The 57,671-nt window shown below is 41.0% G+C and carries 54 protein-coding genes and 1 pseudogene; 45 read left to right on the forward strand and 10 right to left on the reverse strand.

Features of this window, described 5'->3' with window-relative positions; all coding sequences use genetic code 11:
• Window positions 1-153 precede the first annotated feature (153 nt).
• From DWX73_RS01565 to DWX73_RS01610, 10 genes are all read left to right on the forward strand, one after another.
• The gene (locus DWX73_RS01565; RefSeq protein WP_242996520.1) at window positions 154-471 is read left to right on the forward strand and encodes a DUF3784 domain-containing protein; all 318 of its coding nucleotides are present in this window, start codon (window positions 154-156) and stop codon (window positions 469-471) included.
• A gap of 167 nt (window positions 472-638) precedes the next feature.
• Window positions 639-1,109 (forward strand): GNAT family N-acetyltransferase, encoded by a 471-nt coding sequence (locus DWX73_RS01570; protein WP_118346385.1) that lies wholly within the window; start codon window positions 639-641, stop codon window positions 1,107-1,109.
• Window positions 1,110-1,272: 163 nt separating this feature from the next.
• Window positions 1,273-1,929, forward strand: a complete 657-nt coding sequence (locus tag DWX73_RS01575; RefSeq protein WP_118346386.1) for a hypothetical protein — start codon at window positions 1,273-1,275, stop codon at window positions 1,927-1,929.
• Between the two features lie 4 nt (window positions 1,930-1,933).
• The gene (locus DWX73_RS01580) at window positions 1,934-2,497 is read left to right on the forward strand and encodes a TetR/AcrR family transcriptional regulator (RefSeq protein ID WP_118346387.1); all 564 of its coding nucleotides are present in this window, start codon (window positions 1,934-1,936) and stop codon (window positions 2,495-2,497) included.
• Between the two features lie 21 nt (window positions 2,498-2,518).
• On the forward strand, window positions 2,519-2,938 hold the full coding sequence (locus tag DWX73_RS01585; protein WP_118346388.1) for a hypothetical protein: 420 nt from the start codon (window positions 2,519-2,521) through the stop codon (window positions 2,936-2,938).
• A 15-nt stretch (window positions 2,939-2,953) separates the two neighbouring features.
• The gene (locus DWX73_RS01590) at window positions 2,954-3,376 is read left to right on the forward strand and encodes a DUF2871 domain-containing protein (protein ID WP_118346389.1); all 423 of its coding nucleotides are present in this window, start codon (window positions 2,954-2,956) and stop codon (window positions 3,374-3,376) included.
• Between the two features lie 8 nt (window positions 3,377-3,384).
• Window positions 3,385-3,969 (forward strand): NUDIX hydrolase, encoded by a 585-nt coding sequence (locus DWX73_RS01595; protein ID WP_118346390.1) that lies wholly within the window; start codon window positions 3,385-3,387, stop codon window positions 3,967-3,969.
• Window positions 3,970-4,020: 51 nt separating this feature from the next.
• Window positions 4,021-5,076: an FAD:protein FMN transferase gene (locus DWX73_RS01600; protein ID WP_242996521.1), complete on the forward strand. Its 1,056-nt coding sequence runs from the start codon at window positions 4,021-4,023 to the stop codon at window positions 5,074-5,076.
• A gap of 58 nt (window positions 5,077-5,134) precedes the next feature.
• Complete coding sequence (gene cysK, locus DWX73_RS01605; RefSeq protein ID WP_118346391.1) at window positions 5,135-6,067, forward strand: cysteine synthase A; 933 nt, start codon at window positions 5,135-5,137, stop codon at window positions 6,065-6,067.
• Window positions 6,068-6,089: 22 nt separating this feature from the next.
• A complete protein-coding gene (locus DWX73_RS01610) occupies window positions 6,090-6,575 on the forward strand; it encodes an adenylate kinase (protein WP_118346392.1) in 486 nt (161 codons plus the stop codon).
• Between the two features lie 105 nt (window positions 6,576-6,680).
• Here the strand turns inward: DWX73_RS01610 and DWX73_RS01615 are convergent, their stop codons facing one another.
• Entirely contained in the window at window positions 6,681-7,427 is a 747-nt protein-coding gene (locus DWX73_RS01615) for a hypothetical protein (protein WP_118346393.1), read from the reverse strand.
• Window positions 7,428-7,445: 18 nt separating this feature from the next.
• Window positions 7,446-8,111 (reverse strand): DUF4004 family protein, encoded by a 666-nt coding sequence (locus tag DWX73_RS01620; RefSeq protein ID WP_242996523.1) that lies wholly within the window; start codon window positions 8,109-8,111, stop codon window positions 7,446-7,448.
• A 193-nt stretch (window positions 8,112-8,304) separates the two neighbouring features.
• Between DWX73_RS01620 and DWX73_RS01625 the strand changes: the two genes are divergently transcribed.
• Together DWX73_RS01625 and DWX73_RS01630 are read left to right on the forward strand one after the other, a co-directional pair.
• Window positions 8,305-9,171: a hypothetical protein gene (locus DWX73_RS01625; RefSeq protein WP_118346395.1), complete on the forward strand. Its 867-nt coding sequence runs from the start codon at window positions 8,305-8,307 to the stop codon at window positions 9,169-9,171.
• Complete coding sequence (locus tag DWX73_RS01630) at window positions 9,161-9,565, forward strand: hypothetical protein (RefSeq protein WP_118346396.1); 405 nt, start codon at window positions 9,161-9,163, stop codon at window positions 9,563-9,565. Before DWX73_RS01625 ends, DWX73_RS01630 begins: the two co-directional genes overlap by 11 nt.
• Before the next feature lie 102 nt (window positions 9,566-9,667).
• On the opposite strand, the gene DWX73_RS01635 is transcribed toward DWX73_RS01630, so the two are convergent.
• On the reverse strand, window positions 9,668-11,224 hold the full coding sequence (locus DWX73_RS01635) for an ABC-F family ATP-binding cassette domain-containing protein (protein ID WP_118346397.1): 1,557 nt from the start codon (window positions 11,222-11,224) through the stop codon (window positions 9,668-9,670).
• Between the two features lie 278 nt (window positions 11,225-11,502).
• Between DWX73_RS01635 and DWX73_RS01640 the strand changes: the two genes are divergently transcribed.
• The 8 genes from DWX73_RS01640 (at window position 11,503) to DWX73_RS01675 (ending at window position 18,802) form a co-directional block, all read left to right on the forward strand.
• Entirely contained in the window at window positions 11,503-11,874 is a 372-nt protein-coding gene (locus DWX73_RS01640; RefSeq protein WP_118346398.1) for a GntR family transcriptional regulator, read from the forward strand.
• Window positions 11,871-12,773 carry an ABC transporter ATP-binding protein gene (locus DWX73_RS01645; protein WP_118346399.1) on the forward strand — a complete coding sequence of 301 codons (903 nt, stop codon included), beginning with the start codon at window positions 11,871-11,873 and terminating at the stop codon, window positions 12,771-12,773. The genes DWX73_RS01640 and DWX73_RS01645 overlap by 4 nt, the downstream gene beginning before the upstream one ends.
• On the forward strand, window positions 12,748-13,494 hold the full coding sequence (locus DWX73_RS01650; RefSeq protein ID WP_118346400.1) for a hypothetical protein: 747 nt from the start codon (window positions 12,748-12,750) through the stop codon (window positions 13,492-13,494). The genes DWX73_RS01645 and DWX73_RS01650 overlap by 26 nt, the downstream gene beginning before the upstream one ends.
• Window positions 13,452-14,756: a tripartite tricarboxylate transporter TctB family protein gene (locus DWX73_RS01655; protein ID WP_147334768.1), complete on the forward strand. Its 1,305-nt coding sequence runs from the start codon at window positions 13,452-13,454 to the stop codon at window positions 14,754-14,756. Before DWX73_RS01650 ends, DWX73_RS01655 begins: the two co-directional genes overlap by 43 nt.
• Window positions 14,753-15,913, forward strand: coding sequence for an exonuclease SbcCD subunit D (locus DWX73_RS01660; RefSeq protein WP_118346402.1), 1,161 nt, complete (start codon window positions 14,753-14,755; stop codon window positions 15,911-15,913). The genes DWX73_RS01655 and DWX73_RS01660 overlap by 4 nt, the downstream gene beginning before the upstream one ends.
• On the forward strand, window positions 15,910-16,248 hold the full coding sequence (locus tag DWX73_RS01665; RefSeq protein WP_118346403.1) for an AAA family ATPase: 339 nt from the start codon (window positions 15,910-15,912) through the stop codon (window positions 16,246-16,248). The genes DWX73_RS01660 and DWX73_RS01665 overlap by 4 nt, the downstream gene beginning before the upstream one ends.
• A 20-nt stretch (window positions 16,249-16,268) precedes the next feature.
• Window positions 16,269-17,945 (forward strand): hypothetical protein, encoded by a 1,677-nt coding sequence (locus tag DWX73_RS01670; RefSeq protein ID WP_147334769.1) that lies wholly within the window; start codon window positions 16,269-16,271, stop codon window positions 17,943-17,945.
• 65 nt (window positions 17,946-18,010) lie between these two features.
• A complete protein-coding gene (locus tag DWX73_RS01675; RefSeq protein ID WP_242996525.1) occupies window positions 18,011-18,802 on the forward strand; it encodes an SbcC/MukB-like Walker B domain-containing protein in 792 nt (263 codons plus the stop codon).
• Window positions 18,803-18,899: 97 nt separating this feature from the next.
• On the opposite strand, the pseudogene DWX73_RS15385 reads toward DWX73_RS01675, so the two are convergent.
• Window positions 18,900-20,110 (reverse strand): annotated as a pseudogene (locus DWX73_RS15385) (argininosuccinate synthase).
• Between the two features lie 239 nt (window positions 20,111-20,349).
• Between DWX73_RS15385 and DWX73_RS01685 the strand changes: the two are divergent.
• From DWX73_RS01685 to DWX73_RS01710, 6 genes are all read left to right on the forward strand, one after another.
• On the forward strand, window positions 20,350-20,781 hold the full coding sequence (locus tag DWX73_RS01685) for a DMT family transporter (RefSeq protein ID WP_118346405.1): 432 nt from the start codon (window positions 20,350-20,352) through the stop codon (window positions 20,779-20,781).
• A gap of 81 nt (window positions 20,782-20,862) precedes the next feature.
• Complete coding sequence (locus DWX73_RS01690) at window positions 20,863-21,522, forward strand: helix-hairpin-helix domain-containing protein (protein ID WP_242996527.1); 660 nt, start codon at window positions 20,863-20,865, stop codon at window positions 21,520-21,522.
• A 20-nt stretch (window positions 21,523-21,542) separates the two neighbouring features.
• A complete protein-coding gene (locus DWX73_RS01695; RefSeq protein ID WP_118346406.1) occupies window positions 21,543-22,229 on the forward strand; it encodes a response regulator transcription factor in 687 nt (228 codons plus the stop codon).
• On the forward strand, window positions 22,186-23,664 hold the full coding sequence (locus DWX73_RS01700) for a sensor histidine kinase (RefSeq protein WP_118346457.1): 1,479 nt from the start codon (window positions 22,186-22,188) through the stop codon (window positions 23,662-23,664). Before DWX73_RS01695 ends, DWX73_RS01700 begins: the two co-directional genes overlap by 44 nt.
• Before the next feature lie 14 nt (window positions 23,665-23,678).
• On the forward strand, window positions 23,679-24,617 hold the full coding sequence (locus DWX73_RS01705; RefSeq protein WP_118346407.1) for a GerMN domain-containing protein: 939 nt from the start codon (window positions 23,679-23,681) through the stop codon (window positions 24,615-24,617).
• A gap of 11 nt (window positions 24,618-24,628) precedes the next feature.
• The gene (locus tag DWX73_RS01710; protein ID WP_118346408.1) at window positions 24,629-26,914 is read left to right on the forward strand and encodes a DNA internalization-related competence protein ComEC/Rec2; all 2,286 of its coding nucleotides are present in this window, start codon (window positions 24,629-24,631) and stop codon (window positions 26,912-26,914) included.
• On the opposite strand, the gene DWX73_RS01715 is transcribed toward DWX73_RS01710, so the two are convergent.
• On the reverse strand, window positions 26,911-27,522 hold the full coding sequence (locus DWX73_RS01715; RefSeq protein WP_118346409.1) for a TetR/AcrR family transcriptional regulator: 612 nt from the start codon (window positions 27,520-27,522) through the stop codon (window positions 26,911-26,913). The genes DWX73_RS01710 and DWX73_RS01715 overlap by 4 nt on opposite strands.
• A gap of 442 nt (window positions 27,523-27,964) precedes the next feature.
• On the opposite strand from DWX73_RS01715, the gene DWX73_RS14505 reads away from it, so the two are divergent.
• From DWX73_RS14505 to DWX73_RS01800, 18 genes are all read left to right on the forward strand, one after another.
• The gene (locus DWX73_RS14505; RefSeq protein ID WP_330413376.1) at window positions 27,965-28,522 is read left to right on the forward strand and encodes an ATP-binding cassette domain-containing protein; all 558 of its coding nucleotides are present in this window, start codon (window positions 27,965-27,967) and stop codon (window positions 28,520-28,522) included.
• A complete protein-coding gene (locus tag DWX73_RS01720) occupies window positions 28,486-29,496 on the forward strand; it encodes an ATP-binding cassette domain-containing protein (RefSeq protein ID WP_330413377.1) in 1,011 nt (336 codons plus the stop codon). Before DWX73_RS14505 ends, DWX73_RS01720 begins: the two co-directional genes overlap by 37 nt.
• Before the next feature lie 55 nt (window positions 29,497-29,551).
• Complete coding sequence (holA, locus tag DWX73_RS01725; protein WP_118346410.1) at window positions 29,552-30,529, forward strand: DNA polymerase III subunit delta; 978 nt, start codon at window positions 29,552-29,554, stop codon at window positions 30,527-30,529.
• A 68-nt stretch (window positions 30,530-30,597) separates the two neighbouring features.
• Window positions 30,598-32,412: a translation elongation factor 4 gene (gene lepA / locus DWX73_RS01730; RefSeq protein WP_118346411.1), complete on the forward strand. Its 1,815-nt coding sequence runs from the start codon at window positions 30,598-30,600 to the stop codon at window positions 32,410-32,412.
• A 22-nt stretch (window positions 32,413-32,434) separates the two neighbouring features.
• Complete coding sequence (locus DWX73_RS01735; protein ID WP_118346412.1) at window positions 32,435-32,824, forward strand: GrdX family protein; 390 nt, start codon at window positions 32,435-32,437, stop codon at window positions 32,822-32,824.
• Window positions 32,825-32,857: 33 nt separating this feature from the next.
• Entirely contained in the window at window positions 32,858-33,601 is a 744-nt protein-coding gene (locus tag DWX73_RS01740) for a TetR/AcrR family transcriptional regulator (protein ID WP_118346413.1), read from the forward strand.
• A 267-nt stretch (window positions 33,602-33,868) separates the two neighbouring features.
• On the forward strand, window positions 33,869-35,155 hold the full coding sequence (grdG, locus tag DWX73_RS01745) for a sarcosine reductase complex component B subunit alpha (RefSeq protein WP_118346414.1): 1,287 nt from the start codon (window positions 33,869-33,871) through the stop codon (window positions 35,153-35,155).
• Between the two features lie 16 nt (window positions 35,156-35,171).
• Window positions 35,172-36,491, forward strand: coding sequence for a sarcosine reductase complex component B subunit beta (grdF, locus tag DWX73_RS01750; protein ID WP_118346415.1), 1,320 nt, complete (start codon window positions 35,172-35,174; stop codon window positions 36,489-36,491).
• Window positions 36,492-36,633: 142 nt separating this feature from the next.
• Window positions 36,634-37,773, forward strand: a complete 1,140-nt coding sequence (locus tag DWX73_RS01755) for a YkvI family membrane protein (protein WP_118346416.1) — start codon at window positions 36,634-36,636, stop codon at window positions 37,771-37,773.
• Window positions 37,774-37,903: 130 nt separating this feature from the next.
• The gene (locus DWX73_RS01760; protein ID WP_118346417.1) at window positions 37,904-38,986 is read left to right on the forward strand and encodes a DUF3810 domain-containing protein; all 1,083 of its coding nucleotides are present in this window, start codon (window positions 37,904-37,906) and stop codon (window positions 38,984-38,986) included.
• A complete protein-coding gene (gene hemW / locus DWX73_RS01765) occupies window positions 38,977-40,164 on the forward strand; it encodes a radical SAM family heme chaperone HemW (RefSeq protein ID WP_118346418.1) in 1,188 nt (395 codons plus the stop codon). Before DWX73_RS01760 ends, hemW begins: the two co-directional genes overlap by 10 nt.
• 131 nt (window positions 40,165-40,295) lie before the next feature.
• A complete protein-coding gene (gene hrcA / locus DWX73_RS01770; protein ID WP_118346419.1) occupies window positions 40,296-41,336 on the forward strand; it encodes a heat-inducible transcriptional repressor HrcA in 1,041 nt (346 codons plus the stop codon).
• Window positions 41,337-41,363: 27 nt separating this feature from the next.
• Window positions 41,364-42,002 (forward strand): nucleotide exchange factor GrpE, encoded by a 639-nt coding sequence (gene grpE, locus DWX73_RS01775; RefSeq protein WP_118346458.1) that lies wholly within the window; start codon window positions 41,364-41,366, stop codon window positions 42,000-42,002.
• A gap of 92 nt (window positions 42,003-42,094) precedes the next feature.
• Window positions 42,095-43,966 (forward strand): molecular chaperone DnaK, encoded by a 1,872-nt coding sequence (gene dnaK / locus DWX73_RS01780; RefSeq protein WP_118346420.1) that lies wholly within the window; start codon window positions 42,095-42,097, stop codon window positions 43,964-43,966.
• A gap of 136 nt (window positions 43,967-44,102) precedes the next feature.
• Window positions 44,103-45,302, forward strand: coding sequence for a molecular chaperone DnaJ (dnaJ, locus tag DWX73_RS01785; protein ID WP_118346421.1), 1,200 nt, complete (start codon window positions 44,103-44,105; stop codon window positions 45,300-45,302).
• Between the two features lie 176 nt (window positions 45,303-45,478).
• Window positions 45,479-45,937 carry a hypothetical protein gene (locus DWX73_RS01790; RefSeq protein ID WP_118346422.1) on the forward strand — a complete coding sequence of 153 codons (459 nt, stop codon included), beginning with the start codon at window positions 45,479-45,481 and terminating at the stop codon, window positions 45,935-45,937.
• Window positions 45,938-46,011: 74 nt separating this feature from the next.
• Complete coding sequence (gene ispG, locus DWX73_RS01795; protein WP_118346423.1) at window positions 46,012-47,067, forward strand: flavodoxin-dependent (E)-4-hydroxy-3-methylbut-2-enyl-diphosphate synthase; 1,056 nt, start codon at window positions 46,012-46,014, stop codon at window positions 47,065-47,067.
• Window positions 47,068-47,070: 3 nt separating this feature from the next.
• Window positions 47,071-51,600 carry a PolC-type DNA polymerase III gene (locus tag DWX73_RS01800; protein WP_118346424.1) on the forward strand — a complete coding sequence of 1,510 codons (4,530 nt, stop codon included), beginning with the start codon at window positions 47,071-47,073 and terminating at the stop codon, window positions 51,598-51,600.
• Between the two features lie 212 nt (window positions 51,601-51,812).
• Here the strand turns inward: DWX73_RS01800 and DWX73_RS01805 are convergent, their stop codons facing one another.
• A complete protein-coding gene (locus tag DWX73_RS01805; RefSeq protein WP_118346425.1) occupies window positions 51,813-52,013 on the reverse strand; it encodes a cold-shock protein in 201 nt (66 codons plus the stop codon).
• 263 nt (window positions 52,014-52,276) lie between these two features.
• On the opposite strand from DWX73_RS01805, the gene DWX73_RS01810 reads away from it, so the two are divergent.
• Window positions 52,277-53,233 carry an alpha/beta hydrolase gene (locus tag DWX73_RS01810; RefSeq protein ID WP_158556810.1) on the forward strand — a complete coding sequence of 319 codons (957 nt, stop codon included), beginning with the start codon at window positions 52,277-52,279 and terminating at the stop codon, window positions 53,231-53,233.
• Between the two features lie 46 nt (window positions 53,234-53,279).
• Here the strand turns inward: DWX73_RS01810 and DWX73_RS01815 are convergent, their stop codons facing one another.
• The 4 genes from DWX73_RS01815 to DWX73_RS01835 form a co-directional block, all read right to left on the reverse strand.
• On the reverse strand, window positions 53,280-53,834 hold the full coding sequence (locus tag DWX73_RS01815) for an ABC transporter substrate-binding protein (protein ID WP_330413379.1): 555 nt from the start codon (window positions 53,832-53,834) through the stop codon (window positions 53,280-53,282).
• Window positions 53,824-55,773 (reverse strand): recombinase family protein, encoded by a 1,950-nt coding sequence (locus tag DWX73_RS01820; protein WP_118346428.1) that lies wholly within the window; start codon window positions 55,771-55,773, stop codon window positions 53,824-53,826. Before DWX73_RS01820 ends, DWX73_RS01815 begins: the two co-directional genes overlap by 11 nt.
• Before the next feature lie 234 nt (window positions 55,774-56,007).
• Entirely contained in the window at window positions 56,008-56,850 is an 843-nt protein-coding gene (locus DWX73_RS01830; protein ID WP_118346429.1) for an ATP-binding protein, read from the reverse strand.
• Complete coding sequence (locus DWX73_RS01835; protein WP_118346430.1) at window positions 56,847-57,374, reverse strand: replication initiator protein A; 528 nt, start codon at window positions 57,372-57,374, stop codon at window positions 56,847-56,849. Before DWX73_RS01835 ends, DWX73_RS01830 begins: the two co-directional genes overlap by 4 nt.
• Between the last annotated feature and the right edge of the window lie 297 nt (window positions 57,375-57,671).

Consider the following 57,671-nt stretch of genomic DNA (forward strand, 5'->3'; position numbering starts at 1 on the left):
AAATTTTGTAAGGTATTGTTTTAGAAAACAATTGAGTTAAGGTTTACAAATTTTGAATTTAGTTGAAGAGAAAATACTTATGAGATTTTGGTTTTATATGTTGCTTATGGAGTTACTTCTTCCATTTACAATGATTGGTTTTGGGGTGGTTTTATGAAATGGTTTGAATTGATTTTTATGTCTCTAATCGGGATTCTATGTTTATATTTAGGTTGGGAAATTTGGAAGAAAGAGAAAATAACTTTAATACATGACTATCATCATAAAAGAGTAAAGGATATAGATAAAAAAGCATATACTGGGCAAATGGGAAAAGGAATGTTGATTATAGGCGCAGGAGTCATGCTGACAGGTATTGTTGACTTTATAACAACTTCGCTATTTGGCTGGTGTTTTTTTGTGATTGGTTTTAGTATAGGGCTAGTTATGATGACTCACGCACAGATAAAATATAATCATGGAATATTTTAAGAAATTACATTTTGTTAGGATAACAAGACTTAGTTGTTGAGTTGAGAAAAAGCAAAGCACTCATTCCTAAACTATCTCTTGTTGCTGTTGAAGATGAGGTTTTATGGCAGTCTGTTTTGGCGAAAGTCAAAATTTAACCGACAAAGAAGATGAAAGGAGTTTGAGATATGATATATTCTATTTCTAGAATGACACATAAATATGCTTTGAAAATATCACAATGGACGTATCAAAATGAGTATGGGATATATAGCTTTGAACAGAACGCGGAAACAATTGAGGAATTGCTTAATGGCGATTATATTGTCTGCACAGATCAAAATAACAAATTAGTAGGATATTTCTGTCAAGGAAAATCTGCCCGCATTCCGACCAAGGATTGCTTTAGCTATTCAAAGGATAAGTTAGATATCGGCTTGGGGATGCATCCGGAATTATGTGGCAAAGGTATGGGATATGATTTTCTTTTATGTGGGATAAAACATTTGACCGAACAGACACCGGATATACCATTACGTTTAACGGTGGCTTGTTTTAATAAACGTGCCATTTCGCTCTATAAAAAACTGGGATTTTCTATTGAAAGAACTGTCACTCACAAAATATCGGGAGAAGCATATTATATTATGACTAAGTAAGAGGTCTTTGCAGTGTGAAACATATGAAAGATACTGTATGTTAATGTTTTCAGCTTAAAAAACTATGTTATGTAAGAAATCAAGAAATTCTTGACAAATTTTTTACGTTACACTAAAATGAACAATGTTCAATAATAAAAATAATAGAAAGAAGGAAAAAAATATGCAGGCAATCGCAGAGACATTATTCGATGTTGTTTATTTAGTCAGTGTTGTTACAATTGGAATACTGATGATTAAGAAATGTAGAGGAAATATGCAGTATAAGCTGTTTGGAATTATGGCAGTGACATTAGGAGTGGGTGATTCTTTCCACTTAGTTCCGAGAGCAATTGCACTTTGTACAACGGGGCTCGATAATTATACAGTTCCGCTAGGCGTTGGAAAGCTTATTACTTCTATCACAATGACAGTTTTTTATATTTTGCTTTATTATGTTTGGCGTTTACGTTATCATATAGAAGGAAAGCAGAAGTTGACATGGGCTGTTTATTTACTGGCGGCGGTAAGAGTGATTCTTTGTCTGTTTCCACAAAATAGATGGACGTCAGCAGAAGCACCGCTTTCCTGGGGAATCTATAGAAATATTCCATTCGCATTATTAGGACTTATCGTAATTATTATTTTTTATAAAAGTGCCAAAGAAAATGAAGATCATGCATTTCGATTTATGTGGCTTACAATCGTACTGAGTTTTGGATTCTATATTCCGGTTGTATTATGGGCAGATACGATTCCGGTAATTGGAATGTTGATGATTCCAAAGACCTGTGCGTATGTATGGACGGTTCTGATCGGATATCAAGATATGAGGAAATAGAAGCATGAACAAAACAGTAACATCAAAGGAAGAGATACTGGATAAGAGTCGCGAAATCATTGCAGAGAAAGGTGTTTCAGCAATTAATATGCGAACAGTTGCTGCACAATGCGGGATTGCAGTAGGATCATTGTATAATTATTTTGCTTCAAAATCAGAGCTGATGTCGGCAGCAGTAGAAGCAGTGTGGAAAGATATTTTTCAGGTGGGAACTTGTTTGGAAAATTGTGAAGATATTTTGGAGTATATGAAGACGTTGCTCGAGGCGGTAAAAAACAGCAGAGACCGTTATCCACAGTTTTTTTCTATGCATGCATTACACTTTACAACAGGAGAAAAGCCGGAAGGGCGAAGAGTCATGGAAAAATACTTTCTGGAATTGAAAGTACAGATGATATCTCTTTTGGAGCAGGATAAGCAGATACGGGCAGGGGCATTTACAGATAAAATGACTCCGGAAATTTTTGTAAATTACATATTTAAACTATTTTTGGCAGTGCTGCTGGAAAATCAGGAAGAAGAAATATTTTTAGAATTTATAAAAAATTACTTATATGAGATAAAATAGTTTTTTGTGAAAGGAGCAGGCATGAAGGTAAAGAAACAGAATCTTTTGCTTTTGGCAGGCATCGTATGGATGATTGCGGGCTTTAATGTTCTGCGGATCGGTTTGGAAACATATGCGGAATATCGCATGATAATTAATTATGCAATAACGCTTATGGTGTTTCTTGTGTTTTGGTTTATGGTGTTTCATAAATTAACAATAAAGCATACGAAACGGATTCATGAATTTGAAGAGGAATTACAGTTGTTTTACAAATTCTTCGATCTGAAGTCATTTTTGATTATGGCTTTTATGATTAGTTTTGGAATCATCATTCGAAAATTCCGGCTTTTACCGGATCGTTTTATTGCAGTGTTTTATACAGGACTAGGGGCAGCTCTTTTTATGGCAGGAGTTTTGTTTACCTGGAATTATATAAAAATATTTAAGAAAAAAAGATAAAGGAGAAATGTACGAATGAAAAAAATAATGAATACGTCTATTATTTATTTTATCTTAGCAATGGCAGGCGGTGTTTTCTACCGTGAATTTACAAAATGGAATGGTTATACGAAACCAACAACATTAGGTGTTCTGCATGTGCATTTGCTTGTATTGGGAACGTTCGTATTTCTTATGGCAGCAGTATTTGCAAAGATAACAGAGTTGGAACAGAATTCACTTTTTAAAAAATTCTTTATACTTTATAACATTGTGCTTCCGGCTATGACGATTTTAATGCTTGTGAGAGGAATTGTCCAGGTACTTGGGATTGATCTTGGGAAAATGGGAAATGGAATGCTTTCAGGATTTGCCGGATTATCACATATCGGAATGATGACTGCGCTTGTGATGTTATTATTTTCTATAAAAAAAGAGCTGTGTAAGAAGGATCATTAGGAGGAAATGTGAGAACACTATTAGATTTAAAGAAAGAGATAGAGACATATCAGCCATTCAATGAGCAAGAGGAAAAAGATAAAGAAGAAATCTTGAGATGCATTTCTCAATCAGAACATATTTTAACGAGAGATAATAAAAATGCACATATGACAGTTTCAGCCTGGATTGTAGATCAAGAGCGCAAAAAAGTCTTAATGGCATATCATAATATTTATCATTCCTGGGCGTGGCTTGGAGGTCATGCTGACGGAAATGCAGATTTAAAAGAAGTAGTTTTGAAGGAAATCAGAGAAGAAAGTGGTTTAGAAACTGCAAGATTTATTTGTGATGATATTTTTTCTCTGGAAATTCTGACCGTTTCCGGACATGAAAAAAGAGGGGAATATGTACCGTCACATTTGCACTTAAATGTGACCTATTTATTAGAAGCAGACACAAATAGCCCGATTCGAATTAAAGAAGATGAAAACAGTCAAATCGGATGGATAGCGATAGAGGAAATAGGAGAAAAATCTACAGAACCATGGTTTGTAGAAAGAATCTACGCGAAATTATGTAATAAAGTAAATGAACTGCAGCATGTATGTTGATTTATAAGAAGAAAGAGATTGCTGACAGGAAAATGAAAAGAGGGTACAAGTATGGCGATGAAGAGACGGCGGGATCAAAAGCCGAAAAAAAGTGTTTTTGCAGGAGTGATAGCTGCGGTTTTGTTAACAGCCGCTCTTATCTTCTTTTTATCACAAAAGTCGCTGCAGGAACCGATCAGTGTAAGTGAGTTTAAACTGAATACGGTTGTGAAAGTAACACTTTATGATTCAAAGGAGGAGCCACTTCTTTCTCAGGTTATGGAACTTTGTGACCGGTATGAAAAAATATTCAGCCGGACAAGAAAAGACAGCGAAATTTATCGCTTGAATGAAGGGACATTACCAAAAGAAGATGGGTATTATGTGCTTTCAGAAGAATGTGCAAAACTGATTGAAAAAGGATTGTACTACAGTCAGTTGTCAGAAGGAGCGTTTGATATTACGATCGAACCAGTTTCATCTTTGTGGGATTTTACTTCGGAAGAACACAGGGTTCCAAGCGAAGCTGATCTGGCAGAAGCAAGAAAACTTGTGGGATATGAAAAAGTAGAATTAAATGGAAATAAGATTCGATTTGCACAGGAAGGTATGGGGATTGAACTGGGAGCAATTGCCAAAGGATATATTGCCGATAAAATGAAAACATTTCTCGTGGAACATGGAGTAAAACATGGGATTATTGATCTGGGAGGAAATATTCTCTGCATCGGAGAAAAGAGAAATGGAGATGCGTTTCAGATTGGAATTCAAAAACCATTTGCAGACAGAAATGAAACACTTGCGACTGCGGCTATTAAAGACAAATCGGTTGTGTCTTCCGGGATTTATGAACGTTGTTTTGAAAAAGATGGAAAACGTTATCATCATATTTTAAATCCGGCGACAGGATATCCGTATGAAAATGATTTAGTTGCTGTAACCATTATATCAGATTTGTCAACAGAAGGAGATGGACTGAGTACAACATGTTTTTCGCTGGGACTGGAAAAAGGGTTGGAGCTTGTCAATCATTTGGAGAATGTACAGGCAGTATTTATCACAGAAGACGGGGAAGTACATTTCAGTGATGGGTTTGAGCAGGTAGTACCGTTGACATATGTGAAATAATAACGAAATATGCTATAATAACAAAAACCAGTTATAGGAGATAGGAGAGTGATACAATATGACAAAGATTTATACAAGTGCAGATCAGCTGATTGGAAATACGCCGTTACTGGAGCTGACAAATATGGAGAAAAAACTGGATTTAAAAGCGAAGGTGCTGGCGAAATTGGAATATTTAAACCCGGCTGGATCTGTGAAAGACCGTGTTGCGAAAGCGATGATTGAAGAGGCACAAGCAAGCGGGAAGCTTACGAAAGATTCTGTTATCATTGAACCGACTTCTGGAAATACTGGAATTGGATTGGCAGCGGTGGCAGCAGCAAAAGGGTATCGGGTGATTATTACGATGCCGGAAACAATGTCTGTGGAGCGGCAGCAGATTATGAAGGCTTATGGGGCAGAAGTTATTTTGACAGAAGGTGCAAAGGGAATGCAGGGAGCAATTGACAAGGCTGAGGCATTGGCGGAAGAAATTCCGGGTGGAATAATTGCAGGACAGTTCGTTAACCCGGCAAATCCAAAAGCACATTTTGAACATACCGGACCGGAAATCTATAAAGATACAGAAGGAACAGTGGATATCTTTGTGGCAGGGATTGGAACCGGTGGAACGATTACCGGAACTGGAACATATTTGAAGCAGCAAAATCCGGAGATTCAAGTTGTTGGCGTAGAACCGGCAGAAGCGCCGTTTTTCACAAAAGGGGTGGCAGGACCTCATAAACTTCAAGGAATCGGAGCAGGTTTTATTCCGGAAGTATTGGATACAGATATTTGCGATGAGATAATTTGTATTACGGCAGAAGAAGCATTTTCGGCGGCAAGAGAAATCGGAAAGCAGGAAGGAGTTCTTGTGGGAATTTCTTCCGGTGCAGCAGCGGCAGCAGCATTTCAGCTTGCCAGACGTCCGGAAAATGAGGGTAAGAGGATTGTAGTGATTTTGCCGGATACCGGAGACAGATATTTATCGACAGAATTGTTTGAAAAGTAAAAGGCAGCACACGGAGGACAAAATGAAAAAAATAGTAGTGATTGGGTGCCCCGGAGCAGGAAAAAGCACTTTTGCAAGAAGATTAAAGGAAATGACAGGACTTCCTCTTTATTATCTTGATCAGATCTGGCATAAGGCGGACAGGACGACGGTTTCGAAAGAAGAGTTTGATGCGAAACTGAGAGAAATTATTCAGCAGGATAGCTGGATCATTGACGGAAATTATCTCCGTACGATGGAATGTCGTCTGGATGCCTGTGATACGGTGTTCTTCCTTGATTATCCGTTGGAAATATGTCTGGAAGGGGCAAAAGCGCGTATTGGAACAGTGCGGGAAGATATGCCGTGGGTGGAAACGGAGTTTGATGAAGAATTCCGGCAATGGATTTTAGATTTTCCGAAAGATCAGATTCCGGTCATCTATGAGTTATTAAAGAAATATGAAACAGAAAAAGAAATTATTGTTTTCAAGTCGCGGGATGAAGCGGAAAAGTTCGCGTACATTTAATTCGAATTCGATAATATTATTATGAAAAAAGAACAGGCATGACATGAGAAGAAAGAGGTTATGAATCATCATGTCATGCCTGACTTTTACAAATTAGGAAAGAGGTTACTCTTTTACAGACTGCGTACAAGTACCTTCGACGGTACCGATTTTGCAAGTGCTGTCATAGACAAGAGAGCCATCGCATTGGATGTGATCTACTACAGAATATTTACTAAGTTCGATGGTTTCTGCACTAATAGATTCACAGTGGAGAGAAGCTGCTTCCAGCTGTGTACATTCAATATTTTTGACGTGATGAACCGGTCGCTTTTCAGAAGAAAAGAGACGGAAGGAGAGGACGTGGCAATTCTTTGGCACAATGCCAATGCGAACGTGTTCTCCAAATACATCGTTTAGCGTTGAAGATCCGTATAATTCTATATCATCTGCATTAATTTCATCATCATTTACAAAAGAGCCTGAAATGAGAATAGAATCTGCATAAATTTTGGCGTTATTACTCTTGATACTGCCGGAAGATTTTAATTCTTTTACTTTTATGTTCCGGTTAGTTGTCAGACTTCCGCTGACATGAAGTGTATTTCCGTGTACTTCGCAATCGGTCAGCTTGCAGGATCCGGATATATGACAGTCTTCTACCTGAAGTTCGCCGGAAGCCTTCAATGATCCGCTGATACGCAGTGCAGTACCTTTCAGGATGCAAGGTGCATTTGTGTGACAGCCTCCGGAAACTTTCAGAGTGTCAAATGTAATATCACCATCGATCGAGGCGCCTCCGGAAATACCGATGGTGTCATATTCTCCGGCAAAAATTGTTCCGCTTCCACTGATTTTAAGATCTTTTGTCATAGTGTTGTCCTCCTGAATTTATTCTTCAATATCTTCATCGAAAGTAAATGAAAATGTATCTTTGTAAGTTACTTTTATGCTGCTGCTCAGTTCCTGAAGCGATACCCGATCTGCAATTTCAATGCGGGAATCAAACTGAAACTGACTTGCTGTCCCGGTACATTCCACAAATAGGCTGTAATAATCTTGTCCGATTTTTAGAAGCAGCAGCTCCTGCTCTACATTTTCAATTTGGGATGCATTTTTAGCAGAGTGGGAAATAAGCTTTGTAAGCTGAGCAGTATCTAACAGTTCTTTTTTCTTCCAGTCACTGAAAATAATCATAATCAGCACTTCAATGAAACGAAAAGTATCCTTTTCAAGCTGATCCATGAATTCAGCAGCCACATCAATATCCACTTCCTGAAATTGTTCCAGATCTTCTTCGCTGAATATGCGGTTGGTTACTTCCGGCGCGAGAAGATTAGCCAGTTCTTCCAGAGAATAATGGTCTTTCAGCTTCTGGATTGCCCGAATCCGCTTTAAGATCAATTCTTTTGGAAAAAAAGTCTCCTGTCCGGTAGAGCTTGGGCGTTTTACGAACCAGTTTTCTGGAATCAGGCCTTCGCGTTTCCAGCGATAGAGCTGTCCGTAGGAGATGCCGGTAACTTGCAGCAAATCTTTTTTTGAAATCTCCATCATCATACCCCCTGAAATGTTATGTGATAAAACAATGTTTTATTCATGTGATTATAATAACATAACATTGTTCTATTGTAAAGGGCGTTTTGGAAAAATAGTATGTTTGTGATGAAAAATGTATTATACTGTAATTTATTAAATATCATTATGATTTTGTACACGGATGATTTAGCAGCAGGTAATGAGGAGGAAGGCAATGAAAGAAGTTATGTTTGGCTGTGCAGAAGCTGATATTACACCGACATATCCGGTAAGGACACTTGGATTTTCAAGAGAGGATGAATGGTCTCAGGGAGTGGAAAGCCCTCTTCTTGTACAGACAGCAGTGTGGAAATCAAAAGAGGAAATCTGTTGTCTTATTACACTTGACCATATTGGATTTTCCAAAATAAAAGCGCAGGAGCTTCGGGAGAAGGTTTCTATCAAACTTGGAGTTTTGCCGGAGAAAGTAATGATCTGCTTTTCTCATACGCATTCCGCTCCGGATGAAATGTTGGAGAAACGCTATTTAAGGTTTGTTTTTGCTCAGGTGCTCAATTGTCTTGATCGGACATTAAATCATATGTGCCCGATTCAGGCGGTATGGGGAAATGCGATAGTAGATATTGGAGTCAATCAGAGAAAAGGAGGATTTTCGGTAGACAGGCGGGCAGGCATTTTGCTTGTAACAGACTTGACAGGGAAACCGCTTTTAATACTGCTTCGTTTAACCGCTCATGCCAATGTACTGAAGCAGGATAATTATCTTATTTCTCCGGATTATTTTGGAGCAGTTCGAAAACGGATGAAAGAAGAATATCATTGCCAGATTATGGTTACACAGGGAGCATCAGGAAATATTGCTCCTAAGTATTTTCAGTCCCGGCTGACACCGACAGATGCTGCGGGAGAAGAATTTATCAGAAGTGAGACTGCTCTTAATGATATGGCTGAAGAAATCTACATACAGACAGGGAAGGTGATAGCATACATGACTCCGCATCCGATTCAGCAGCTGGCGATGTATTCCAAACAAGTGCATCTGTATTCGGAAATTCCGGAGTATATGAGGGTTGGAGCTTGAAAAAGAAGGATGCAAAGCAGAAGAACAGAGCTGGCTGAAAGAAATTAAGAAACTTCGGGAGGAGAATGTACGAGAGCAGCTTGATGTGACGGAAGTGCAGTATTTTGTTCTGGGAGAAGGTTGTATTTGTGGCGTAGCAAATGAAGTGATGTGTGAATTTGCATTGAATCTCAGCCAGAATCTTCACTGGGAATATTTTTATTTTGGCGGTTATACAAATGGGTGTGCGGGATATTTCCCTGAGGAGGGGGAATTTGATAAGGGAGGATTCGAGATATACTGGTCTATGCTGATCTATTACGCTTACTATAATCGGGTTTGTCCGCTTAAGAGAGAGTCAGCGAGAATTCTGACAGAATTTGTTATGCAGCATGCCCCGAAGCAGATAGAATGATCTGGCTAAAAACAGGAAGGGAAAAACAAAACGTGTGCCAGACAAGCTGGAATGAAAGCAATCTGGCACACTTTTTTGTTGAATAATTGAATATAGGAATCATTAAAATACTTTTGTAGTCCATTTCGTGCAATCCCATACTTCTGACACAACATCCCGGTAAAATTCCGGCTCGTGACAGATCAGAAGGATGCTTCCGCGATATTCCTGAAGTGCTTTTTTAAGCGCGTCTTTGGCATCTACATCCAGATGGTTTGTAGGCTCATCGAGAAGCAGGATATTTGTTTCGCGGTTAACGACTTTGCAGAGGCGGACTTTTGCCTGTTCGCCGCCGGAAAGAACGCGGACCTGGCTTTCGATATGCTTTGTGGTAAGACCGCATTTTGCAAGAGCAGAACGGACTTCGTACTGGGTATAGGAAGGAAATTCGCTCCAGATTTCTTCGATACAGGTTGTTTTGTTGTCACCCTTTACTTCCTGTTCAAAATATCCGATCTGAAGATTTTCTCCAAGCTCCACAGATCCGCGAAGGGGCTCAATGAGTCCAAGAATACTCTTTAGGAGAGTGGTTTTTCCGATTCCGTTTGCTCCAACGAGGGCAATCTTTTGACCACGTTCCATAGAGAGTGTAAGCGGTTTGCTTAATGGTTCATCGTAGCCGATGACAAGATCTTTTGTCTCGAAAATATATTTGCCCGGTGTGCGTCCGATCTTAAAATGAAATTCCGGTTTCGGACGTTCGGCGGCAAATTCAATGAGATCCATTTTGTCCAGTTTTTTCTGGCGGGACATGGCCATATTTCTGGTAGATACTCTTGCCTTATTGCGGGCAACGAAATCTTTCAGTTCACTGATTTCCTGCTGCTGGCGGCGGTAGGCTGCTTCCAGCTGAGCTTTTTTCACTCCGTAAACTTCAAGAAAATGATCATAATCGCCTACATAGCGATTCAGTTCCTGATTTTCCATGTGATAAATAATATTAATAACGCTATTGAGAAACGGTATGTCGTGAGAAATGAGAATAAATGCATTCTCATATTCCGTCAGATAACGACGCAGCCATTCAATATGTTCTTCGTCCAGATAGTTTGTCGGCTCGTCCAGAAGAAGAATATCCGGTTTTTCCAGAAGAAGTTTTGCCAACAGAATCTTTGTGCGCTGGCCGCCGCTAAGATCGGTAACATCCCGGTCAAGTCCAAGATCAAGGATGCCAAGAGCTCTGGCAACTTCTTCTACTTTTGAGTCGATTACATAAAAATCATGCAGTGTCAGTGTATCCTGAATGGTGCCAAGCTCTTCCATCATAAGTTCCATCTCTTCCGGCGATGCATCGCCAAGAGCATCGCAGATCTGATTCATTTTTTCTTCGAGCGCAAACAGGTAAGAAAATGCGGATTTTAATACTTCTCGGATCGTCATTCCTTTTGTTAGAACAGTATGCTGGTCCAGATAACCTACACGGACATTTTTAGCCCATTCAATCTTTCCTTCATCTGGTTGAAGTTGGTTCGTTACAATTTTGAAAAAAGTGGATTTTCCTTCTCCATTGGCTCCTACCAGACCAATGTGTTCTCCTTTTAAAAGACGGAAGGAAACGTCTTCGAAAATGGCACGGTCACCAAAACCGTGAGTCAGATGTTCAACATTTAAAATACTCATTTGGAAACTCCTTTTGTATAGATATCTGTATAGAAATATTGGTCCGGACAGTACCGGAAACCGGTAATTTTCAGTGGATATTGTACAGGATTTGGAGCCGCTTTGCAAGTAGGATACAAGTGAATGCTAAGATTCAGTGATTCCGATGAAAATTTTGTGAGTGCAGGGATATTTCTTTACAAAAGAATTGTTTTCAAGTAAAATGAAATAGTGTACTAATAATGCTAGTACAGTTAAAGTGATGAAGTGATAAATGAGAAAGGAAAGGAGCATTTTGCATGATCACAATTGATTCTCAAAACCGAAAACCGATTTATGAGCAGATTATTGATCGATTTCAGGTATTGATCATGAAGGGAATACTTGCCCCTGATTCACAGATGCCGTCCGTCCGTTCTCTTGCGGTAGAACTGTCCATCAATCCTAATACGATCCAGAAAGCGTATGCGGCACTGGAACAGCAGGGATTTATTTACTCGGTAAAAGGACGTGGAAATTATGTTGCAGATTGCAGCGGATTGAGAGAACAGAAGAAACAGGAATTATTTTGTAAATTCCGGCAGTATATCTCTTATGGAAGAGAAATTGGTATCTCAAAAGAAGAGTATCAAGAGGTGTTAGAGGAATGCTGGAAGGAGGGGATAAGATGATTAAGGTCAACGATGTGAGTAAGAAATTTCATGAAATTCAAGCGCTTGACAGTGTAACGACAAGCATTCAGGAGGGACATATTTTTGGATTGCTTGGAAGCAATGGAGCTGGCAAAAGTACATTTTTGCGTATTTTAAGCGGTGTCTTGAAACCGGACAGCGGAACCGTCTTCATTGATGAAATGCCGGTATTTGAGAATCCGAAAGCAAAATCGGAGATTTGTTTTCTGGCAGATACGGCTTACTTTCTTCCCAATGCAACTCCGGCGGTTATGCGGGATTATTATGCAGAACTGTATGAGAAGTTTGATAAAGAAGAATTTAATCATTTGGCAGAGAAATTTCATATTGATATGAAACGGCGTATTACAACATTGTCAAAAGGAATGAAGAAGCAGCTTTCCGTATTGCTTGGAACATGTACAAAAACGAAATATCTGTTTTGTGATGAGACATTTGACGGATTAGACCCGGTAATGCGTCAGGCAGTTAAGAGCCTGTTTGCTTCAGAAGTTATGGAGAGAGAGTTTACGCCGGTAATCGCATCCCATAATCTGAGAGAGCTTGAGGATATTTGCGACCATGTGGGACTTCTGCATCAGGGTGGAATTTTGTTTATGAAAGATCTGGAAGAAATGAAGTTTCATATTCACAAAGTACAGTGTGTACTGAATAACAGCCTGGATGAGGAAGAGGTACTGAAAGAGCTGGATGTACTTCAGACAGAGAAGAGGGGATCTCTTCTGACAATTGTAGCACGGGGAACAAGTATGGAGATACTGGACTGTATCGAATCGAGAAAGCCACTTTTTGCAGAAGTACTGCCGCTTTCTCTCGAGGAGATATTTATTAGCGAGACGGAGGTTGCTGGATATGGAATCACAGATTTCTTGTATTAAGATGATGAAACGAGATGCCCGGACAAGAGGCTGGGTTCCTCTTCTGACTGCAGTGCTTTTGATGATCGCGCTTCCGGTATCAATACTTCTTCAGACAGAGAATAAAATTCAGTGGGCGGCAGATGTTTTACCGCAATTTACAGAAACAGATATGGCAATCTGGTTTCGGGAACTGGTCGGCGCCGGTAATGGGATGACAGGAACTGTGACCGTATTTTGCGCTCTGGTAATCGGAATGACAGGATTTTCTTATTTACATTCTGTAGAAAAAACAGATTTTTATTACGCACTTCCGGTAAAGCGAAGTCGTTTTATGACTGTGCGCTACATTAGCGGTGCGTTGATGTTTATCATTCCTTATATCGTTAATTACGGACTCGTCGTTCTTGTTGGTGTGCGTCATAAGATTCGGATAGCGAAGGCAGGATTGTGGTATGGACGTACAATGTTAGTGACAATTTTATTCTTTTTGCTGTTTTACACGCTAACAGTGCTTGCTATGTTCTTGACCGGGAAACTTTTGGCAGGAGCTGTTCTGGCAGTTGGATTCTTTTCTTACGGGATGTTGGTATCATTTGTTATTCAGCAGCTCTGTATTAAATATTTCGCTACATTTTTACCGTTGGAAGGAATTGGAGCGATTCTCTCACCAGTGAAGCTTATATGCTGGAAGGGAAAGTGGCAGGCCGTGAAAACGTATTTGATGTTGCCTGGTATTTAGGAATTTTTGCAGTGATTGTTGGGATTTATGTTCTGCTGTTGATCTGTGCCAGATTCCGACCGGCGGAAGCAGCGGAACGAGTGATTGCATTTAGGAAAATGGAAGGGATCATCAAAATTGCAGTTGCGGTGCCGGGAGCGCTGGCTTGTGGTTTGATCGTTTTTATGAACGGTGCAGAGAATACTCAGTGGTTTGTGATCAGTTGTCTCATGGCAGCAGTCATCATCAGTTTTGCAGTCTCATTCAGTTATTATATGGATTCGGCAGAATTTTTTAAGCTTCGGCTGACAACAGTGATTTCAGTGCTGCTTGTGGCAGGCTGTCTTGCTGTCTTTCACTATGATCTGCCGGGATATGACAGTTATCTCCCGAAAGAATCGCAGTTATCAGGAATGGCTGTCAAGTTTGATGGCATACTGAAGTATTATGGAGGCGTAGGAGAGCATTATCGGGATGCAGAACAGCTTCAGTTAGATCATATGGAGACTGCTGTGACACCGGAAATGTATGAAGAGATTCGTCAGATTGTCTCTAAGCAGACAGAAAGAAAAATGACAGATCAATACGATAGTGAGATTTTTCGGATCAGTGTTATGTACCATTTGGAAAATGGGCGAAAGATTTACCGTACTTACTATGAAAAAGAAGAACGTCTGAGAGCATTTGCAAAGAAAATGCTGAATCAGGAAGAATATGTCGAGAAACTCTGTGATCTGGATGCTTTTCTGAAGTGCACGATGCAGGATGGAACGGTGCAGGATCTTCGCACGAATGAGATTCAGCTGCTGTTTGATGAAAAAGAACTTCACGAACTCTTTTCTTTATACGCAGAAGAGATGAGAACTGCTAATTTTAGCCAGCTGATCCATGAACATATGGTTGGAGAACTTTCGGTTGCGTATTCCTCTGCTCCGGAAAAGGATGTTTTTACAACCGAGTATTTTACAATCTACGATAGCTTTGACAGTGTGATTGAATATTTAAAGAAAGCGGGATTTGAGCTGAACCAATCTTACCGGCCGGAGGAAATTTTATCTATAACGGTAGAGACTTACGAAGAGGGAGAAGAAAATGTAAATCGCGAGATCATTACAGATTCTGAGCAGATTCATCGACTTTTCCCATACTTGAATAAGTATGCGGTTGGGACTATCTGGTATGACTCAGATGCATTTGTGGAGAACATGATGTTATCGGTTGTATGGAAAGACGGTAATACAAGTAATTATGAACTAAGGGCAGGAGGAGAGGATTTGCTATGAGATTTTTTCATTTATCCGATCTGCACATAGGAAAGCAGCTTCATTTTTATAACCTAAAAGAAGATCAGGAAGTGATTTTGGCAGAGGTTGTCTCATATGCGAGACAGCTTCGGCCGGATGCAATTGTCATTGCCGGAGATATTTATGATAAAACAGTCCCGTCCGCAGAGGCGGTGACTGTTTTTGACCATTTTTTGACTGAACTTTCGAAACTATCCATTCCCGTGCTTGCAATTAGCGGCAACCACGATTCTGCCAGACGACTGGAATTTGCGGGGGAGATTTTGCGAAACAATCAGATTTATCTTGTTGGAACGCCTCCGCAGTCAGAAGAGGAATGGATTGTAAAAGTTCCATTTCGAGATTGCTATGGGGAAGTCTGTTTTTATCTTCTGCCATTTCTGAAACCGGGATATGTAAAAGGAGTCTTTCAAGGGGAAATACCGGAGAGTTATGATGCGGCGGTCAGAAAGCTTCTGGAGCGGGAAACGCTTTCTAATGAGGCCAGGAATGTGCTTGTAGCACATCAGTTTTTTACAGGGAGTTCGGAAGAACAGCCGGAAACTTGTGACTCAGAGACATTTTCCATCGGAGGAATTGACAATGTCTGTGCAGATGCAGTGAAAGCCTTTGATTATGTAGCGCTTGGTCATCTGCATGGGGCGCAGCAGGTAGGAGAAGAGAAAATACGGTATTGCGGCACGCTTTTGAAATATTCTGTCAGTGAGGAAAAGCAGAAGAAAGGGCTTTTGATGGTAGAACTGAAAGAAAAAGGAAGCTTGCCGGAACTGACAGTACTTCCGCTTCATCCGCTTAGAGATGTGCGCCGGTTAAAAGGAACATTGGAAAAACTTCTGGAAGAAGCACAGGGAAAGGTGCAGGAAGACTACGTCAGTGTGACATTGACAGATGAGACAGAACCATATCGGCCGAAAGAGCGGCTGAGTGTTTATTATCCGCATTTGCTGGAAATCCGAATAGAGAACAGCAGGACGAAGCGGACGCTGGAATCCTTTGAAGAAGAATTGAAAATGGCAGGACCGTTTGAAATTTTCCAAGGATTTTATGAAGAGCTGCACGGAAGAACATTGAATGAGAAACAAAAACAGATTATGGAAGAGATTTTTGAACAGGCGAAAGGAGACGAAAGGTCATGAAACCGCTGAAATTGATTCTGTCAGCGTTCGGCTCTTATGCAGGGCGGGAAGAAATTGATTTTACGAAAGTATCTCATGGAATTTTTCTGATCGCAGGGGATACCGGCGCAGGAAAAACGACTGTGTTTGATGCGATTACTTATGCGCTCTATGGGGAAACAAGCGGGCGGAAGCGTCAGGGATCTATGATGAGGAGTCTGTATGCGGAAGATACAGCGGAGACTTTTGTAGAATATCATTTTCTCTATCAGGGCAGAAATATCAGATTCGAAGGAATCCGGAGTATTGGCGGGCGAGTAAGCGAAGAGCTGCAGACGGAAGTCAGAAACTTGTAAAAGAGGCAGCGAGCGCTGAGTTGATGCTTCCGGATGGACAGATATTTCCCGGCAAAAAGCGGGAGACAGATGAGAAGATTCAGGAACTGATCAGCCTGGATGTCAATCAGTTTACGCAGATTGCCATGATTGCGCAGGGAGATTTTCTTCGTCTGCTGTACGCAGAGTCCAAAGAGCGCAAGGTGATTTTCTCCAAAATATTTCGTACGAATCTTTATCATCAGGTACAGGAAGAATTAAAACGGAAAACGAAGCAGCTTGGGGATTCACTGATGGAAGTGGAACATGCATGTATCCGGGAAGTGGAACGGATTGACAGTGAGGATGCGGACTGGGTACAGTTGTGCCAGCAAAAAATCTATGATCCGGGAATGGTCAGACCGCTGTTAAAGAAAATTGTGAAAGAGGGAAGAGAAAGGGAGCAAATGCTTGCAAAGGAGCGGGCAAAACTAGAGTCTGATCTGATGGAAAAGGGTGGATTGCTCCAACAGGCGGAAGCAGATAATATGCTGTGCCGGAAATTATCAGAAGCGTTAGAGGCGTACAAAAAGCTGCAGCAGCGGCAGGATGAATGTAAATCTCGGAAAAAAGCATGGAATCGGGGACAGATTCTGGAAAAGATTCAGGGAAAGGCTGAAATAAAACAAAGCTGTGACCGGGAAGTATTCCGGATGAAAGCACATTTGAAAACGATGGAAAGAGAAATCGTTATCCTTCAGAACGAGCTGCAGGAACAGAGGAAAACGGCGAAGAAGTGGAGTGAGCGTCTGGAAAAGGAACAGCCGGAGCTTCTGAAAAGAATCAGCGAACTGGAGCATACAGAAAAAGAATTCCAGTATTTGCAAAAGGAAATAAGGCAAAATGGCAGCAGAAGCGTCCTGCGCGATCTTGAGCTGCAGCAGGAAATTCCGGATTATTATCATCTGCTCAGAAAAACAGAGGAAGAGGCAAAACATTGCCGGGAAGTGAGAGAGGATCTGGAAGCTTTTGCTGCGGAATTGAAAACATTGAAAAAACTTCAAGAACAGGAAGCAGAGGCACAGAAGGTTTTGGAAGAGAAGAGCCTGTGCTACCGGAGAATTTCAAGCGTATATGATTCCGCTTTTACTGATTTTATAGCAGAACAGGCAGGTATTCTTGCAAGTAAGCTTAAGGAAGGAGAGCCGTGTCCGGTCTGTGGCTCCAAAGAACATCCTTCCAAATGCAGGCTGTCTGCACAGGCTCCGACACAATTAGAGGTAGAACAGGCGAAAAAGCAGAGAGAAGCTGCCGAGCATGAAGTATCTGATGCAACAGATCGGTATCTGCAGGTCAAATCCCGGACAGAAGGAAAGAAGCAGGAGGCTCTGGAGCGGGGAAATAAACTGATGGATGGTCAGTTCTCACTGGAAAATCATGCATATCAAACAGAATTGAATGCTGGGTGGAAGCGGGCAAAAGAACGGGAGCAGGAACAAAAGCAGCGGATGCGTTTCTTATTCGATGAATTGCAGGAAAAGAAAGAAGTATTTCGGAATCAGCTTCAAGGGCTTCAGAAAGAGGAAGCGCGCTGGAAAGAAGCGATGCAGAAAACAGAGAAGACGCTTCGAGAGAGGGAAGGCGCTTTTGGACAGGGAAAAAAAGCGCTTGAGCGATATGAACATCTGGCAGGAGAGGCGAGAGCGGAGTATGAACGCTTCTGGAAACGTATCAGATAACAGAAGCCATATATGAAGAAGAGGCGCCGCATCTGATTCCTAAGATCCGGGAAAATGAAGCATGGGTGCGTCGGTTTGAAAAAGAGCAGGCAGAGAGAAAAGGAATGTTAATTTCGCTTCAGGAACAGGCTTCGGGAAAACAAATCACAGATACAGAAGCAATGCAAGCAGAACTTCGACAGCTTCAGGAACAGAGAAAAATACAGGAACGCATTTACCAGAAGAAGTGCAGTCAAAATTATCAGAATGAGCAGGCGTTTGAGCAGTTGGAACGATACTGGAAAGAAATCGGCAGCCGAAAAGAAGAATATGAACTATTGCAGGATTTGAATAAAACGGCGAATGGTACCCTGAGTGGAAGTGTCAAACTGGACTTTGAAACGTATGTGCAGCGTCAGTATTTTAAACAGGTCATCTATGCTGCCAATAAGCGTCTTGTAAGGATGAATTTTGAACAGTTTTATCTGGAGTGCCGGGAAATTTCCAATCTGGGCAATCAAGGGCAGTCAGGGCTTGATATGGATGTAAAGAGCTTCCTGAATGATTCGGTTCGGGATGTCAAGACGCTTTCTGGCGGAGAATCTTTTTTGGCAGCGTTAGCTATGGCGCTTGGTCTGGCAGATATCATTCAGAATACTGCCGGAGCAATACGGCTGGATACCATGTTTATTGATGAGGGATTTGGTTCTCTCGATGATGAATCCCGCAATCAGGCAATTCAGATATTAAATGAGCTGGCAGGAGATGAGAGGCTTGTAGGAATTATTTCTCATGTCAATGAATTGAAGGAGCAGATTGATCGCAAACTTTTCATAGAAAAGGGAGAAAATGGAAGCAAGGCGCACTGGGAGCTATAAAAGGCTTGAGAGATTTTAAAAGAATACCCCCATTTGAAATGGAATATTAAATCCATATCAGATGGGGGTTTTTCTATGTTTTGTAAGATGAAAGGTCTTACTGATTCAGCTGTTTCATAGCTCTGACTTTCAATGGAAGTCCAAAGAGGTTGATAAATCCTTCTGCGTCATGATGATCATAGAGTTCTCCGGTTGTAAAGCTTGCAAGAGATTCGCTGTACAGTGAGTATGGAGAAGTTGTTCCGGCTTTGATGATATTGCCTTTGTATAGTTTGAATTTCACTTCTCCTGTTACATATTCCTGAGTTGTCGTGACGAAAGCCTGAATTGCTTCACGAAGTGGGGTAAACCATTTTCCTTCATAAACAACCTGTGCCAGTTTATTGCCCATTTCTTTTTTCACTTCATAAGTTGCACGGTCTAATACAAGTTCTTCCAATTGCTGATGTGCCTCCATAAGAATGGTTCCGCCAGGAGTCTCATAAACACCGCGGGATTTCATGCCAACAACACGGTTTTCCACAATGTCTACAATACCGATGCCGTGTTTTCCGCCAAGTTCGTTTAATTTTCGTATAATATCAGATACTTTCATTTCTACGCCGTTGATGCTTTTTGGAACACCTTTTTCAAATGTCATTGTCACATATTCCGGTTCATCAGGTGCTTTCTCCGGAGTGACGCCAAGAACGAGCAGATGATCATAGTTTGGTTCCGCGGCAGGATCTTCCAGTTCCAGTCCTTCATGCTGATATGCCATAAGTTACGGTCACGGCTATAGCTTTGTGTCGCATCAAATGGAAGATCGATGCCATGTTCCTGGCAATAAGCGATTTCTTCTTCACGGGACTGCATTGTCCATAAATCAGTCATACGCCATGGGGCGATAATCTTTAGTTCCGGTGCAAGGGCTTTGATGCCAAGTTCAAAACGGATCTGGTCATTCCCTTTTCCGGTAGCACCGTGGCAAATAGCAGTAGCTCCTTCTTTTTTCGCAATTTCTACAAGCTTGGCAGCGATGCCCGGACGTGCCATAGAAGTTCCGAGTAAGTATTTATTTTCATAAACAGCGCCAGCCTGCACACACGGTACAATATAATTGTCACAGAAATCGTCGGTAATATCTTCAATATATAATTTAGATGCGCCGGAGAGTTTTGCGCGTTCTGCCAGTCCATCCAGTTCTTCGCCCTGTCCGCAGTCAATGCAGCAGCAAATAACTTCATAGTCAAAATTCTCCTTTAACCATGGGATGATGGCGGTTGTATCTAATCCGCCGGAATATGCCAGTACAACTTTTTCTTTCATAATCTATATCCTCCTACAAAATGTAATCTTTTTAAGCGATGAATATAATATACAACTTAATTCATAAATATGCAATATATTTTTGAAAATAATAATAAAAACTTATAAATAATCAAAAATACACAATGATTATGAATAAAAATTAGTTTAAAAGGGTTTGTGGATAATATTAAGGGAAGCAAATGCGATAAACAGGGGAAAGATTGGTTATACTTTTAAAAAAGGAGGATGAGCAGTATATGGCAGGATGGATTATTGCACTGATTTCAGGAGTGTTGATGAGTGTGCAGGGAGTATTTAATACAGAAGTGACAAAAACGACAGGGATGTGGGTAAGTAATGGATGGGTACAGTTTAGCGCATTTCTTACTTGTGTGGCAGTATGGCTCTTTACCGGAAGAGACAGTATTGCAGCGCTTACAAAGGTGCAGCCTCGTTTTATGTTAGTTGGAGGTGTAATCGGAGCCGGAATTACCTGGACGGTTATTGCAAGTATGAAACAGCTTGGTCCGGCAAGGGCCGTGCTTCTAATAGTTGTGTCGCAGATTTTGGCAGCGTATCTCATAGAGCTTTTGGGGCTGTTTGGAGTGGAGCAGGCACAATTTGAATGGCGTAAGGCAATAGGAATGGCGCTGGCAATTGCAGGGGTTATGATTTTCCAATGGAAATAGTGAAGTTGCCGTTGAGCTTTTGTAATAGAGTTGTTATAATAAAATGTACAGCATCTAAGGGGCATCTGGACGTTCGGGAGAATGAAAGGAAAAAAGATGCAGAAACAAATGATAAGAATCAGCAATTTGATAGTTCTGGTGCTTTGTCTGCTGACAGGTACCGGGTGCGGCAGTGAGAAAGAAGAAATGGAGCCGTTTTTGATTGAGGAGGAAGTTCAGGAGCAGGAGAGAGTTTCTTCTGAAGAAGAGGAAAATAAAGATACACAAATACAGGCGGAGGAAGCAAAAGCTCCGCTGACCGTGTTTGTTCATGTGTGCGGGGCTGTGAATCATCCGGGAGTCTATGAACTTCCGGAAGGAAGCCGTATCTTTGATGCGGTGGAAGCTGCCGGAGGCATGACAGCGTCCGCAGCAGTTGTGTATCTGAATCAGGCGGCGCTTGTAACAGATGGGCAGCAGCTGTATGTGCCGACGAAAGAGGAAGCAGATGCAGGAAATGCGATGTCGCCTGCTGCACAGAGTGAGGTATCCGGACAGGCAGAAGATGGGAAAGTGGATTTGAACCACGCTTCGAAAGATGAGCTTATGACACTTCCCGGAATCGGAGATGCAAAAGCAGAAAGCATTATCCGTTATCGCGAGGAACAGGGAGGTTTTCAGTCTATCGAAGAACTGATGAAGATTGAGGGGATTAAAGAAGGTGTATTCCAAAAGATAAAGGACGATATTACAGTCACATAATAAGATAAAGGAGACGCATTATGGGGAAAAGAATCTTAGTGGTAGATGATGAAAAGTTAATCGTGAAAGGAATCCGTTTCAGCTTAGAGCAGGAAGGGATGGAAGTAGACTGTGCATATGATGGGGAGGAAGCATTGATGTATGCGAAAGAAAATGAGTATGATCTCATACTGTTAGATGTTATGCTTCCAAAGCATGATGGATTTGAAGTATGCCAGACAATCCGGGAATATTCAGATGTTCCGATCATTATGCTGACGGCGAAAGGCGATGATATGGATAAGATTCTCGGCTTGGAATACGGGGCAGATGACTATATCACAAAACCATTTAACATATTAGAAGTAAAAGCACGGATGAAAGCGATTATGCGCCGGATGAATAAGCGGGAACAGACGAAAGAAGAGAAGACGCTTGTGAAGGGCGACATGACGATTGACCGTGACAGCAGGAGAGTCTTTATTGCAGAAAAAGAGATGAATCTGACGGCAAAAGAATTTGATCTGCTGGAACTTCTCGCGGCAAATCCGAATAAAGTATACAGCCGTGAAAATCTTTTGAATCTTGTGTGGGGATATGAGTACCCGGGAGATGCGAGAACAGTGGACGTTCATATCAGGAGACTGAGAGAAAAGATTGAAAAGAATCCGAGTGAACCAAAATATGTACATACAAAGTGGGGAGTTGGTTATTATTTTAGGGGATAAGCTGGTATTCCGGAAACGATTTTTAAAGAGTCTTCGCTTTCGGATTATTGTTATGCTTGTAGCGGTAGGCATTATTCCGTGTCTCATTTTAAAAGCAACAATTCTCAGCAATTATGAGAAAAGAGCAGTTTCACTAAAAATATCGGAGCTTCAGAATCAAAGCATGATTCTTTGCGATCAGCTTGACAATGCAGACTATATGGAACATATGGACTCAGAAGTGATTAATGCGGAATTACTGCAGTTTTCTAATATTTATAATGGCCGTGTGATGATCGTAGATGATCATTTTCAGATCATCAAAGATACATATGACGCAGATCAGGGAAAAACACTGGCATCCAGCGATGTGATTAAGTGCTTTCGCGGGAAAGGAACGAATCGCTATGATATGAAGAATCGATATATTGAAGTAACATCGCCGATTCTGCAGAACAATAGGAGGGCTGTTGAAGGCGTTATGTTGGTAACTGTCTCCATTGATGCGATTTTAGATAGTGCGGAGATACTTGAAGGGAAAGCAAATCTTGTAGCGATCACAGTATTTATTTTACTGATTGGCATTGCGGTACTGATCGCAGCTGTACTTGTCAGACCTTTTGGGAGAATTTCCAGGGCAATTGAAGGCGTAACGGAAGGTTATGATGAATCATGCAATCTGCACGAAAATGCCTACACAGAGACGGAATTGATTTCGGATGCATTTAATAAAATGATCGGACGACAGAAGGTGGTAGATGATTCCAGACAGGAATTTGTCTCCAATGTCTCCCATGAGCTGAAAACACCTCTGACCTCTATGAAAGTACTTGCAGATTCACTTCTGGCACAGGAGGATGTTCCGGTAGAATACTACAAGGAATTTATGGGAGATATCGCAGAGGAAATTGAGCGGGAGAATAAGATTATCAATGATCTTCTTTCCCTTGTAAAAATGGATAAAACTGCTTCCGGTCTGAATATTAAGCCGGAAAATATCAATGAATTGCTGGAACGGATTTTGAAACGTCTTCGTCCAATTGCGGCAACAAGAAACATTGAGGTGGTTTTTGAGAGTTTTCGTCCGGTAACGGCAGAGGTAGATGAGGTAAAGCTATCGCTTGCTTTTTCCAATCTGGTAGAAAATGCAATCAAATACAACATAGATGAAGGATTTGTACATGTATCGCTGAATGCAGATCACAAATATTTTTATGTAAAAGTAGTTGACAGCGGTATCGGAATTCCGGAGGAGGCGCAGGATCATATCTTTGAGAGATTCTACCGGGTAGATAAGTCTCATTCCCGGAAGATTGGCGGAACAGGGCTTGGTCTTGCAATTACGCGCAATGCCATTGTGATGCACCGCGGAGCTATTAAAGTGTACAGTAAGCCGGGCGAGGGAACTACGTTTACGGTTCGGATTCCGCTGATGTACATTACGCAGAAATCATAAAAGGAGAGAGACATTTGAGAAAATATTATCGGTTTGCTGCCGTGTGTCTTGTGGTCCTGATTGCGCTTGGGACAGTCGGATGTAAAAAAGAAGAGAAGCAGAAAACAAAAGGCCGCAGCATCTTTTATGTGAACATGGACCAGACTGGGATTGTACGAGTTCCCTATGAAGCAAAAAAAACAACTGCCGGACAGGAAGTGGAAACAATCCTGAAGAAAATGAAGGAGAACCCGGATTCTCTTGAATATCAGGCTGCAATTCCGGAAATGATTACGGTGCAGGGAATTACCGGGATTACAAATGAGCAGAAGATCCTGGGACTTGATTTTAACAGCGAATATATGCAAATGGATCCGGTAACAGAAGTCTTAATGCGGGAAGCCATTGTTCGGACAATGGTGCAGATTGAAGGGATTGATTCTGTTGTGTTTACGGTAGATCAGGTTCCGCTAAAAGATAAATACGGTAAAGAAATTGGCGAGATGCGCTCGTCAGACTTTCTGAAGGATACGGGCTCAGCTCTGCATTCTTATAAAGTAACAACATTAAATTTATATTTTGGAAATGAAAATGGAGATCAGCTTGTGGAGCAGCGGGTAAGGATTCCGTATAACAGCAATACTTCTCTTGAAAAAGTAGTGTTGGAACAGTTGGTGGAAGGACCGTCGAACAATAAAATGACAGGAACGCTGCCGAAGGAACTGAAGATTTTAAGTGTGGCGGTACGAGACGGCGTTTGTTATGTGAATCTGGACGAGACGTTTCTAAGCGGGCCCTATCAGGTTCAGCCTAAGGTAGCGATCATGTCGATTGTAAATTCCATTATAGATTCCGGCAGTGTATCTCAAGTACAGATTTCAGTCAACGGTTCCGGAGATCAGGTGTTTCAGGGAGCGATTCCGCTTGATCGGCCATTTTCTATGGATCTGGATATTGTAGAAGGATCGAAATAGAAAGAGGTTTTATGCGAGGAAGACCATTATGTATGGTATGCCTTATCTTTTTATGTGTCACAGGGATATTAGTAAAAGCAGGAGTGATATCAGGAATCCCGGAGGATTCCTGGATCGCTCTAAGAAAACTAGCCTCCTTTGAGACGTGTACGGTAACAGGAATGGCATACCGTGTAGAACAAAAAGAAACAAATCAAATCATTTATCTAAAACAAGTTCAGCTGCAGGCTGATCTGGAAGGGAAAAATCAATTCATGCTTCCGGTCAAAGCCTGTATCATATATGACAAATCATTTACAAAAATTCCAATTGGAGCAAAAATCAAAGGAAAAGGGAAAATAAAGTTATTTGAAAGCGCGCGCAATCCGGGCAATTTTGTGCAGGACTTTTATTATGAAAAACAGGGGATTCTTTGTTCTGTTTTTGCAGAAAAGAAGATAGAGATAAAAGCAAAGTCTGCACCATACGGGAAACTTTTAACATGGCTAGTTGGTGTAAGGAGCAGGTGGAATCAACAGTTAATCGAGAAAGCAGGAAAAGAGGCAGGAGGAATTCTTGCTGCGATACTTACAGGAGAAAAAACAAATCTGGAACCCAATATCAAAGAACTCTATCAGAAAAATGGAATAGGACATATTTTGGCTATATCGGGACTTCATGTTTCCTTCATCGGACTTGGAATGTATCAGATTTTGCGAAAGGCTGGATGTCCTTTTTTCCTGGCCGGTGCAATGAGTATGGCAATTCTTGTGCTCTATATGCTGATGGTGGGCAGTTCAGTGTCTGTAATTAGGGCAGTGCTGATGCTTTCTATTCGAATTGGTGCAGATATTGTCGGACGGTCTTATGATCTTGTTACTGCGCTTTTTGCGGCGGCAGCCGTTACAGTCATCTGGAGACCTCTTTACTTAAAGGATGCCTCTTTTCTGATGTCGTATGGAGCAATTCTTGGGATTTTAGTAATGACACCGGTAGTTAGACGTATTTATCGGGGAAGCAGGAAGATTGTTAATGCATTTCTGGGAGGTCTCGGACTGCAGTTATTTCTTTTGCCGGTGATGTTATATTTTTATTATGAATTTCCACCATATTCGGTAATATTAAATCTAATTGTGATCCCACTTTTGACGATACTTATGGGAGGAGCCATCGGAGGAAGTATTTTGAAACTTGCAGGAGAGATATTTGCCCCCATAGTTCCATTTGCCTTTCTGTGTGAGGGACTTAGCAGTATTAGTTTGTCTGTTTGTCGGATGATTCTGCGATGTTATCAGCTGTTTGGCGAGTGGTGCATGGAACTTCCGGGTGCACGAATCATCTGCGGAAGACCGGGAATGTGGCAAATCATAGGTTATTACAGCATTTTATTTCTGCTTTCGTTTGTGACCAGAAAGATAGAACGGCGTGAACGTAAGGAGGAACAAAAAATCCGGCAGACAGTAGGAATCGCAGTAATACTTACGGCAGCAGTGATTTTTTGCATAACGAATTTCAGAAAGTTTGATCGGAATTTGGAAGTTACACTTCTGGATGTGGGGCAGGGAGACTGCATTTATATACGGACACCTTCAAATAAACATTTGTTAGTAGACGGTGGAAGTACAGATTTAAAACAAGTAGGAAAATATCGGATTGAACCATTTCTTTTGTCCAGGGGAGTAAGAGCATTGGATTATGTGATGATTACACATGGGGATAGTGATCATTATAGTGGAGTGGAAGAAATGATTGAAAGACAAATGAGTGGTGTTAAGATAGAACGGTTTATGCTTCCGGCTGTCTGGAGGGAAAATGAGGCTCTTAGTCATTTGGCGGCGGAAGCACTCAAGAAACATATACTGGTAGGAGAATTTCAGCCGGGGAGAGGGATTGCAGATGGCAGATGCAGACTTTTATGTCTGCAGCCGGGAATAGAACAAAGTCAGTGGGAAACAAATGAAGCATCGCTTGTTATGCATCTGAGTTATGGGACTTTTTCTATGCTGTTGACAGGAGATGTGGAAGGAAAAGGTGAAGAATTGCTCTGTCAATCAGGAAAGCTTTCTGAAATAACTGTTCTGAAAACCGCTCATCACGGATCAGAGCATTCCACACCGGAGCAGTTTCTCGAACAGACAAAGCCCAAATTGGCTCTCGTTTCTGCAGGAATTGAAAATGTGTATGGTCACCCGCATCCCAAGCTGTTGGAACGTCTAAAATCATTTGGGATTCCGGTCTATAATACAGCAAAATCAGGAGCATTAACTGTGAAAACAGATGGAAGAAAAACTACGATAGAAGTATTTGTTCCAAATTAATCTGTAACCAGATGATTATGGATGATACTTCGGATGCTCATGTTCAAATAAGGACGCAGTTTCTCAAAAGGGATCGGATCATTATGTAAGATGGTACTGTAGCTGACAGAGCTTGCCAATTCAATAATCATGAAAAGCATGATATCAGGGTCTTTTAAATGAACATCGGGGTTGCTGTGTATAAGAGCATCGTATAGTGAAAGACAGTCAACTTCCGGCTGCGGAAGCTGTGCAAAAAGCAACGCTTTATGGAAAATTCCCCAACTGAGATTTTTGGAAATAAAATTTAAAAGTTCCGGATGCTTTCCAAGTTCTTCTAATGTATAATTAACGAGAAAGATAATCTGATCTTCAAATTCCGGAAGATCTTCTTTCATCAGAGCCTCACAGGCAGAACGAAAAAGGATTCCTGCATGATGGGCAATCAGGCAGTCTCGTACTTGATATTTATCCTGAAAATATAAATAGAAAGTTCCTTTTGCTACACCGGCATTGTGAGTGATATCAGAAACGGTTGTCTTTTCAATACCTTGTTTGAGAAAAAGCTGGTAAGCGCTTTTTAAGAGACGTGACGCCTTTTCCTGCTTATTCATTTCAATTTTTCCCATGATGATTTCCTCCTTATCGTATTATATTATAAGATTGGAAAGAACGATAGTCAATAGAAAATGACTAAAAGTCAGTTCTTTTCCTGTTTTTTGCTTGACAAATGGGAGTAAGTTTCATAGAATGAAAAAAGAGTATGCACAAAAAGGAAAATGTGCGAAAAGGCAGGTGTGAAGATGATTATTCGATAGTATGACAAATGAAGGAAACAGAAGAGCGTTATATGACTGCATAAGAATGCAGTTTGTTTCTGTTGCCGGAATCCATACTATCTGAATGTCATTTACGCATTGTTGTTTTCGTATTTTCCTGAGAGGAAGTGCGAAAGGGGCAGGTTTGTGAAAGCGCCTGTCTGTATAATAGAAGATGCGTGTCAGATCAGAAGAGTCTGTTTCCGGAGCGGAACAGACTTTTTCTTTTGCTGTTAAGAAAGGAGCAAGTAGAATGCTACAGATAAAAGGACTGACCGTGACACATAAGAAAGATTTAAAAGTGATCATAAAAGATTTTTCCTTTGTGTTAAATGAAGGAGAGAAAGCGGTATTGATTGGCGAGGAAGGAAATGGAAAATCTACAATTTTGAAGCTAATCTGCCGGGAAGAAGAAACAGATTATGTTAGTTATGAAGGTGAAATTAACAGAGGAGGAATGAAGCTTGGGTATCTCCCGCAGGAACTTTCAGCAGAAGATGCGGAGAAAACCGTGTACGACTATTTAGCAGAAGAGGGACAGTTATTTTTATTGACACCAAAAGAGTTGTCTCGGCTTTCTGGAAAACTTGGGGTGGCCGGGGAACTTTTTTATTCAGAACAGAAGATGGGAACACTGTCTGGAGGGGAAAGAGTAAAAATACAACTTGCCAGACTTTTAATGGAACAGCCGGATGTGTTTTTTCTCGATGAGCCTTCAAATGATTTGGATCTGGATGCAATTGCATGGCTGGAACAATTTATTCAGGAGCTTAAGTGTCCGGTGATGTATATTCTCATGATGAAATGCTGATTGAGCATACAGCAAATGTAATTATTCATTTCGAACAACTGCGAAAGAAGACAGTGCCGGTGTATACGGTAGCTCGTACGTCTTATCAGCGGTACTGTCTGGACAGAGAGCAGAGATTTGCACATCAAATGCAGATAGCCAGAAAAGAACGGTGCGATCATCAAAAACAAATGGAGCGATATCAGCAGATTTATAATAAGGTGGAACATCAGCAGAATGTGATTAGCCGCCAGAATCCAGCTGGAGGGCGTTTGCTGAAGAAGAAAATGCATTCGGTAAAGTCAATGGGAAGGAGATTTGAGCGGGAGAAAGAACAAATGACAGAAATACCGGAGAAAGAGGAAGCAATCGGAATTGCTTTTGATAGAAAGATTTCTATTCCAAATGGAAAGACAGTAATTGATTTTGAACTTCCGCATCTTCAAGTGGGAGAACGGGTACTTGCAAATGATGTGAAGTTTCGAATGAATGGAAGTGAGAAGGTAGTAATCGTAGGCAGAAATGGAGTCGGAAAATCAACATTTCTTAAAAGTATTTGGGAACATCTGCAGAAGCGAACAGATTTGAAGGTTTCGTATATGCCGCAAAAGTATGAGGAACTTCTGGAAGATGGAAAGACGCCTGTGGAATTTCTGTCCCGAAGTGGTGATAAAGAAGAACAGACAAGAATACGATCATGGCTTGGCAGCATGAAATATACCCGGGAGGAGATGGAACATCAGACATCAGAACTTTCCGGAGGTCAGAAAGCAAAACTACTGTTTATGAAAATGAATCTTGACGGCAGTGAGGTGCTGATTCTGGATGAACCTACACGCAATATTTCACCGCTGTCAGGACCGGTGGTCCGCAATGCACTGAAATCATTTGGAGGGGCAATTATCAGTGTTTCTCATGATCGGAAATATATTCGTGAGGTGTGTGACACAGTATATGAGCTTACGGAAGAAGGACTTTCAAAAACATGCTTGTAAGAAGGGCGGATTCTGGTGTAAGATAGAAGAACAAAGAAAGACAGGAAGTTAGCTTATGCAGAGTTTGAATGAGGATTTAAAGACAGGACAGTTTAAGCATGTGTATCTCTTATTCGGAGAAGAGGCTTATCTAAAAAAACTGTATAAAGAGCGTCTGAGAAAGGCGATAGTTTCGGATGGGGATACGATGAATTTTTCTTATTTTGAGGGAAAGAATACGAACCCTCTGGAAATCATTGATCTGGCAGAGACGATGCCTTTTTTTGCAGAGCGGCGTTTGATTATGCTGGAAAATACAGGATTTTTTAAAAATGCTTCTCCGGAGCTGGCAGAATATATGAAGCAGATTCCCGAGACAACTTATTTTGTTTTTATTGAGAATGAGATTGATAAGCGGGGAAAACTATTTAAGGCAGTAAAGGAAAAAGGACGCCCGGTGGAGCTGGGGCGGCAGGATGAAAATACGCTGACCAAATGGATTCTTGGAAGAGTGAAGCGGGAAGGAAAGCAGATTTCGGCTCAGACAGTGAAGCATTTGCTTGAACGAAGCGGAACAGATATGGAGACATTGGAGAAGGAGCTGGAGAAACTATTCTGCTATACGCTTGAGCAATCGGCAATTACTGCAGCAGATGTGGATGCGGTGTGTACAGTGCAGATTACAAATAAGATTTTTGAAATGGTAGATGCGGTGGCAGGACGCAGACAGCGACAGGCGCTCGACTATTATTATGATCTTCTGGCGCTGAAAGAACCGCCGATGAGGATTTTGTTTCTTTTGGCAAGACAGTTTGGAATTCTGCTTCTCGTAAAAGATCTGACAGAGCGGCGGTATCCGAATCGTGAGATTGCATCGAAAGCGGGTGTTCCGCCTTTTGCAGTAGGAAAGTACCAGAGCCAGGCAAAAGCCTTTACAGCAAAGCGTCTCAAAGAGATTCTGGAGGCAGCTGTGAATGCTGAGGAGGCTGTTAAGACCGGAAAAATGGGAGATATTCTCAGTGTAGAGCTGTTTATTATAGAATATTCAAGATAAGAATTGAAAGGTAAATCTTTTTTATGGTATACTTAACAGAACGTGAAAATAGGATGGAGGAATAAATTGTGGCGACAATCGATCAGAGTAAGATTCGAAATTTTTGTATTATCGCACATATCGATCATGGAAAATCAACACTTGCAGACCGTATCATTGAGATGACAGGGCTTTTGACAAGCCGTGAGATGAAGGCTCAGGTGCTTGACAATATGGAACTTGAGCAGGAACGCGGAATTACGATCAAATCACAGGCTGTCCGGGTTGTATATAAGGCAAAGGACGGCCAGGAATATATTTTTAATTTAATTGATACGCCGGGACATGTGGATTTTAACTATGAAGTGTCAAGAAGTCTGGCGGCATGTGATGGGGCGATTCTTGTTGTGGATGCAGCCCAGGGTGTGGAGGCGCAGACGCTGGCGAACGTTTATCTGGCGCTGGATCACGATCTGGATGTGATTCCGGTTATCAATAAAGTGGATCTTCCGAGTGCGAGACCGGAGGAAGTCATCGAAGAGATAGAAGATGTTATTGGAATTGAGGCGCAGGACGCACCTTTGATTTCCGCAAAGACAGGACTGAATGTGGAGGAGGTGCTGGAACAGATTGTTCACAAACTGCCATCTCCTACAGGCAATCCGGATGCGCCGCTTCAGGCATTGATCTTTGACTCTGTATATGATTCTTACAAGGGAGTTATTGTATTCTGCCGCCTGAAAGAAGGCACGATCAAGAAGGGAACAACCATCCGCATGATGGCAACAGGCGCCCAGGCAGAAGTTGTGGAAGTCGGATATTTTGGCGCCGGTCAGTTCATTCCGTGCGACGAACTGAGCGCCGGAATGGTAGGATATGTTACAGCCAGTCTGAAGAATGTAAAAGATACCCGTGTCGGCGATACGATTACAGATGCGAACCGCCCTTGTGAGAAACCTTTGCCGGGATATAAGAAGGTAAATCCTATGGTATATTGCGGAATGTATCCGGCAGATGGGGCAAAATATCAGGACTTGCGGGATGCGCTTGAAAAACTGCAGCTCAATGATGCTGCACTTCAGTTTGAGCCGGAGACATCGGTGGCGCTTGGATTTGGCTTCCGCTGTGGTTTTCTTGGCTTGTTGCATCTGGAAATTATTCAGGAACGGTTGGAGCGGGAATACAATCTGGATCTTGTGACAACTGCACCGAGTGTTATTTATAAAGTGCATAAGATGAACGGAGAAGTCATTGACCTGACGAATCCGTCCAATCTTCCGGATCAGACGGAGATTGACTATATGGAAGAACCGATGGTCCGGGCTGAGATTATGGTAACATCTGAATTTATCGGAGCAATCATGGATCTGTGTCAGGAACGCAGGGGAATTTATGAAGGAATGGAATATATTGAGGAAACCCGCGCTGTATTAAAATACCGTCTGCCTTTGAATGAGATTATTTATGATTTCTTTGATGCCTTGAAATCAAGATCAAGAGGTTATGCTTCCTTTGATTACGAAATGACAGGCTATGAGAGATCTGAACTTGTGAAACTAGATATTCTGATCAATCGTGAAGAGATGGATGCATTATCCTTTATCGTTTTTGCAGATTCAGCGTATGAGCGTGGAAGAAAGATGTGTGAAAAGCTGAAAGAAGAGATTCCGCGGCAGCTTTTTGAAATTCCAATCCAGGCAGCGATTGGAAGCAAGATCATTGCAAGAGAAACTGTAAAAGCTATGAGAAAAGATGTGCTTGCCAAGTGTTATGGTGGAGATATTTCCCGTAAGAAAAAACTTCTGGAAAAACAGAAGGAAGGAAAGAAACGTATGCGCCAGGTTGGAAATGTAGAAATTCCGCAGAAGGCGTTTATGAGCGTTCTGAAATTGGACGATAAATAACAAGGAAAGAGAGGACAAACCGATGTGGGAATTAGAAAAGGCAACGCTGATCACAAATAATGATCGCGTGTATGAAAAGTACAAGAATGACTTGGAAGTAATCCTGCTCAAAACATATGAGGAGGTACTTCTAAAAACAAGAGACCTTGTGTATGACCGTCATGTACTGTTGACGCATCCACAGGCTTCCAGTTTAAAACCGAATCAGACACCGTACCGTTCGGTTGTTGTGTACCCAAAGGGTGAAGAGGATAATATGAAAGATATCATGCTGATTGAAAAATGTATTGAAACATTCCGTCAATGGCAGGATATCGCCAAGACACCGGATTCTTATGAGGAGAAGGTGGCAAATGACTTTAAAACGATTGACCTATCAGTAATTGACAATATTATCCCTCGAATCTGTTAAACGGTTTTACTACAGATACAAAGGGGAATAAGAATGACGTCAGAAAAAGATTGTTTGCATAAAGTTTCGTCAGAAAAAGAAAATTCCGGATATTTTAAAGGGTTGTCCAGAAGAGATTATATTCAAAAGGCGTACGACTTGATTCAAAAAGAAGGAATCCAGGCGGTATCGATCAGAAGGATCGCACAGGAGTTAGGGTGTTCTTCTGCCAGTTTATATCGACATTTTGAAAATCGGGATGAATTGTTATATTATGCAGAGCTTAGAACACTGAAGAATTATATTGTGCGTCTGAATCAGGCAGAACGGACCTGGAAAAATATATGGGATATCTATGTTGGAATATGGGACTGTTATGCAAGAGAAGCATTTGCAAATCCGGAAGCATATAACCTTTTATTTTTTACATATACGAATGAGAAGCTTCAGACATCAATCCGGGAATATTATGATATGTTTCCGGAAGACATTCGCGATTCAAACCAATTTTTCAGCGCGATGCTCCAGACGCCTGATTTTATGGGGCGAGATTTTGAAGTATGTAAGAAATGTGTCCGTGCAAATGTAATCTCATTTGAGAATGCACTTCGGATGAACCGGATGGTATGTATGCTTTATAAGGGATATCTGAAGACGATACTGGATGACGGAATTGAAGAACATCGAATGGAAGCGCGCGTGAACCAGTTCGTTGACGATGTGGACCGTATTGTTATGTCACTTGCAAAAGATATGAAAGGATATCAGGGATATCGAAAGCGAAATTTAAAGAACTGATCAAAAGAACTGATGAAAGTCAGTTCTTTTTTTGTTATTTTTGCATAAAATGATAATAGGAAAAAGCAATCAAAGAACTCTATTTATAGATAAAAGTGATAAAAAAGAAAAAAAATAATTAAAAACACTTGAATGTTATCGCGATAAGTTGTACAATAAGCACAAGTTAAGAAACGGTACAGAAAGAAAAAAATAAGAGAACTGCCAACATCATATTTTTTTCAAAGTAAGTTATCGCGATTACAAATTAAAAGGAGGGACCTATATATGAAATTGGAATTAGGTAAAATTGTGATCAAAGATATCCAATTTGCAGACAGAACGTATGTCAAAGATCAAGTACTCTATGTGAACAAAGAAGAAGTTGAAAAACTGGTACTCGAGGATGATAAACTGTTAGAATGTCATTTGGATATCGCACGTCCGGGCGACAGCACTCGTATTACACCGGTTAAGGATGTTATCGAGCCACGTGTAAAAGTAAGCGGCGGAGAGATTTTCCCGGGAGTGATTGGAAAAGTTACACCAACAGTTGGTGAAGGAAGAACACATGCACTTGATGGATGCTGCGTTGTTACCGTTGGTAGAATCGTAGGATTCCAGGAAGGTGTTATTGATATGAGCGGTCCGGCAGCAGATTACTGTCCATTCTCTAAGACAGTAAATCTTTGTGTTGTTATTGAACCACAGGAAGGACTTGAAACACATGTTTATGAGAAAGCCGGACGTATGGCTGGATTAAAAGTTGCAGCATACCTCGGTGAAGCAGGAAGAAACGTAGAACCTGATACATTAGAAGTATTTGAAACAAAACCAATCTTCGAACAGGCTCAGATGTATCCGGATCTTCCGAAAGTAGGATATGTTCATATGCTTCAGTCTCAGGGACTTCTCCATGATACATATTATTATGGCGTAGATGCAAAACAGTTTGTTCCTACATTTATGTATCCAACAGAGATTATGGACGGTGCAATCGTATCCGGTAACTGTGTTGCTCCTTGTGATAAAGTTACAACATATCATCATTTCCATAACCCGGTTATTGAAGACTGCTTCAAACATCATGGAAAAGATATCAACTTTATGGGTGTTATCCTGACAAATGAGAACGTATTCCTTGCAGACAAAGAAAGACATTCAGATATGGTTGCAAAACTTGCTGAGTGGATGGGACTGGATGGTGTGCTGATCACAGAAGAAGGATATGGTAACCCAGATACAGACCTTATGATGAACTGCCGTAAAGTAGAGAGAAAGGGCGTTAAAGTTGTATTAATTACAGACGAATTCCCAGGAAAAGACGGAAAATCCCAGTCTCTTGCAGATACATGTGAAGAAGCAACAGCACTTGCATCTTGTGGTCAGGGTAATGCGACTCTTCACTTCCCAGCTATGGATAAAGTTATTGGTACATTGGATTACATCGAAAGCCAGATCGGTGGATGGGCTGGATGTATCAATCCGGATGGTTCTTTCGAAGCAGAACTTCAGATTATCATAGCATCAACAATTGCAAACGGCTTCAACAAGCTGGCAGCAAGAGGATATTAGAGAGGAGGCGCAACTTATGGCAAAATATAAAGTTGTACATTATATAAATCAGTTCTTCGCCGGAATTGGTGGAGAGGAAAAAGCAGACATTCAGCCAGAAGTAAGAGAAAGTGTAATCGGACCTGGTATGGCACTTGCAAAAGAATTGGGAGAAGATTACGAAATCGTGGCTACAGTGATCTGTGGAGATAACTATTTTGGTGAAAATCTTGATGAAGCAACAGATACAATCATCGAGATGGTGAAAAAATACGAACCAGATGTATTCGTAGCAGGACCGGCATTCAATGCAGGACGTTACGGAGTAGCATGTGGTACAATCTGTAAAGCAGTAGAAGAAAGACTTGGCGTTCCGGTTATTACAGCACAGTATGAGGAAAACCCTGGTGTGGATATGTTCCGCAAAGACGTTATCATTGTTAAAACAGGCGATTCTTCAGCATCTATGAGAAAAGTTGTTCCGGTACTTGCTAATCTTGTTAAAAAACTTGCAACAGGCGAAGAAATCTTAGGACCGTCCATCGAAGGTTACCATGAAAGAGGTATCCGTGTGAACTACTTCGCAGAAGAAAGAGCATCTGCAAGAGCAGTAAAAATGCTTGTGAAGAAGATGAAGGGTGAAGAATTTGAGACAGATCTTCCGATGCCGAAATTTGACCGCGTAGATCCGGCCCCTCCTATTAAAGATATGAAACATGCAAAACTCGCGGTAGTTACATCCGGTGGTGTTGTTCCTACAGGTAATCCGGATCATATCGAATCCTCCAATGCGACTAAATTTGGTGTTTACTCCATTGAGGGTATGGATACAATGTCACCGGACGACTTTACTACAATTCATGGTGGATATGACAGACAGTTTGTTATGGCCAATCCAAACCTTGTAGTTCCGCTTGATGTTCTTCGTGAAATGGAAAAAGACGGAGAATTTGGTGAACTCGTTAACTACTTCTGCACAACAACCGGTACTGGTACAGCAACTGGTTCTGCAGCAAAATTTGGTGATGCTATTGGTAAGAGACTTGTTGAGGATCATGTAGACGGTGTTATCCTCGTCAGCACATGAGGTACCTGTACACGTTGCGGTGCAACGATGGTAAAAGGTATTGAAAAATATGGTCTTCCAGTAGTTCATATGGCTACAGTAGTTCCGATTTCTCTGACAATCGGTGCAAACAGAATTATCCCAGGCGTTGGTATTCCATATCCACTTGGAGATCCGACACAGGGCGAAGTTGATTCTAAGAAGATCCGTAAGAAAATGGTTAGACGTGCACTGAAGGCTCTTCAGACTCCAGTTGATGGTCAGACTGTTTTTGAAAAAGATGATTTCTAAAATATAGCACTTTCAGTTGAGTGCGGTGCCAACCGTGCACCGCACTCAATTTTTTATTCACGGAAGGTTTTTGTGGATAAGGGAATTATAGATTGTCATAAAATTGACAAAAGATAACCTGAAAAGGGATAGGAGGGTTTTTATGGGTAACAGCGAAAAAGTTAGTTGGAAACGAGTATTAATTCTTGCAGGAGCAGTAATCGCCTTTACAATTGGTTCCGGATTTGCAACCGGACAGGAAATTATTCAGTACTTTACAGCATATGGAACAAAGAGTTTATTAGTTATTGCAGTGTTTGCGGTTGCATTTTTATACTATAACTTTAACTTTGCAAAAGCAGGTGCTGAGCAGAAATTTGAACGTGGTAATGACGTTTATAAATATTTCTGTGGTAAATATGTAGGTACATTCTGTGACTACTATTCAACAATTTTCTGTTACATGTCATTCTGGGTAATGATTGGTGGCGCTGCTTCTACATTACATCAGGAATATGGTCTTCCACAGTGGGTTGGAGCTGTTATTTTAACAGTGCTGACAATTCTTACAGTAGTAGGTGGTCTGAATTCTCTTGTAGATGCCATTGGTATTGTTGGTCCGATTATCGTTGTGCTTTGTATCGGAATTGGTTTGATTACATGTATTTCAGATGGCGGTAACATTGCAGCAGGTCTTGAAGTTATTAAAGAAGGTGCATACGAAGGTGCAGCAGCCGGCGAGACAATTAAGAATGCCGGAGCAAACTGGCTGATTTCAGGTCTTTCTTATGCAGGTTTCGTACTTCTGTGGTTTGCAAGCTTTACAGCAGCATTAGGTGCAAAGAATAAGAAAAAAGACTTAAATTACGGTATCATCGGTGGTACAATTGCTGTTTGTGTAGCAATCGGTCTTGTATCTTTTGCACAGATTTCTAATATTAACACACCTATGGCAAATGGAGAAGCATATGTTTGGAATGCAGATATCCCGAACTTAATTCTTGCAATGGAAATCTGGAAACCATTCTCTGCAATTTTTGCAATTGTTGTATTTGCAGGTATCTATACAACAGCTGTGCCGTTACTTTACAACCCGGCAGCAAGATTTGCCAAAGAAGGTACATCTCAGTTTAAGATTCTTACAATCGTGCTCGGAATCATTGGTCTGATCGTTGGTTTATTCCTTCCATTCAGAGTACTTGTAAATGTAATCTATGTATTAAATGGATATGTAGGAGCAGTCCTGATCCTCTTCATGATCTGGAAGAATATTAAAGATTTCAGAGCAAAGAGAGCGAAATAAAAGGTTTTCTCTTAAATGTCATATAATATAGAAGAAACTCGTCTAATTCAGGCGGGTTTTTTCTTTTTTCCATTGATTCGACACATTTTTGTAGTAGAATAAAAAAGATCATATGTGACAGGAGAAACCAATGAAAAAAATAAAGATTGCATTTGCCATGATCGGAGCTGATCTGTTGTTGCTTGTATTAGCAAGACGCTATGAAGCGATGGCAGAATGGTATGGCAATAGGATTTATCCGATTTGGTTACAGACACTGGGCAGAGTGTGCGGATGGTTTCCCGGTTCTGTAGTGGAATGGTTATTGTATGCGCTAGTTTTGACAGCAGCAATATGGTTTGGAAGATTTCTCATACAAATTCATCAGAAAATGCCGGGGGCAAAACAGTTCTTTCTGAAAGGAATGCAGCGGGCATTTCTGTTTAGTGCAGTATTATTTACACTATATACTGTGACTTGTGGGATAAATTATTATAAAATGTCTTTTACAGAGACGTATGGGATTACAAAAGAAGTCTACACAACGGAAGAACTGTATCGTGCATGCGAAATTCTGGTGGAACGAATGAATGAGCTGTATGATCAGGTTAGAAGAAATGAAACAGGAGAAATGATTGTTTCAAAAGATGCACGCAGGGAAGCTGTGTCAGCAATGCAGTCGCTTGGAGCGTCTTATGAAAAACTGGAAGGATTCTATCCGCTGCCCAAAGGGCTTGCCGGATCATGGATTTTGTCGGTTCAAGGCTTGACAGGAGTTTATTCACCGTTTACGGTGGAAGCAAATTATAATAAGGAAATGACGGGGTATAACCAACCCTTTACGATGTGCCATGAGTTGGCGCATCTAAAAGGCTTTATGCAGGAGGAAGAAGCAAATATGATTGGATTCTTGGCATGTGAACAGTCGGAAGAACCGGAATTTCGCTATAGCAGTGCGATGATGGGATGGATTTATTGTGGAAATGAATTGTATGACAGGGATAAGGAAAAATATCAAAGCCTGTCTGAACGGCTTCCAAAGGAAGCACACAAAGATCTGGAAGCGAATTCCCGGTTCTGGGATGAGCATGAGGGGATTATCTCTGAAGCTTCTGAAAAAGTCAACGATGCCTATCTGAAAGCCAATCGGCAGGAAGCGGGAGTGGAAAGTTATGATCAAGTAGCAGATCTGATTGTACAGTATCTTGTAGAGAAGGAGAAGATATGGAAGTAGCTATTACAAAGAAAAAAGAATTGGAGATTTATATTCACATTCCTTTTTGTGTGAGAAAATGCGCGTACTGTGATTTTTTGTCAGGTCCGGCAGCGCCGGAAGAGCAGAAGGCATATGTGCAGGCGCTTATCAAAGAGATTAGGGCAGCCGCTTGTTATAGAAGCCGATATGAAGTGACAACGATATTTTTCGGTGGCGGAACACCTTCGCTTTTAGCGGGAGAGCAGCTTGATGAAATTATGAGGACGATAAAAGAGAGCTTTCCGATCAGAGAAGATGCGGAGATTACAATGGAAATGAATCCCGGAACAGCGAACCGGGAAAAATTAAAAGCATATCGTCAGGCGGGAATTAACCGATTGAGCATTGGGCTTCAGTCGGCAAATAATCAGGAATTAAAGATACTGGGACGAATACACACATTTGAAACTTTTTTAGAGACGTATCAGATGGCAAGAGAAGAAGGATTTGATAATATTAATGTAGATCTGATGTCGGCGCTTCCGGGACAGACAGAGACGAGCTATGAAGAGACGGTCCAAAAGGTACTTACGCTTGCACCAGAGCATATTTCTTCCTATAGTTTGATCATTGAAGAGGGAACACCGTTTTTTGAATGGTATGGCAAAGGCGAAACAGGCAATATGCCGGAACTTCCGGACGAGGATACAGAACGCTGTATGTACAGACGGACGAAAGAACTTCTGGAGGAGGCAGGATATTACCGCTATGAAGTGTCTAACTATGCACTTCCGGGAAAAGAATGTCGCCATAATATTGGATATTGGGAACGGAAAGATTATCTTGGATTCGGGATCGGGGCGGCATCACTGCTTGAGGAAAACCGTTTTTCTAATGTACGGAACAGAAGTGTCTATGTGCAGGCGTTGGAGCAATACGAAGGAGAAGAAGTGTTTGCGGCAATCCGGACAGAGAAAGAAGTACTTTCAAAGGAGGATCAGATGAGTGAAACAATGATTCTTGGACTCCGCATGATGAAGGGAATAGCAAAAGACGAATTTCACAAACGATTTGGAAAAGCGATGGATGAAGTGTATGGCGATGTTCTTAAAAAATATATTGACTGGAATCTTCTGGAACTGACACAAGACAATCGTGTGCGTTTTACAGAGCAGGGGATTTCGGTCAGTAATATTGTTCTGGCAGATTTTTTATAGAAGCTGCCTGTTTTATAGATTTTTTATATTTAGGATGTTGACAAATAGGCTTGGTAGTGGTATTTTAGTATCAGTGAATATGTTAGCACTCAAAAAAGAAGAGTGCTAATAAGCTGAAAGGAAGTGAGAGTGTGGCAACGCATGAATTGGATGACAGAAAGACGAAGATTCTTCAGGCAATTATTCAAAACTATCTTGAAACAGGAGAGCCGGTTGGTTCCAGAACGATTTCAAAATATACAGATCTTCATTTGAGTTCTGCGACAATTCGGAATGAGATGGCAGACCTGGAAGATCTGGGATACATTCTTCAGCCGCATACTTCCGCGGGAAGAATTCCTTCCGATAAGGGATATCGATTCTATGTTGATATGCTTATGGAAGAGAAGGAACAGGAGATTACCGAGATGAAGGATCTGGTGCTTGAGAAGGCCGACAAGATGGAGAAGCTTCTAAAGCAGGCAGCAAGAGTTCTTGCCCAGAATACGAATTATGCAACAATGATCTCGGCTCCGATTTCGAACCGAAACAAATTAAAATTCATCCAGCTTTCTAAAGTGGATGAAAGCCAGCTGATCGCAGTGATCGTCATGGAAGGCAATATCATTAAGAATAAGATTATTAATGTTGAACAGGAATTCAGTAATGAGACACTTCTTAAGCTAAACATGCTTTTGAACACAACATTAAATGGTATGTCTATCGAGGAGATCAATCTTGGATTGATTGCCAGACTGAAAGAACAGGCGGGAATCCATGGCAAAGTAATCAGCAATGTTCTGGATGCAGTTGCCGAGGCAATTCAGATTGATGAAGATCTGGAAATTTATACAAGCGGTGCAACAAATATTTTTAAGTATCCGGAACTCAGTGATAATCAGAGTGCTCAGGAGATCATCAATGCATTTGAAGAGAAACAGCAACTGGCAGAGCTGGTAACAAAGACTCTTCAAAGTGAAGAAAATACCGGAATTCAAGTCTACATTGGACAGGAGACACCGGTAAAGATGATGAAAGACTGCAGTGTCGTTACTGCTACTTATGAATTGGGCGAAGGCATGCAGGGAACGATAGGAATTATCGGACCAAAGCGAATGGATTATGAAAATGTTATGAAAACATTGAAAACATTAAAAACGGAACTGGATGCAGTATTCCATAAAGAAGAGTAGAAAGGCGGTTTACCAGTGGAAAACGAAATGAGCAAAGAAGAAATGATAAAAGAAGCTGTAGAGGATGCGAAGAAAGCGGCAGCGGCTCAGGAAATAGAAGAAAACTGTGAAGAGAACGCAAAAGCAGAAGAGGCAGAGACAGCAGAAGAACATACAGAAGAAGCCGGGGAAGAGACTTCTGAAGAAAAAGAAGAGAAGAAGGGATTCTTCAAAAAGAAAAATAAAAAAGACAAAAAAGACGAAAAGATCGAAGAACTGACTGACCGTCTGACAAGACAGATGGCAGAATTTGATAATTTCCGAAAACGTACTGAGAAAGAAAAAACACAGATGTACGAAGTAGGAGCCAAGAGTGTTGTAGAAAAGATCCTTCCGGTTGTTGATAATTTCGAAAGAGGGCTGGCGGCAGTTCCGGAAGAACAGAAGGAAGATCCATTTGTTCAGGGAATGGAAAAAATCTACAAACAGATGATGACAACCTTTGAAGAGATTGGGGTAAAACCGATCGAAGCAGTAGGCAAGGAATTTGATCCGGATTTCCATAATGCAGTCATGCATGTGGAGGACGAGGAACTTGGAGAGAACATTGTTGCCGAAGAGTTTCTGAAAGGATATATGTACCGTGACTCTGTTGTAAGACACAGCATGGTAAAAGTAGCAAATTAGCATATAAGTATATTTTTTAGGAAAATATACTTTATATAAATATAACAGTAATAAAAGTAATAGATATAAGTATTATTAGGAGGAATTACATTATGGGCAAAATCATTGGTATTGATTTAGGTACAACAAACAGTTGTGTAGCCGTTATGGAAGGTGGACAGCCAACAGTTATCGCGAACACAGAAGGCGCAAGAACAACACCATCTGTTGTAGCTTTTACAAAGACAGGAGAACGTCTTGTAGGTGAACCTGCAAAACGTCAGGCAGTAACAAATGCAGAGAAAACAATCTCTTCCATCAAAAGAGAGATGGGTTCCGATTACAGAGTAACAATTGATGACAAGAAATATTCTCCACAGGAAATTTCAGCTATGATCCTTCAGAAATTAAAAGCAGATGCAGAAGGATATCTTGGAGAAAAAGTTACAGAAGCTGTTATTACAGTTCCGGCTTATTTCAACGATGCTCAGCGTCAGGCAACGAAAGATGCTGGTAAGATTGCAGGTCTTGATGTAAAACGTATTATCAACGAGCCTACAGCAGCAGCGCTTGCATATGGCCTTGATAATGAGAAAGAACAGAAGATCATGGTATATGATTTAGGAGGCGGTACATTCGACGTTTCTATTATCGAAATCGGTGATGGAGTTATCGAAGTATTATCAACAGCAGGTGATAACAGACTTGGTGGAGACGACTTTGACCAGAAGATTACAGATTATATGTTAGCTGAGTTCAAGAGAACAGAAGGCGTTGATCTGTCAACAGATAAAATGGCGCTTCAGAGATTAAAAGAAGCTGCAGAGAAAGCGAAAAAAGAACTTTCTTCCGCAACAACAACAAATATTAACCTGCCATTCATCACAGCAACAGCAGAGGGACCGAAACATTTCGACATGAACCTTACAAGAGCAAAATTTGATGAATTGACAAGCGATCTTGTAGAAAGAACAGCAGAACCGGTTAAACGTGCGCTTTCTGATGCAGGCTTATCTGCTTCTGAATTAGGTCAGGTATTACTGGTAGGTGGATCTACACGTATTCCGGCTGTTCAGGATAAAGTAAGACAGCTGACAGGAAAAGAACCAAGCAAATCATTAAACCCAGATGAATGTGTTGCATTAGGAGCATCTGTACAGGGCGGTAAACTTGCCGGAGATGCTGGCGCAGGCGACATCCTTCTTCTTGATGTTACACCACTTTCACTTTCTATCGAGACAATGGGCGGTGTTGCTACAAGATTGATTGAAAGAAATACAACAATCCCGACAAAGAAGAGCCAGATTTTCTCTACAGCAGCTGATAATCAGACAGCAGTAGATATCAATGTTGTGCAGGGTGAGAGACAGTTTGCAAGAGATAACAAATCTCTCGGACAGTTCAGACTGGATGGAATTCCGCCAGCACCACGTGGAATCCCACAGATCGAAGTAACATTTGATATTGATGCCAACGGTATTGTAAATGTATCTGCGAAAGATCTTGGAACAGGAAAAGAGCAGCATATTACAATTACAGCAGGCTCTAATATGTCAGATGCAGACATTGATAAAGCAGTAAAAGAAGCAGCAGAATTCGAAGCACAGGATAAGAAACGTAAAGAAGCAATTGATACAAGAAACGATGCAGATGCAATTATTTTCCAGACAGAGAAAGCATTAAAAGATGTTGGAGATAAGGTAGATGCAGCAGATAAATCCGCAGTAGAAGCAGATATCCAGGCATTAAAAGATATCCTTGCAAAATCTACACCGGAAAGCGCAACAGATGCAGATGTTGCAGAAATCAAAGCCGGAAAAGAAAAATTAATGGAGAGTGCTCAGAAAGTATTTGCTAAAATGTATGAGCAGATGAATCAGGGCGCACAGGGCGGCCCGCAGGCAGGACCAAATCCGCAGGCAGGACCGGCTCCGGAAGGATTTGACGGCGATGATGTTGTAGACGGAGACTATAAAGAAGTATAAAGAAACAGATACAAAAAAGCTTTTGTACAAAAATAAGTAATGGTTCTGCGGAATCGGCAACAGGCCGGAAACGGCATAAGTTCCGGTTTCGCAGAATTTACTGCTTGTACGAGGGATGGAGAAAGGGAAGAATCACATGGCTGAAACAAAACGAGACTACTATGAAGTGTTAGGCGTTGATAAGAACGCTGATGACGCGACTTTGAAAAAAGCATATAGAGCCTTAGCGAAGAAGTATCATCCGGATATGAATCCGGGAGATAAAGAAGCCGAGAAAAAGTTCAAGGAGGCATCAGAAGCTTATGCAGTGTTAAGTGATGCTGAAAAACGGCGCAAATATGATCAGTTTGGTCACGCAGCATTTGACGGAGGCGCGGGAGGCGGAGCCGGCGGATTTGGCGGCTTTGATTTCAGCGGAGCTGATTTCGGTGATATTTTTGGAGATATTTTCGGTGATTTATTCGGTGGAGGCGGAAGACGCGGAGGAGCCAATAATGGTCCGATGAAGGGGGCTAATATCCGCAAGAGTGTACGAATTACGTTTGAAGAAGCAGTGTTTGGCTGTGAGAAAGAGTTAGAAGTGACGCTGAAAGATCCTTGTGAAAAATGTAATGGAACAGGCGCAAAACCGGGAACTTCACCAGAGACTTGTCCGAAATGCGGAGGCCGTGGTCAGGTTGTCTATACATCTCAGTCTTTCTTTGGAACGGTTCAGAATGTCCAGACTTGTCCGGACTGTCACGGAACCGGTAAAATCATCCGTGAAAAATGTCCGGACTGCAGCGGTACAGGCTATATTTCCAGCCGTAAGAAGATTAAAGTGACAATTCCGGCAGGAATTGACAATGGGCAGAGCGTACGGATCCGTGAAAAAGGAGAACCGGGCGTGAACGGAGGACCAAGAGGAGATCTGCTTGTGGAAGTGGTTGTTTCAAGACATCCGATTTTCCAGCGCCAGGATATGCATATTTTCTCTGTAGCTCCGATTTCATTTGCACAGGCGGCACTTGGAGGCGATGTTCGCATTAAGACAGTTGACGGCGACGTTATTTATACGGTAAAACCTGGCACGAAGACAGACACAAAAGTACGCCTGAAAGGAAAAGGTGTTCCGTCTGTGAGAAATTCGCAGGTAAGAGGAGATCACTATGTAACACTGGTAATCCAGACTCCGGAACATCTGAGTGCAGAAGCGAAAGAAGCGCTGCGCCATTTCGATGAGCTGACAGGAAATACACTAAATCAGAATACGACGACATCAAAAGAAGAGCCGAAGAAAAAGAAAAAAGGTTTTATGAATAAGCTCAAAGAAACTTTTGAGGATCTGGAAGATTAAAAGCTACTTCGCAGAAAAACCCGTTGACATCGTCTGAGAAACTCTTTATAATTTATTTTAAACGCATATATTGTTATCGGGAAGAGAAAAATAACAAAAGAGCCCCCATATCGAGTATAAGAATATGATGTGTGAGTTTATTAAAATATAGTGTAGAACCGAGAGGATCAGAATAGATGAGTAGAAAAAGAGATGAAGAGAAAAGAAGTCGTTTGTGGGATGTTGTTATGACAGTAGCCACGGCTTTGATTGTAATTGTTGCGGTGTTTTTTATTGTGAAACTATTTACGGCGAATCCATTGGAAGGAACATGGAAATATCAGGATGGAGATCTCGTACTGGCAATTCGCGGGAATAATGATATGTCTGTTCGATTGTCCGGTGTATATGAGGATTCGAATATTAAGATTCGTTTGAATTATACAATTGATAAAGATGAAAAGACAATCTCCATTAAGGCAGATGAGGCATCGCTGAAAGAGGCGGCAGAAGGTTCTGACAGTGCATTTACGGTAAGTGGGCTGGAGTCAGAGATCAGTATTTTGACAAATACATTTAATTATAATGTAGAGAAGAATAAATTGACGCTGACAGAGCGGGAGTACGGAGATAAGATCGTATTTCAGAAAAAATAAATAATATAACAGTGAATCCCTCTATGTATCATAGAGGGATTTGCCAGTTATGGGAAATGAACGGAGGAAGAGATATGAAGCGAGAAGAAACGAAGGCAATCCGCATTGGAGACCGCTGGATCGGAGGAGGCAATCCAATTGCAATCCAGTCAATGACAAATACGAAAACAGAAGATGTAAAGGCAACTGTAGAGCAGATTCTGAAGTTAGAAGCAGCAGGATGTGAGATCATCCGATGCGCTGTTCCAACGATGGAAGCAGCGGAAGCATTGCGTGAGATTAAAAAGCAGATTCATATTCCGCTTGTGGCAGATATTCATTTTGATTATCGTCTGGCGATTGCGGCGATCGAACACGGGGCAGACAAGATTCGGATCAATCCGGGAAATATTGGCGATAGTTCCCGTGTACGGGCTGTTGTAGATAAGGCAAAAGAATATAAGGTGCCGATTCGTGTCGGTGTAAACAGCGGCTCTCTTGAAAAATCTCTTATTGAAAAATATGGAGGTGTTACGGCAGAAGGCATTGTAGAAAGCGCATTAGATAAAGTGCGGATGATTGAAGAGATGGACTATGATCAGATTGTTGTCAGCATCAAGTCATCAGATGTGCTGATGTGTGTTAAGGCGCATGAATTAATTTCTGAAGTATGTCCATATCCGCTGCATATTGGTATTACAGAATCGGGAACTTTGTTGTCCGGTAATATCAAGTCTTCTGTTGGACTTGGAATTATGCTGTATCAGGGACTTGGCGATACAATCCGGGTATCTCTCACAGGTGATCCGCTGGAAGAAATCAAGTCTGCCAAATTAATCTTAAAGACATTAGGGCTTCGCAAAGGCGGGATTGAAGTGGTATCCTGTCCGACTTGCGGGAGAACAAAGATTGATCTGATAGGACTGGCAAATCAGGTAGAAACAATGGTGGCAGATATTCCCCTTGATATTAAAGTAGCTGTAATGGGCTGCGTTGTGAATGGACCGGGAGAGGCGAGAGAGGCTGATATTGGAATTGCCGGTGGAATTGGTGAAGGGCTTCTGATTAAAAAAGGAGAGGTTATCAAAAAAGTAAAAGAGGAAGAACTTTTAAGCACACTGCGCGAAGAATTATTAAATTGGAAGGGATAGAATATGGGAAAACTTTTTTTCGATGTATTTCCGACATTAAAGACAGATGAAGAGCGAAGGATGCTGTTTCAGGAAACAGAAGTAGAGAAGGTGACGACAAATTCAGCAAGATCGTATCTGAAGGTTGACATGAGCAGCCGGCATCTCATTCCGAAAAAGGATATTTATCAGATGGAGCGGGCCATCAAAGAGCAGCTTTTTGCGCGTACACCGATTGAAATCAGAATCAGAGAGTCTTTTTATCTGTCTGAGCAGTATACACCGGAAAATCTTTTTCGTGAATATCGGGAGAGTATTTTCTGGGAATTGCGGCAGAAAAGTCAGATTGAATACAGTATGCTGCAAAATGCGAAGTGCAGTTTTGAGGGAAAAGATGTGATGTGTCTCGGATTAGAAGATACTGTTGTAGCCAAAGGAAAAAAAGATGAGATGGTATCGTATCTGACAGAAGTATTTACCGGTCGATGCCATATTCCGCTCAACATTCGCATAGAGTACCGCAAACCGAAAGAAAGTAAAATGAAGAAATTCAATGAACTGCAGCTGCAGCAGGAAGTAGAAGTTATTATGAAGCACAATGCCTCTTTAGTTAAGAGTCAGGAGGAACTCAGAGAAGAGGAGAGTCAAAAGAAAGAAAAACTTTCTGCTGAAAAAAGCAGGAAAAATGATAAGAAACCGGAAACATCGAATGGCAATCCAGATACTGGGAAGAAAACTTCAGAAGAAAAGAAAGAATTCAGGAAAGAGTTTAAGAGAAATTATGCACCTTTGAAACGAGATGACGATCCGAACTTGATTTATGGACGAAATTTTGATGATGAGACGATTGAACTGAAAGAAGTAACGGGAGAAATGGGGGAAATCACATTCCGGGGAAAAGTTATCCAGTTTGATACGCGGGAAATCCGGAATGAGAAAACAATCATTATGTTTGCCGTAACAGATTTTACGGATACGATCATGGTAAAAATGTTTGCCAGAAATGAACATCTTCCGGAGTTACTTGGTGAAATTAAAAAAGGTGTTTTTTTAAAAATTAAAGGTGTGACTACCATTGATAAATTTGATAACGAGCTGACAATCGGATCTGTGACCGGAATTAAAAAGGCGCAGGATTTCACGGTAAGCCGAATGGATACGGCGCCTGAGAAACGAGTAGAACTTCATTGTCATACGAAAATGAGTGATATGGATGGGGTATCAGAAGTACAGGATCTTGTGAAGCGGGCACATGACTGGGGACATAAGGCAATTGCCATTACGGATCATGGAGTTGTGCAGGCGTTCCCGGATGCAAATCATTTTATTGAAAAGTTGGAGAAAGATGATCCATTTAAAGTTATTTATGGCGTAGAAGGGTATCTGGTCGATGATCTTATGAAAATTGCAGAGCGGGCAAAAGACCAGACACTGGAGGATACCTATGTTGTCTTTGATATTGAGACGACAGGATTTAGCTCTGTGCAGGATCGGATTATTGAAATAGGTGCGGTAAAAGTAGAGCATAGTGAGATTACGGAGCATTTCAGTGAATTTGTGAATCCGGGAATTCCGATTCCTTATCGAATTACCCAATTGACCAGTATCACAGATGAAATGGTCATGAATGCACCGGGAATAGAGATAATTCTGCCCAAATTTCTGGAATTTGCGGAAGGGGCAGTACTTGTAGCCCATAATGCCGGATTTGATGTGGGATTTATCGAACAGAACTGCAGGAATATGGAACTAAGTACAGACTTTACTTATGTAGATACAGTGGCACTTGCCAGAGTGTTGTTGCCGACACTGTCAAAGTATAAATTGGATACGGTGGCAAAGGCATTGAATGTATCTCTTCTGAACCACCATCGGGCGGTAGATGATGCAAAAGCAACGTCAGAAATTTTTGTGAAATTTATTGAAATGCTGAAAGAGCGGGGCATTCATACACTGCAGGAAGTAAATGCTTTCGGGGATCTGAATCCTGATTCCATTAAAAAGCTTCCGACATACCATGTAATTATTCTGGCGCAGAATGATGTAGGAAGAGTAAATCTTTATCGGTTGATTTCCATGTCCCATTTGAAATACTATAACCGCCGTCCGCGAATTCCCAAAAGTGAATTGAACCGATACCGGGAAGGACTTCTTGTGGGAAGTGCCTGTGAGGCGGGCGAACTATATCGGGCACTCCTTGATAATCGTTCCGAAGAACAGATTGCAAAGATTGTAGATTTCTATGATTATTTGGAAATACAGCCGGTAGGAAACAATATGTTTATGATTGACAGCGAACGTATTTCCGGTATTCAATCAGTGGAAGATATTAGAAATGTAAACCGCAAGATTGTAAAACTGGGAGAGAAGTTCCAAAAACCGGTTGCGGCAACATGCGATGTCCATTTTATGGATCCGGAAGATGAGGTATACCGGAGGATTATTATGGCAGGAAAGGGGTTCCAGGATGCGGATGAGCAGGCGCCGCTGTATCTTCATACGACAGAAGAAATGCTGGAGGAATTTTCTTATCTCGGTTCTGAGAAGGCGTACGAGGTTGTGATTACCAATCCTAACCGGATTGCAGATCAGATTGAAAAAATATCTCCGGTGCGCCCGGATAAATGTCCTCCGGTTATTCCGGATTCGGACAAAACTTTGCGGAAGATTTGTTATGATAAAGCACATTCCATGTACGGCGAAGAGCTTCCGGAGATTGTAACAGAGCGGCTGGAGCGTGAGCTGAATTCAATTATTTCCAATGGGTTTGCCGTAATGTATATCATTGCGCAGAAATTAGTATGGAAATCGAATGATGACGGCTATCTTGTAGGTTCGCGAGGATCAGTTGGTTCTTCCTTTGTAGCTACGATGGCAGGGATTACGGAAGTAAATCCGCTTAGTCCTCATTACTATTGCAAAAACTGTCATTTCAGTGATTTTACATCAGAAGAAGTCCGTGCTTATGCCGGAGGCTGTGGATGGGATATGCCGGACCGTGCCTGTCCGGTTTGCGGGGAAATGCTCGTAAAAGACGGATTTGATATTCCATTTGAAACATTCCTGGGATTTAAAGGAAATAAAGAGCCGGATATTGATTTGAATTTCTCCGGCGATTATCAGAGTAACGCGCATAAATATACCGAGGTTATTTTCGGAGACGGACAGACGTTCCGGGCAGGAACTATCGGAACACTGGCAGAAAAAACAGCGTATGGTTATGTCAAAAACTACTATGAGGAACGGGGAAACCGTAAACGACGCTGTGAGATTGAGCGGATTGTAGGGGGCTGTACCGGAATCCGTCGCAGTACCGGACAGCATCCGGGTGGAATCATTGTGCTTCCCTTTGGGGAAGATATTAATTCATTTACACCGGTGCAGCATCCGGCAAATGATATGACAACAGATATTATAACGACACATTTTGATTATCATTCCATTGACCACAACTTGTTGAAACTGGATATTCTCGGACATGATGATCCGACAATGATCAAAATGCTGGAAGAGTTAGTAGAACAGCTGACAGGGAAACCGTTTGATGCGCAGCAGATTAAACTGGATGATCCGGGGGTTATGTCGCTGTTTGCAGATACCAGTGCGCTTGGAATCAAACCGGAAGACATTGGAGGCTGTCCGGTTGGCTGTCTTGGAATTCCGGAGTTTGGGACAGATTTTGTTATTCAGATGGTAGTAGACACCAAACCCAAAACACTGTCTGATCTGATCCGGATTTCAGGTCTTTCTCATGGTACGGATGTTTGGCTTGGAAATGCCCAGACATTAATCGAAGAAGGCAAAGCGACAATTTCTACGGCAATCTGTACCAGGGATGATATTATGACTTATCTGATCGGAAAAGGGCTTGACAGTGAGGAGTCCTTCACGATTATGGAACGGGTGCGAAAAGGAGCTGTCGCAAAGGGGAAATGTAAAGAATGGCCGGAATTCAAAAAAGATATGCAAGATCACAACGTTCCGGACTGGTATATCTGGTCTTGTGAAAAGATTAAATATATGTTCCCGAAAGCCCATGCCGCAGCGTATGTCATGATGGCATATCGCATTGCTTATTGTAAAGTCAACTATCCGCTTGCCTATTATGCCGCATATTTTAGTATCCGTGCATCTGCGTTCTCCTATGAATTAATGTGCCAGGGGAAAGACCGGCTTGAGTTTTACATAAAAGACTATAAGAAACGGTCAGATTCTCTGACGCAAAAGGAACAGGCTACGTTAAAAGATATGAAAATTGTACAGGAAATGTATGCAAGAGGATTTGAATTCCTGCCGCTTGATCTGTATCGGGCGAAAGCAACAAAATTTCAGATCATAGACGGGAAACTGATGCCGCCGCTGTCTTCTATTGAAGGAATGGGAGATAAAGCTGCCGAAGCTGTGGAAGTAGCGTCTATGGATGGGCCATATTTGTCCAAAGATGATTTCCGTCAAAGGACGAAAGTCAGCAAGACGGTTATTGACTTGATGGATGAATTTGGTGTATTTGGAGATCTGCCCGAAACAAATCAGCTTTCGATTTTTGATTTTTAGCGATAGGATAAAAGTTTGCTCCGGGAACTTCGGAAGAAATTGAAAAGAGCTGCAGAAAAACTTTCAGAAAGATTTTCAGAAAGTGGTAAAGGGAACCGAAAACCGGTTCCCTTTTAATCTTCATTTAATTATTCCTTAATTCTTTTCGGTATATATAGTTAGCAATATAATTATAATACATCAGCACGAAAAAAGGCACATCAAATATTAGATTATAATTTTACTACGTTTGTAGCCTGTGGTCCTTTAGCACCTTCTGTGACTTCAAATTCAACTGCCTGACCTTCTTCTAAAGACTTGAATCCGTCAGAAGCGATTCCGCTGTAGTGAACAAATACGTCATTGCCAGCCTCGTCAGAGATGAATCCGTAGCCCTTCTGGTTGTTAAACCATTTTACTGTACCTGTGCTCATGAGGTTACCTCCATTAATAATAAAATAAGTTTATAAAAAACTGTAAATCAAGGCTATCACAATTTTATAAAAAAGTCAAATACATTTTTTCGACAGATATTTGTGAAAACTGCTGAGTAAAAATGTTAGGATTTCCTTAAGAAGAAATAAAATTTACAAAAAAATGAAATAGATTTTGTACAAATAGTTGTATCTCATTTTTAGATGTTTTATAATACAAAAATGTTGGGAGGGGAAGTTTTTGCATGAAAGGGGAGATATTTATGCAAAAAATACCAAAACCATTGTTAAAAGCAATGCTGAGAGTTTCTGCATATAGAATGAAGAGGCAGGAGGAGAAGCGTTTTCAAGCCGCTGTTAGGGAAAGTGATTATCCGGTGCAGCGGGATATTTGTTACGAAAAAGGGAAAAGTAAGGGACATTTGCTGGACATTTATGAGAATGGTTCGGGACAGAAGAGAAGTCCGCTTATCATTTACATTCATGGCGGAGGATTATTTTGCGGTGATAAGATCCGGGGAGAAGCCTTTTGCCGTACATTGGCAGAGAAAGGAAATATTGTCGTGTCAATCAATTACCGCCTGATACCGGAAGTGACCTTTCCGGAACAGATCGGAGATATTCTATCTGCTTTTCGGTGGATCGATCAACATCAGGGAAGGCTTGGGTATGATCCGCAGGCAGTATTTGTAACAGGAGATTGGGCAGGAGCGCTTCTTGCCGTATATGCTGCAGCAGTAAATCAGAATCAAATGCTGGCTGACTTATTAAAACTGCGGGGAACCAGACTTAAGATACAGGCGCTGGGGCTGATTTCAGGAATGTTTTATTTCTATCAGCGCAACAGAATCGGAAGAATGTACTCGCTGCTTTTTGGGAATCATTACAAAGAAGTTCCTTATCTGTCATATATGAAACCGCACAATCTTTTGGAAAAATGTTCGATTCCGCCTTGCTATCTTGTAACGAGCGAGGAAGATATGCTGAAAGAATCTACGAAAGCATTTAGCGCGGAACTGGAGAAACGGGGGATTCCGCATCAAATGCACTGTTGGGACAGAGGAGAGAAAGGTACACTTGGAAAAACATTCTGCGTGCTGCATCCGGAATGGAAAGAGAGCGCACAGACAATCGAAGAAATGTTGGAATACTTTAAACTGTGTCAAAAACGATCGGAACCGACGCAGATAGAATTGGAATACAGCAGAAGCGTCATTTAGGACGCCCCTGCTGTATTTTTCATATCTAATAAATTTATTTTGAAATTTATTTTACTGCCTTTTTGGCAAATGTTGTTGTGACGAGATCCTCATAAGGAACACGTTTTTCTAATTCACCGGCATCCAAAAGAATATCCTGAAGCAGCTCGAAGCTTTCTTTTTCAAAAATCAGATCGGCTTTCCAGGTACCTTGTTCATAGTAGCGGGTTACGATTGTCTGGATTGTTTTTAAGTCATTTTCAGGAAATTGAGGCTGGATAATTTCGGCAATTTCTTTCGGAGAATGGGTTTGGACATAATCCATGCCCTTTTGAAGTGCAGAAGTAAATCGCTGAATCAGATCAGTATTCTCTTTCAGATAACTTTTCTTTGCACAGAAAGCAGTATATGGAATATAGCCGCTGTCTTTGCCAAGTGAAGCTACAACATATCCTTTTTGCTCGGATTCAAGTGAAGTTGCACCAGGCTCAAACTCTACCGTAAAATCGCCATTTCCTCCGGCAAAGGCAGCAGCAGTAGAGCCAAAATCAATGCTTTGGTCAATCGTCAGGTCATTTTGCGGATGAATTCCATTCTGTTTTAGAATATACTCAAAAACCATTTCCGGCATGCCACCTGTCGCCACCATTACAATGTAAATAATTGTCCGATAATTGTTCAGAAGTCATTTGAGCCGGTAAATCCGGTAGATATTGATGCATCAATACCGTAATCTCTTTTTTTGTTTTCACAATATTGTAAGGTTTCAGCGGATTATCCGTATCTTCCAAAATTCCCAATTCTTTCATCAAATCGATATAAGGTAAGATACTTTGTTTCGTTTTCTTAAATCCCAATGCTGTGATATGTTCTGACAAGTATTTTGCAGATGTATATCCACGTTCATCTTCTATAATCAGCTTCATTACAAGAGCGATTACAGTATTTTCCCGGCGATTCATCTCATCAGCAGGACTGTAATTGATTAAATCAGACAAACCATATTTTAAAGTGATTTCCGGCATTCCCTCTTTATCTACGTCAATTCTCTCGATCAACAGTTCAATATCTCTTCGGTCAAGAGTTCCACCTGCAATGATTTTATCAACTACATCCAATGCATTTCTCAATTTGTCCTTTACATCCGGTGTTTCTATAGTAGTTTCGTTCAGTTCTTTTTCCTGTATCTCCAAACCATGAATCTGCGCCAGTAGATCCTTTTGCATAGAATCATAGGTTTCATGGATCAAATCCTCATTTTCAGATGCTATGGATAAATCTTTTATTTTTTGTGTTAAAAGTACCTTCAGTTGATTTTTTCGGTTTTGAATTTCTTCCTGAAGGTCCTGTCGTTTTTCTGTCAGCGTTTTCTTTTCTGCCTCAAAGTCCCTCATATCATATGTGGAAATTACTTCACAAAGCGCTTCTCTGCACAGTTTAATATAATTCAGCACATCTTCCATCAAATCATTTTCCTCAATCAGATGCGCTTTCTCACAATACCGCCTACCTTTTGTATTATAGGTAGTACAAATATAATATTTTCTTTCTCTGCTGGATGTTTGACGCTTAATCGGTGTCAAACGACTTCCACAATCTTTACAAAACAAACAGCTTCCAAAAGGATTGGGAATTTCTGAACCGATCCATTCCCCCCTACTTCCACGATAATTCGTGCGATTACGCTTTTCCTTTAATTCCTGTACAAGAGAAAAAGTGGCTTTATCAATAATTGCCGGATGATGATCTTCAAAAATACACTGTTCTTCTTTTGGAACACGTTTATCCTTTCCATGTACTGTATTTCTGGCACGCTTTCTCAAACGAAAAGTTCCAATGTAAAAATCATTATCTAATAATTCCTTCACCATGCTGTCAGACCAAATGGTTGCGACTTTCTTTTTACTTATGCGACCTTCTTCAATTTCTCGTTCTCGCTGTACCATAGAAGGCGTTGGGATACCCTGGTCGGTCAAATAATTTGCTATTTTGCGATAACCGGATCCGGAGATATATAGATCGTAAACCATTTTGATAAATTCTGCCTCTTTGGGAACGATTTTGATGATACTTTTGTCTTTCGTATCCCGACAATATCCGAAAGGTGGTTTTGTCATAAGAGTGCCTTCTTTTTGTCTAGCTCCGATCGCTCTTTTGATTTTCTTACTGGTATCTTTTACATAACGCTCATTGAACCATGTTTTAATTCCAATGGTGTCGTCGCTGGAATCAAAAGAATCGTAATTATCATCAATGACAATGAGATGTTTTCCCCGTTCCTGAAATTCATCCAAAAGCAAAAGAACCTTCGCATTATGTCTGCCAAGACGAGAGAAATCTTTCACATATACGGTATCAATATCTTTATCCAAATCAGCCATCATCTGCCTAAATCCAGGTCTGTCAAAAATATAACCTGATACTCCGTCATCTTCATACCATCGGTCAATAACCATTCCATGGTCAGATGCATACTGATTGATAATTAACTTCTGATTTTCTATAGAAACATAATTTCGCTTATCGTCATCTCTTGAAAGACGCACATATCCAGCATTCATGTTGTCGCCATTTCTTTGATATGGTTTCGGATCAACGCTTTTATTCCATTATGTATGTTTTTATCCGGCTGCCGTCCGCAAACGTAACAACCCGAAAACCTATTTTCGTATATTTCTCCTTATCAGCCTCAAAGTCTTCTGAAGATGTATAATCGGTTCGCCACAAGTAATATGTAGGTTTCTGCAGAGCCATCACACTCTTTCTATTTCTGATGTCTATACTAAGATATAACATCAGATTGTTTTTGTGCCTGTCTGCTCTATAATATTTTCAGTCTGACTTGATTCGGCAGTAGCGAAAAAGGTTTTCATTTTTCCTATTTTTTCATGAGCAATATCACTCCGATAGCTAGAACCGCCAACATATAACGGAACACACATTTCTAAAATACGATCATAAATTCGTTTCTTTTCTATGTTCGTTTCTTCTTTTAATTGTTTTATCGGAAGATTGGTAGTTACGATTAATGGTCTGCCGGAGCGATATCTTCGGTCAATTACACTGAATACAATTCCAAGAGCATACTCAGAACTTCGTTCTGTACCAAGATCATCCAAAATTAAAAGTTCATATCGTGCCAGAGCATTGATATATTCTGTTTTATCCTCTAATGGAAACATATCATCAATAATTGTATTAAAATTTGTCATCTTCACAGTAATTTCCCGATTCAAAAGTGCGTTGGCAATGCAACCGGCTATGTAACTCTTTCCGGTTCCTATTGGTCCCCACAAGAGAAAACCAATATGATTTTTCTTCATATCATTCCAGTTTGTTGTGTATTCTTTGGCCTTCTCGATGGTAGTAGTCTTTTCTGCCAGTTCAAAATTCCAATCATACATTCGTGGTTCTTCAAAACAGATTTTTCTATTTCTTTCCACTAATTCGCAATGTTCTCTTTCTTTATATGCCTTTTCTTCTGCTTCACGTTTTTGACGGATACATGCACATTGTCTAAAATGTTTTTTCATACCAAGAATACTGTCTGGAGGGAAATATGCCTCTACAGGTTCTCCACAAACCATGCAATATGCTAATCCATCTGCACCTAAATATGTGTTTTCCTGCTTTATCATAGACTGTCGCCCTCCTCATATTCGTAATTTACTCCAATCTCATTACTAAAATTATATTTTTCTTTTACTTTACTAGGTGGCACATTTCCGACCATAGAAGAGGCTATTTTTCGACTGAATGAAGGACAGCTTTTCATCCCAATAGAAGCTGTATTTTCGTCTGTCTGCTTTACATCCGGTTCAGAAATCAACTCTATACAGGGGATTCGCATATATAAATGATTTGGTTTTGAAAATCCTCCGGAACTGCGAATCAACAATCCATACTCATCTAATTCCTTCATGGCAGCCTTTACAGAAGTACAACATTTTCCCCATTTCAAAGAAATTTCTGTAATCGGAAAGACGAAATATACATATCCGTCTTCATTGAGCCAATGGTTTTTCTGTGAAATTCTGGCTCTGTCATATAACAGCATATAAAGTAATTTTGCATTTTGAGAGAGTGGTAGCTCTAACAAAAATTTAGGGAACTGATAATAGGGAAGTATCTTTTCCGTTTCCATCATATATTCAAATTTCATATTTTCTTTTACCTTTCTGAAAAATTAAGGAGACGGGTGCCGGCTTTCCCAAAGAGATTTTTATGCTTTATTAAAATTCTCTTTTTATATCTCCCTATATAACGAAAGGAAAAAAGCTCATTTTACAGGGTGCAGAGAGAAAAAATTTTATAAGAGCAAGATCCACCCGTGTTTAACGTTATCGCGTTTCTACCTCCGTTCACCTTACGGGTTTGCTCTTGATGGGGAGTAACAATTCCCCATGCCCTTGCTTATATAATTGGCTTACACAAGAATTTGTTCGCATCACCATGTGTA

The organism is Coprococcus sp. AF21-14LB, assembly GCF_003458885.1.
Taxonomy (GTDB): domain Bacteria; phylum Bacillota; class Clostridia; order Lachnospirales; family Lachnospiraceae; genus UBA9414.

Bases quoted from the DNA above. Each gene is read 5' to 3' on its own strand.
- DWX73_RS14505 (WP_330413376.1), top strand. From the start codon at position 27,965: ATGCTACAGATAAAAGGACTGACCGTGACACATAAGAAAGATTTAAAA.
- DWX73_RS01635 (WP_118346397.1), bottom strand. From the start codon at position 11,224: ATGAGTATTTTAAATGTTGAACATCTGACTCACGGTTTTGGTGACCGT.
- DWX73_RS01690 (WP_242996527.1), top strand. From the start codon at position 20,863: ATGAAAGGAAAAAAGATGCAGAAACAAATGATAAGAATCAGCAATTTG.
- DWX73_RS01600 (WP_242996521.1), top strand. From the start codon at position 4,021: ATGGCGATGAAGAGACGGCGGGATCAAAAGCCGAAAAAAAGTGTTTTT.
- DWX73_RS01580 (WP_118346387.1), top strand. From the start codon at position 1,934: ATGAACAAAACAGTAACATCAAAGGAAGAGATACTGGATAAGAGTCGC.
- DWX73_RS01610 (WP_118346392.1), top strand. From the start codon at position 6,090: ATGAAAAAAATAGTAGTGATTGGGTGCCCCGGAGCAGGAAAAAGCACT.
- DWX73_RS01570 (WP_118346385.1), top strand. From the start codon at position 639: ATGATATATTCTATTTCTAGAATGACACATAAATATGCTTTGAAAATA.
- DWX73_RS01585 (WP_118346388.1), top strand. From the start codon at position 2,519: ATGAAGGTAAAGAAACAGAATCTTTTGCTTTTGGCAGGCATCGTATGG.
- grpE (WP_118346458.1), top strand. From the start codon at position 41,364: ATGAGCAAAGAAGAAATGATAAAAGAAGCTGTAGAGGATGCGAAGAAA.
- DWX73_RS01810 (WP_158556810.1), top strand. From the start codon at position 52,277: ATGCAAAAAATACCAAAACCATTGTTAAAAGCAATGCTGAGAGTTTCT.
- ispG (WP_118346423.1), top strand. From the start codon at position 46,012: ATGAAGCGAGAAGAAACGAAGGCAATCCGCATTGGAGACCGCTGGATC.
- DWX73_RS01715 (WP_118346409.1), bottom strand. From the start codon at position 27,522: ATGGGAAAAATTGAAATGAATAAGCAGGAAAAGGCGTCACGTCTCTTA.
- DWX73_RS01640 (WP_118346398.1), top strand. From the start codon at position 11,503: ATGATCACAATTGATTCTCAAAACCGAAAACCGATTTATGAGCAGATT.
- DWX73_RS01740 (WP_118346413.1), top strand. From the start codon at position 32,858: ATGACGTCAGAAAAAGATTGTTTGCATAAAGTTTCGTCAGAAAAAGAA.
- DWX73_RS01685 (WP_118346405.1), top strand. From the start codon at position 20,350: ATGGCAGGATGGATTATTGCACTGATTTCAGGAGTGTTGATGAGTGTG.
- dnaK (WP_118346420.1), top strand. From the start codon at position 42,095: ATGGGCAAAATCATTGGTATTGATTTAGGTACAACAAACAGTTGTGTA.
- DWX73_RS01575 (WP_118346386.1), top strand. From the start codon at position 1,273: ATGCAGGCAATCGCAGAGACATTATTCGATGTTGTTTATTTAGTCAGT.
- dnaJ (WP_118346421.1), top strand. From the start codon at position 44,103: ATGGCTGAAACAAAACGAGACTACTATGAAGTGTTAGGCGTTGATAAG.
- DWX73_RS01590 (WP_118346389.1), top strand. From the start codon at position 2,954: ATGAAAAAAATAATGAATACGTCTATTATTTATTTTATCTTAGCAATG.
- DWX73_RS01820 (WP_118346428.1), bottom strand. From the start codon at position 55,773: ATGAATGCTGGATATGTGCGTCTTTCAAGAGATGACGATAAGCGAAAT.
- DWX73_RS01615 (WP_118346393.1), bottom strand. From the start codon at position 7,427: ATGACAAAAGATCTTAAAATCAGTGGAAGCGGAACAATTTTTGCCGGA.
- DWX73_RS01665 (WP_118346403.1), top strand. From the start codon at position 15,910: ATGAAACCGCTGAAATTGATTCTGTCAGCGTTCGGCTCTTATGCAGGG.
- DWX73_RS01710 (WP_118346408.1), top strand. From the start codon at position 24,629: ATGCGAGGAAGACCATTATGTATGGTATGCCTTATCTTTTTATGTGTC.
- DWX73_RS01650 (WP_118346400.1), top strand. From the start codon at position 12,748: ATGGAATCACAGATTTCTTGTATTAAGATGATGAAACGAGATGCCCGG.
- hemW (WP_118346418.1), top strand. From the start codon at position 38,977: ATGGAAGTAGCTATTACAAAGAAAAAAGAATTGGAGATTTATATTCAC.
- grdG (WP_118346414.1), top strand. From the start codon at position 33,869: ATGAAATTGGAATTAGGTAAAATTGTGATCAAAGATATCCAATTTGCA.
- DWX73_RS01815 (WP_330413379.1), bottom strand. From the start codon at position 53,834: ATGGTTTTTGAGTATATTCTAAAACAGAATGGAATTCATCCGCAAAAT.
- DWX73_RS01700 (WP_118346457.1), top strand. From the start codon at position 22,186: ATGTACATACAAAGTGGGGAGTTGGTTATTATTTTAGGGGATAAGCTG.
- DWX73_RS01800 (WP_118346424.1), top strand. From the start codon at position 47,071: ATGGGAAAACTTTTTTTCGATGTATTTCCGACATTAAAGACAGATGAA.
- DWX73_RS01645 (WP_118346399.1), top strand. From the start codon at position 11,871: ATGATTAAGGTCAACGATGTGAGTAAGAAATTTCATGAAATTCAAGCG.
- DWX73_RS01760 (WP_118346417.1), top strand. From the start codon at position 37,904: ATGAAAAAAATAAAGATTGCATTTGCCATGATCGGAGCTGATCTGTTG.
- DWX73_RS01755 (WP_118346416.1), top strand. From the start codon at position 36,634: ATGGGTAACAGCGAAAAAGTTAGTTGGAAACGAGTATTAATTCTTGCA.
- DWX73_RS01660 (WP_118346402.1), top strand. From the start codon at position 14,753: ATGAGATTTTTTCATTTATCCGATCTGCACATAGGAAAGCAGCTTCAT.
- DWX73_RS01620 (WP_242996523.1), bottom strand. From the start codon at position 8,111: ATGATGATGGAGATTTCAAAAAAAGATTTGCTGCAAGTTACCGGCATC.
- DWX73_RS01805 (WP_118346425.1), bottom strand. From the start codon at position 52,013: ATGAGCACAGGTACAGTAAAATGGTTTAACAACCAGAAGGGCTACGGA.
- DWX73_RS01835 (WP_118346430.1), bottom strand. From the start codon at position 57,374: ATGAAATTTGAATATATGATGGAAACGGAAAAGATACTTCCCTATTAT.
- cysK (WP_118346391.1), top strand. From the start codon at position 5,135: ATGACAAAGATTTATACAAGTGCAGATCAGCTGATTGGAAATACGCCG.
- DWX73_RS01790 (WP_118346422.1), top strand. From the start codon at position 45,479: ATGAGTAGAAAAAGAGATGAAGAGAAAAGAAGTCGTTTGTGGGATGTT.
- DWX73_RS01830 (WP_118346429.1), bottom strand. From the start codon at position 56,850: ATGATAAAGCAGGAAAACACATATTTAGGTGCAGATGGATTAGCATAT.
- DWX73_RS01565 (WP_242996520.1), top strand. From the start codon at position 154: ATGAAATGGTTTGAATTGATTTTTATGTCTCTAATCGGGATTCTATGT.
- DWX73_RS01625 (WP_118346395.1), top strand. From the start codon at position 8,305: ATGAAAGAAGTTATGTTTGGCTGTGCAGAAGCTGATATTACACCGACA.
- DWX73_RS01735 (WP_118346412.1), top strand. From the start codon at position 32,435: ATGTGGGAATTAGAAAAGGCAACGCTGATCACAAATAATGATCGCGTG.
- holA (WP_118346410.1), top strand. From the start codon at position 29,552: ATGCAGAGTTTGAATGAGGATTTAAAGACAGGACAGTTTAAGCATGTG.
- DWX73_RS01695 (WP_118346406.1), top strand. From the start codon at position 21,543: ATGGGGAAAAGAATCTTAGTGGTAGATGATGAAAAGTTAATCGTGAAA.